This window comes from Sulfurovum indicum (assembly GCF_014931715.1).
In the GTDB taxonomy this organism is placed as follows: Bacteria; Campylobacterota; Campylobacteria; order Campylobacterales; family Sulfurovaceae; genus Sulfurovum; species Sulfurovum indicum.
Map to the genome: position 1 here is coordinate 515,746 of NZ_CP063164.1, position 56,646 is coordinate 572,391.

Annotated in this window: 59 protein-coding genes and 1 tRNA gene (2 of these 60 cut by a window edge); 38 read left to right on the plus strand and 22 right to left on the minus strand. The window is 41.9% G+C overall.

Annotated features, from left to right (window positions below; genetic code table 11):
- The 14 genes from guaA to IMZ28_RS02675 form a co-directional block, all read left to right on the plus strand.
- Positions 1–1,422: the 3' portion of a glutamine-hydrolyzing GMP synthase gene (guaA, locus tag IMZ28_RS02610; protein WP_197549148.1), read on the plus strand. 120 nt of this gene lie to the left of the window's left edge; the window shows 1,422 of its 1,542 coding nt (coding positions 121–1,542); its start codon lies beyond the left edge, outside the window; its stop codon occupies positions 1,420–1,422.
- 246 nt (positions 1,423–1,668) lie between these two features.
- Entirely contained in the window at positions 1,669–1,989 is a 321-nt protein-coding gene (locus tag IMZ28_RS02615; RefSeq protein ID WP_197549150.1) for a hypothetical protein, read from the plus strand.
- 317 nt (positions 1,990–2,306) lie between these two features.
- Positions 2,307–4,169 carry a molecular chaperone HtpG gene (gene htpG / locus IMZ28_RS02620; RefSeq protein ID WP_197549151.1) on the plus strand — a complete coding sequence of 621 codons (1,863 nt, stop codon included), beginning with the start codon at positions 2,307–2,309 and terminating at the stop codon, positions 4,167–4,169.
- Between the two features lie 114 nt (positions 4,170–4,283).
- Positions 4,284–5,210, plus strand: a complete 927-nt coding sequence (locus tag IMZ28_RS02625; RefSeq protein WP_197549776.1) for a cation diffusion facilitator family transporter — start codon at positions 4,284–4,286, stop codon at positions 5,208–5,210.
- Between the two features lie 11 nt (positions 5,211–5,221).
- Positions 5,222–5,869, plus strand: a complete 648-nt coding sequence (locus tag IMZ28_RS02630) for a uroporphyrinogen-III synthase (RefSeq protein ID WP_232087505.1) — start codon at positions 5,222–5,224, stop codon at positions 5,867–5,869.
- 355 nt (positions 5,870–6,224) lie between these two features.
- Positions 6,225–7,493, plus strand: coding sequence for a phosphoribosylamine--glycine ligase (gene purD / locus IMZ28_RS02635; RefSeq protein ID WP_197549152.1), 1,269 nt, complete (start codon positions 6,225–6,227; stop codon positions 7,491–7,493).
- Positions 7,494–7,501: 8 nt separating this feature from the next.
- Positions 7,502–7,954 (plus strand): RDD family protein, encoded by a 453-nt coding sequence (locus IMZ28_RS02640; RefSeq protein WP_197549153.1) that lies wholly within the window; start codon positions 7,502–7,504, stop codon positions 7,952–7,954.
- Positions 7,947–10,064 (plus strand): LPS-assembly protein LptD, encoded by a 2,118-nt coding sequence (locus IMZ28_RS02645; protein ID WP_197549154.1) that lies wholly within the window; start codon positions 7,947–7,949, stop codon positions 10,062–10,064. Before IMZ28_RS02640 ends, IMZ28_RS02645 begins: the two co-directional genes overlap by 8 nt.
- Positions 10,064–10,333, plus strand: a complete 270-nt coding sequence (locus IMZ28_RS02650; RefSeq protein ID WP_197549156.1) for a J domain-containing protein — start codon at positions 10,064–10,066, stop codon at positions 10,331–10,333. The genes IMZ28_RS02645 and IMZ28_RS02650 overlap by 1 nt, the downstream gene beginning before the upstream one ends.
- On the plus strand, positions 10,311–10,997 hold the full coding sequence (locus tag IMZ28_RS02655) for a phosphoribosyltransferase (protein ID WP_197549157.1): 687 nt from the start codon (positions 10,311–10,313) through the stop codon (positions 10,995–10,997). Before IMZ28_RS02650 ends, IMZ28_RS02655 begins: the two co-directional genes overlap by 23 nt.
- Before the next feature lie 16 nt (positions 10,998–11,013).
- Positions 11,014–13,203, plus strand: a complete 2,190-nt coding sequence (locus tag IMZ28_RS02660; RefSeq protein ID WP_197549158.1) for a polyribonucleotide nucleotidyltransferase — start codon at positions 11,014–11,016, stop codon at positions 13,201–13,203.
- A 165-nt stretch (positions 13,204–13,368) separates the two neighbouring features.
- Positions 13,369–13,674, plus strand: coding sequence for a F0F1 ATP synthase subunit C (locus tag IMZ28_RS02665; RefSeq protein WP_197549160.1), 306 nt, complete (start codon positions 13,369–13,371; stop codon positions 13,672–13,674).
- A gap of 97 nt (positions 13,675–13,771) precedes the next feature.
- A tRNA-Leu gene (locus IMZ28_RS02670) sits at positions 13,772–13,856 on the plus strand.
- A gap of 264 nt (positions 13,857–14,120) precedes the next feature.
- Entirely contained in the window at positions 14,121–14,402 is a 282-nt protein-coding gene (locus IMZ28_RS02675) for an HU family DNA-binding protein (RefSeq protein WP_197549162.1), read from the plus strand.
- A gap of 52 nt (positions 14,403–14,454) precedes the next feature.
- Here the strand turns inward: IMZ28_RS02675 and IMZ28_RS02680 are convergent, their stop codons facing one another.
- Positions 14,455–14,646: a hypothetical protein gene (locus IMZ28_RS02680; RefSeq protein WP_197549163.1), complete on the minus strand. Its 192-nt coding sequence runs from the start codon at positions 14,644–14,646 to the stop codon at positions 14,455–14,457.
- Between the two features lie 93 nt (positions 14,647–14,739).
- On the opposite strand from IMZ28_RS02680, the gene IMZ28_RS02685 reads away from it, so the two are divergent.
- On the plus strand, positions 14,740–15,540 hold the full coding sequence (locus tag IMZ28_RS02685; RefSeq protein WP_197549165.1) for a DUF5718 family protein: 801 nt from the start codon (positions 14,740–14,742) through the stop codon (positions 15,538–15,540).
- Positions 15,541–15,595: 55 nt separating this feature from the next.
- Here the strand turns inward: IMZ28_RS02685 and IMZ28_RS02690 are convergent, their stop codons facing one another.
- The 4 genes from IMZ28_RS02690 to dnaJ all read right to left on the minus strand — a co-directional run bounded on the left by IMZ28_RS02690 (position 15,596) and on the right by dnaJ (position 19,399).
- Positions 15,596–16,795 carry an IS256 family transposase gene (locus IMZ28_RS02690; protein WP_197549166.1) on the minus strand — a complete coding sequence of 400 codons (1,200 nt, stop codon included), beginning with the start codon at positions 16,793–16,795 and terminating at the stop codon, positions 15,596–15,598.
- Between the two features lie 48 nt (positions 16,796–16,843).
- Complete coding sequence (locus IMZ28_RS02695; RefSeq protein ID WP_197549168.1) at positions 16,844–17,509, minus strand: ferritin family protein; 666 nt, start codon at positions 17,507–17,509, stop codon at positions 16,844–16,846.
- 14 nt (positions 17,510–17,523) lie between these two features.
- Positions 17,524–18,039, minus strand: coding sequence for a ferritin-like domain-containing protein (locus IMZ28_RS02700; protein WP_197549169.1), 516 nt, complete (start codon positions 18,037–18,039; stop codon positions 17,524–17,526).
- A 226-nt stretch (positions 18,040–18,265) separates the two neighbouring features.
- The gene (dnaJ, locus tag IMZ28_RS02705; RefSeq protein ID WP_197549170.1) at positions 18,266–19,399 is read right to left on the minus strand and encodes a molecular chaperone DnaJ; all 1,134 of its coding nucleotides are present in this window, start codon (positions 19,397–19,399) and stop codon (positions 18,266–18,268) included.
- Between the two features lie 87 nt (positions 19,400–19,486).
- Here dnaJ and IMZ28_RS02710 point away from each other — a divergent pair, with 87 nt between their 5' ends.
- Together IMZ28_RS02710 and recR are read left to right on the plus strand one after the other, a co-directional pair.
- A complete protein-coding gene (locus IMZ28_RS02710; RefSeq protein ID WP_197549172.1) occupies positions 19,487–19,780 on the plus strand; it encodes a Dabb family protein in 294 nt (97 codons plus the stop codon).
- Positions 19,767–20,336: a recombination mediator RecR gene (gene recR, locus IMZ28_RS02715; RefSeq protein ID WP_197549174.1), complete on the plus strand. Its 570-nt coding sequence runs from the start codon at positions 19,767–19,769 to the stop codon at positions 20,334–20,336. The genes IMZ28_RS02710 and recR overlap by 14 nt, the downstream gene beginning before the upstream one ends.
- A 39-nt stretch (positions 20,337–20,375) precedes the next feature.
- Here the strand turns inward: recR and IMZ28_RS02720 are convergent, their stop codons facing one another.
- Entirely contained in the window at positions 20,376–21,428 is a 1,053-nt protein-coding gene (locus IMZ28_RS02720; protein ID WP_197549175.1) for a DHH family phosphoesterase, read from the minus strand.
- Positions 21,429–21,827: an RrF2 family transcriptional regulator gene (locus IMZ28_RS02725; RefSeq protein ID WP_197549176.1), complete on the minus strand. Its 399-nt coding sequence runs from the start codon at positions 21,825–21,827 to the stop codon at positions 21,429–21,431.
- A 154-nt stretch (positions 21,828–21,981) separates the two neighbouring features.
- On the opposite strand from IMZ28_RS02725, the gene rpsO reads away from it, so the two are divergent.
- The 3 genes from rpsO (at position 21,982) to dnaK (ending at position 25,313) form a co-directional block, all read left to right on the plus strand.
- The gene (gene rpsO / locus IMZ28_RS02730) at positions 21,982–22,251 is read left to right on the plus strand and encodes a 30S ribosomal protein S15 (protein WP_197549178.1); all 270 of its coding nucleotides are present in this window, start codon (positions 21,982–21,984) and stop codon (positions 22,249–22,251) included.
- 392 nt (positions 22,252–22,643) lie between these two features.
- Positions 22,644–23,201, plus strand: coding sequence for a nucleotide exchange factor GrpE (gene grpE, locus IMZ28_RS02735; RefSeq protein WP_197549179.1), 558 nt, complete (start codon positions 22,644–22,646; stop codon positions 23,199–23,201).
- A gap of 225 nt (positions 23,202–23,426) precedes the next feature.
- Positions 23,427–25,313 (plus strand): molecular chaperone DnaK, encoded by a 1,887-nt coding sequence (gene dnaK / locus IMZ28_RS02740; RefSeq protein ID WP_197549180.1) that lies wholly within the window; start codon positions 23,427–23,429, stop codon positions 25,311–25,313.
- Between the two features lie 244 nt (positions 25,314–25,557).
- On the opposite strand, the gene IMZ28_RS02745 is transcribed toward dnaK, so the two are convergent.
- On the minus strand, positions 25,558–26,559 hold the full coding sequence (locus IMZ28_RS02745; protein WP_197547621.1) for an IS110 family RNA-guided transposase: 1,002 nt from the start codon (positions 26,557–26,559) through the stop codon (positions 25,558–25,560).
- A gap of 535 nt (positions 26,560–27,094) precedes the next feature.
- Here IMZ28_RS02745 and IMZ28_RS02750 point away from each other — a divergent pair.
- Together IMZ28_RS02750 and IMZ28_RS02755 are read left to right on the plus strand one after the other, a co-directional pair.
- Positions 27,095–27,241 carry a helix-turn-helix domain-containing protein gene (locus tag IMZ28_RS02750; RefSeq protein ID WP_197549181.1) on the plus strand — a complete coding sequence of 49 codons (147 nt, stop codon included), beginning with the start codon at positions 27,095–27,097 and terminating at the stop codon, positions 27,239–27,241.
- 331 nt (positions 27,242–27,572) lie between these two features.
- Complete coding sequence (locus tag IMZ28_RS02755; RefSeq protein ID WP_197547621.1) at positions 27,573–28,574, plus strand: IS110 family RNA-guided transposase; 1,002 nt, start codon at positions 27,573–27,575, stop codon at positions 28,572–28,574.
- Positions 28,575–28,657: 83 nt separating this feature from the next.
- On the opposite strand, the gene IMZ28_RS02760 is transcribed toward IMZ28_RS02755, so the two are convergent.
- Complete coding sequence (locus IMZ28_RS02760; RefSeq protein WP_197549183.1) at positions 28,658–29,998, minus strand: BamA/TamA family outer membrane protein; 1,341 nt, start codon at positions 29,996–29,998, stop codon at positions 28,658–28,660.
- A gap of 82 nt (positions 29,999–30,080) precedes the next feature.
- Here IMZ28_RS02760 and IMZ28_RS02765 point away from each other — a divergent pair, with 82 nt between their 5' ends.
- The 3 genes from IMZ28_RS02765 (at position 30,081) to IMZ28_RS02775 (ending at position 32,491) form a co-directional block, all read left to right on the plus strand.
- Positions 30,081–30,380, plus strand: a complete 300-nt coding sequence (locus IMZ28_RS02765) for a chorismate mutase (RefSeq protein ID WP_197549184.1) — start codon at positions 30,081–30,083, stop codon at positions 30,378–30,380.
- A gap of 301 nt (positions 30,381–30,681) precedes the next feature.
- Positions 30,682–31,335, plus strand: coding sequence for a response regulator transcription factor (locus tag IMZ28_RS02770; RefSeq protein WP_197549185.1), 654 nt, complete (start codon positions 30,682–30,684; stop codon positions 31,333–31,335).
- Positions 31,292–32,491 (plus strand): sensor histidine kinase, encoded by a 1,200-nt coding sequence (locus IMZ28_RS02775; protein ID WP_197549186.1) that lies wholly within the window; start codon positions 31,292–31,294, stop codon positions 32,489–32,491. Before IMZ28_RS02770 ends, IMZ28_RS02775 begins: the two co-directional genes overlap by 44 nt.
- 26 nt (positions 32,492–32,517) lie before the next feature.
- Here IMZ28_RS02775 and IMZ28_RS02780 read toward each other — a convergent pair whose 3' ends face one another.
- The 3 genes from IMZ28_RS02780 to IMZ28_RS02790 are packed head-to-tail and all read right to left on the minus strand — an operon-like array spanning position 32,518 to position 34,789.
- Entirely contained in the window at positions 32,518–32,910 is a 393-nt protein-coding gene (locus tag IMZ28_RS02780) for a CBS domain-containing protein (RefSeq protein ID WP_197549188.1), read from the minus strand.
- Between the two features lie 11 nt (positions 32,911–32,921).
- Positions 32,922–33,272 (minus strand): transcriptional regulator, encoded by a 351-nt coding sequence (locus tag IMZ28_RS02785; protein WP_197549190.1) that lies wholly within the window; start codon positions 33,270–33,272, stop codon positions 32,922–32,924.
- Positions 33,269–34,789, minus strand: coding sequence for a DUF1538 domain-containing protein (locus IMZ28_RS02790; protein WP_197549192.1), 1,521 nt, complete (start codon positions 34,787–34,789; stop codon positions 33,269–33,271). The genes IMZ28_RS02785 and IMZ28_RS02790 overlap by 4 nt, the downstream gene beginning before the upstream one ends.
- Positions 34,790–35,236: 447 nt before the next feature.
- Between IMZ28_RS02790 and IMZ28_RS02795 the strand changes: the two genes are divergently transcribed.
- Genes IMZ28_RS02795 through IMZ28_RS02810 form a run of 4 tightly spaced genes read left to right on the plus strand, consistent with a single transcriptional unit; the run spans position 35,237 to position 37,929 of the window.
- The gene (locus IMZ28_RS02795) at positions 35,237–36,472 is read left to right on the plus strand and encodes a hypothetical protein (RefSeq protein WP_197549194.1); all 1,236 of its coding nucleotides are present in this window, start codon (positions 35,237–35,239) and stop codon (positions 36,470–36,472) included.
- Between the two features lie 12 nt (positions 36,473–36,484).
- Positions 36,485–37,009: an FMN-binding protein gene (locus IMZ28_RS02800; protein WP_197549196.1), complete on the plus strand. Its 525-nt coding sequence runs from the start codon at positions 36,485–36,487 to the stop codon at positions 37,007–37,009.
- 6 nt (positions 37,010–37,015) lie between these two features.
- On the plus strand, positions 37,016–37,489 hold the full coding sequence (locus tag IMZ28_RS02805) for a hypothetical protein (RefSeq protein ID WP_197549198.1): 474 nt from the start codon (positions 37,016–37,018) through the stop codon (positions 37,487–37,489).
- Entirely contained in the window at positions 37,486–37,929 is a 444-nt protein-coding gene (locus tag IMZ28_RS02810) for a hypothetical protein (protein WP_197549200.1), read from the plus strand. Before IMZ28_RS02805 ends, IMZ28_RS02810 begins: the two co-directional genes overlap by 4 nt.
- Here IMZ28_RS02810 and IMZ28_RS02815 read toward each other — a convergent pair.
- Entirely contained in the window at positions 37,815–38,861 is a 1,047-nt protein-coding gene (locus IMZ28_RS02815; RefSeq protein WP_197549202.1) for an FAD:protein FMN transferase, read from the minus strand. The two genes, IMZ28_RS02810 and IMZ28_RS02815, sit on opposite strands and share 115 nt — an antisense overlap.
- The gene (locus IMZ28_RS02820) at positions 38,862–40,808 is read right to left on the minus strand and encodes a thioredoxin domain-containing protein (RefSeq protein WP_197549204.1); all 1,947 of its coding nucleotides are present in this window, start codon (positions 40,806–40,808) and stop codon (positions 38,862–38,864) included.
- 139 nt (positions 40,809–40,947) lie between these two features.
- On the opposite strand from IMZ28_RS02820, the gene dsbD reads away from it, so the two are divergent.
- The 6 genes from dsbD (at position 40,948) to IMZ28_RS02850 (ending at position 47,296) form a co-directional block, all read left to right on the plus strand.
- Positions 40,948–42,726: a protein-disulfide reductase DsbD gene (dsbD, locus tag IMZ28_RS02825; RefSeq protein WP_197549206.1), complete on the plus strand. Its 1,779-nt coding sequence runs from the start codon at positions 40,948–40,950 to the stop codon at positions 42,724–42,726.
- Between the two features lie 85 nt (positions 42,727–42,811).
- Entirely contained in the window at positions 42,812–43,681 is an 870-nt protein-coding gene (locus IMZ28_RS02830) for a CvfB family protein (protein WP_197549208.1), read from the plus strand.
- Between the two features lie 2 nt (positions 43,682–43,683).
- A complete protein-coding gene (locus tag IMZ28_RS02835) occupies positions 43,684–44,454 on the plus strand; it encodes a thioredoxin family protein (RefSeq protein ID WP_197549210.1) in 771 nt (256 codons plus the stop codon).
- 10 nt (positions 44,455–44,464) lie between these two features.
- A complete protein-coding gene (locus tag IMZ28_RS02840) occupies positions 44,465–46,012 on the plus strand; it encodes an endonuclease/exonuclease/phosphatase family protein (RefSeq protein WP_197549212.1) in 1,548 nt (515 codons plus the stop codon).
- A complete protein-coding gene (gene hemJ, locus IMZ28_RS02845; protein ID WP_197549214.1) occupies positions 46,012–46,446 on the plus strand; it encodes a protoporphyrinogen oxidase HemJ in 435 nt (144 codons plus the stop codon). Before IMZ28_RS02840 ends, hemJ begins: the two co-directional genes overlap by 1 nt.
- Before the next feature lie 64 nt (positions 46,447–46,510).
- Complete coding sequence (locus IMZ28_RS02850; protein ID WP_197549216.1) at positions 46,511–47,296, plus strand: DUF2231 domain-containing protein; 786 nt, start codon at positions 46,511–46,513, stop codon at positions 47,294–47,296.
- 9 nt (positions 47,297–47,305) lie between these two features.
- Here the strand turns inward: IMZ28_RS02850 and IMZ28_RS02855 are convergent, their stop codons facing one another.
- The 7 genes from IMZ28_RS02855 to glmU form a co-directional block, all read right to left on the minus strand.
- Entirely contained in the window at positions 47,306–47,662 is a 357-nt protein-coding gene (locus IMZ28_RS02855; protein ID WP_197549218.1) for a c-type cytochrome, read from the minus strand.
- A gap of 174 nt (positions 47,663–47,836) precedes the next feature.
- Positions 47,837–48,562, minus strand: coding sequence for a tRNA pseudouridine(38-40) synthase TruA (gene truA / locus IMZ28_RS02860; protein ID WP_197549220.1), 726 nt, complete (start codon positions 48,560–48,562; stop codon positions 47,837–47,839).
- Positions 48,563–49,582, minus strand: coding sequence for an LptF/LptG family permease (locus IMZ28_RS02865; protein WP_197549221.1), 1,020 nt, complete (start codon positions 49,580–49,582; stop codon positions 48,563–48,565).
- Complete coding sequence (locus IMZ28_RS02870; protein WP_197549223.1) at positions 49,575–50,315, minus strand: prepilin peptidase; 741 nt, start codon at positions 50,313–50,315, stop codon at positions 49,575–49,577. The genes IMZ28_RS02865 and IMZ28_RS02870 overlap by 8 nt, the downstream gene beginning before the upstream one ends.
- A complete protein-coding gene (uppS, locus tag IMZ28_RS02875) occupies positions 50,315–51,004 on the minus strand; it encodes a polyprenyl diphosphate synthase (RefSeq protein ID WP_197549225.1) in 690 nt (229 codons plus the stop codon). Before uppS ends, IMZ28_RS02870 begins: the two co-directional genes overlap by 1 nt.
- A complete protein-coding gene (gene coaBC, locus IMZ28_RS02880; RefSeq protein ID WP_197549227.1) occupies positions 50,997–52,265 on the minus strand; it encodes a bifunctional phosphopantothenoylcysteine decarboxylase/phosphopantothenate--cysteine ligase CoaBC in 1,269 nt (422 codons plus the stop codon). The genes uppS and coaBC overlap by 8 nt, the downstream gene beginning before the upstream one ends.
- Before the next feature lies 1 nt (position 52,266).
- Positions 52,267–53,583 carry a bifunctional UDP-N-acetylglucosamine diphosphorylase/glucosamine-1-phosphate N-acetyltransferase GlmU gene (gene glmU, locus IMZ28_RS02885; protein WP_197549229.1) on the minus strand — a complete coding sequence of 439 codons (1,317 nt, stop codon included), beginning with the start codon at positions 53,581–53,583 and terminating at the stop codon, positions 52,267–52,269.
- An 80-nt stretch (positions 53,584–53,663) separates the two neighbouring features.
- Here glmU and trmA point away from each other — a divergent pair, with 80 nt between their 5' ends.
- Positions 53,664–54,779 carry a tRNA (uridine(54)-C5)-methyltransferase TrmA gene (gene trmA, locus IMZ28_RS02890; RefSeq protein ID WP_197549231.1) on the plus strand — a complete coding sequence of 372 codons (1,116 nt, stop codon included), beginning with the start codon at positions 53,664–53,666 and terminating at the stop codon, positions 54,777–54,779.
- Positions 54,780–54,787: 8 nt separating this feature from the next.
- On the opposite strand, the gene IMZ28_RS02895 is transcribed toward trmA, so the two are convergent.
- Positions 54,788–55,216 (minus strand): CoA-binding protein, encoded by a 429-nt coding sequence (locus IMZ28_RS02895; protein ID WP_197549233.1) that lies wholly within the window; start codon positions 55,214–55,216, stop codon positions 54,788–54,790.
- A gap of 53 nt (positions 55,217–55,269) precedes the next feature.
- Between IMZ28_RS02895 and ilvA the strand changes: the two genes are divergently transcribed.
- Positions 55,270–56,481 carry a threonine ammonia-lyase gene (ilvA, locus tag IMZ28_RS02900; protein WP_197549235.1) on the plus strand — a complete coding sequence of 404 codons (1,212 nt, stop codon included), beginning with the start codon at positions 55,270–55,272 and terminating at the stop codon, positions 56,479–56,481.
- A 136-nt stretch (positions 56,482–56,617) separates the two neighbouring features.
- Positions 56,618–56,646, plus strand: partial view of a Ppx/GppA phosphatase family protein gene (locus tag IMZ28_RS02905; RefSeq protein ID WP_197549237.1) — the start only. 886 nt of this gene lie beyond the right edge of the window; the window shows 29 of its 915 coding nt (coding positions 1–29); its start codon is at positions 56,618–56,620; its stop codon lies off the right edge, out of view.

The window sequence follows — 56,646 nt, forward strand, 5'->3', positions numbered from 1 at the left end:
GATATCAAAGCGAAGAAACCGCAGGGAATTATTCTCTCAGGAGGTCCGGCATCAGTTTATGCAGAGGATGCGTATAAACCGGATGATGCAATCTGGGATCTTGGGCTGCCGATACTAGGCATCTGTTACGGTATGCAGCTGATAACGCAGCATTTCGGTGGAGAAGTTATTCCTGCAGATCACCATGAGTACGGAAAGGCAAAGCTTCATATCGAAAATGAAAACTCTTTGATCTTCAAAGATGTGGAGCAGGATTCAATCGTTTGGATGAGTCACGGGGACAGGGCAGAGAGACTTCCTGAAGGCTTTGAAGTGATCGGAACGAGTGAAAACTCTCCATATGCAGCTATTGCCAATGAGACGGCACATATCTATGCTTTTCAGTTTCATCCGGAGGTTCATCACTCTGTGGAAGGAACCAGAATGCTCAAGAATTTCGCCAAGCATATCTGTGGATGTGAAAGTACATGGAACATGGGAAGCTTTGCAAAAGAGAAGATAGCACAGATCCGTAAGCAGGTAGGGGATAAAAAAGTACTGTGTGGCGTAAGTGGCGGCGTAGACTCTTCAGTGGTTGCTGCTATGCTGAATGAAGCATTGCCCAAAGAACAGCTTATCTGTGTTTTTGTCGATCAGGGTTTGTTGCGTAAAGATGAAGCAGAACAGGTACAGGACATGTTTAAACTGCTTGACATTCCTCTTATTACCATTGATGCAAAAAAAGAGTTTATGGAAGTTCTTGCCGGAGTAACTGATCCTGAGCAGAAACGTAAGGCGATCGGTGAGAAGTTCATAGAAGTGTTTGATAAAGAGGCGAGTAGACATACAGATGTCTCATTCCTGGCACAGGGAACACTCTATACTGACGTTATTGAGTCAGTTTCAGTCAAAGGGCCTTCCAAAACAATCAAATCACACCACAATGTCGGAGGACTTCCGGACTGGATGACCTTTGAATTGGTTGAACCTCTACGTGAAATTTTTAAAGATGAGGTACGCAAACTCGGACTTGAACTGGGATTGCCAAAACATATGATCGGTCGTCATCCTTTCCCTGGACCGGGACTGGCTATTCGTGTGATGGGTGAGGTAAACGAAGAGGCACTCAGACTGCTTCGCGAATCTGATGCTATCATGCAAGAAGAGCTTAGAGCAACAGGATATTACGATAAAGTATGGCAGGCATTTACAGTACTTCTCAATGTACAGTCAGTAGGTGTAATGGGTGACAATAGAACTTATGATAATACTGTCTGTGTACGTATGGTAGAATCAGTCGACGGTATGACGGCAACTTTTGCACATATTCCGCATGATGTTCTTGAAGGGATCAGCAGACGTATCATTAACGAGATCGACGGGATCAACCGTGTGGTTTATGATATATCATCAAAACCGCCGGCAACTATCGAATGGGAGTAGAAGTGCTGCTTTAACTGTATCTTTGACTGAAGTTGCCTTTATGGTTACAGTCTATTCCGATCATTTGGTTTGGAAATACTTCATGCGTTTTGCGCATGATGTTGTGTAACACTTCTAAGTTCAGTTAAAGTTTGAAGTGGCATCGTTCTTAACTCTTAACTCTTAACTCTTAACTCTTAACTCTTAACTCTTAACTCTTCTTCTGCTATAATCTTTCATGTCTGAATTTAAAAAAGGATGGAAGCAATGAAGAAAATGATGATCATGGCAACAGTTGGAGTAGCGGGTATGTTTACATTGTCAGGCTGTGGACAATCAGTACCGGAACGTTTTTTGGCAACGGAGGATGAGTGTACAACATTGGAAAAAAAACTGATACAGACCAATCAGTTTATTGAGAAAGTATCATCGATGAATCCTGCGCATGTCGATGAAATGATGTTAGCTGTACCTAAAACAGAGATCACAACAGCTACCAGCAAGTCAAAGATTCTGAAAGATGCATACAAAAGAAAAGCAAGACTTGAAACAGATATACAAAGCGCAGGTTGTGCCAAAGCAGAATAAAATACTGAAGGCTGGGTTGCTGCCCGGCAACATCTGTTAAAGAACAACCGGAAACAATTTTCCAAATATTTGCAATTGTCAGATCTGTCAAATACTTTACAGTAGTGAGCTTCTGAAACCCTTATCACTTTGCTGCGCTTTTGTTTTAATATTCATATCGGTTCTACCAGTACCAGGTTATGTTCTGTATGATAAAAGAAACCAACCTGATTTTTATAAGTTTAGTCAATGAGACTAAATATTCTTTCTAAAAAACTTGAAATATTTTTAAAAATATACTATAATCTCCAAAAATTCACTGACAGAGGAGAAACAGTATGGGAAAACATCAGTTTCAAACAGAAATAGGACAGCTCTTAAAGCTTATGACACACTCTTTGTATTCGAATAAAGAGATCTTTTTAAGAGAGTTGGTCTCAAATGCAAGTGATGCAATCGACAAGTTCAACTACCTAAGATTGACAGAGGAGCAGTTTAAAGAAGAAGAGTGGTCAGGAAAAATTTTTATCAAGCTTGATAAAGAGGATAATTCGTTGACTATCGGTGACAACGGTATTGGGATGAATGAAGAGGATCTGATGGAGAACCTTGGAACAATTGCCAAGTCCGGTACCAAAGCTTTCATGGAAAATCTTACAGGAGATGCGAAAAAAGATTCAAATCTGATCGGCCAGTTCGGGGTAGGATTTTACTCTGTCTTCATGGTAGCGGAGCATGTGGATGTTATCTCCAAAAAAGCTGGGGAGGAACAGGCTTATAAATTCAGTACTGATGGTACCGGTGAGTATGAAGTAACACCAGTAACCAAAGAGTCCCATGGTACGGTTATTTACATGAAGCTCAAAGATGATGAAAAAGAGTTTCTTGATAAATGGCGTGTCGAAGAGGTTGTCAAAAAATATTCCAACCATATTGCCTATCCGATTGTTCTCAACTACTCTGATGTGGAGTATGAGGGTGAAGGAGATGAGAGAAAAGAGAAGAGAGTACAGAAATCCGAACAGATCAACGAAGCGACAGCACTTTGGACTCTGCCGAAATCAGAGTTGAAAAAAGAGGATTATGTAGAGTTTTACAAAACGATCTCCCATGACAGTGAAGAACCACTGTTGTATCTACATAATAAAGTAGAGGGTGCCAATGAGTTCACGACACTCTTCTACATTCCGAGAACGGCGCCTATGGATATGTACAGGGCGGACTACCAGCCGGGTGTCAAACTGTATGTAAAGCGTGTATTTATTACCGATGATGAAAAAGAGCTGTTACCGCCGTATTTGAGATTTGTCCGCGGTATTATCGATTCGGAGGATCTGCCGCTGAATGTCAGCCGTGAGATCTTGCAGGAAAACAGAATTTTGGCGAACATTAAACAGACTTCAGTCAAGAGAATCCTGAATGCGGTCAAAAAGCTTGAGGGAGAGGACTTTGACCGTTTTGTTTCTCAGTACAACAGAGTGATCAAAGAGGGGATCTATACGGATTATACGAATAAAGAGACACTGCTTGAGATTGTACGCTACAAGAGTTCAAGCCAGGAGGGACTGGTATCGTTTGAAGACTATATATCCCGCGGAGACAGTGAGAAGAAAGAGATCTATTATATCATCGGTGAGGATGAAAAAGTGTTGAGAAACTCTCCGCTGCTTGAAGCATATAAAAAAGCCAATATTGAAGTGCTCATTATGGATGATCAGGAGGTGGACAGTATTGTTACACCAATGATCGGTACCTACAAAGAGTGGACACTGAAAGATATTACGACAATAGAGGCGCCTGACTCCAAGACCGAAGAGGAAAAAAAGGAGATAGAAGAGGAGTTCAAGCCGCTTGTAGAGAAGATTAAAAAGACTCTGGGTGATGAGATCAAAGAGGTAAAGATCTCTACCCGTTTGACAGAAAGCCCATCCTGTGTACTCAAAGACGCTTCCGATCCTATGGCGGGTATGGCTGCCATGTTCGCACAGATGGGACAGGAGATGCCAGAGATACCGCTTATCCTTGAGATCAATCCTGACCATGAAATGATCAAAAAACTTGAAAAAGTGGAAGATAATACACTCTTTGACGATATGGCATGGCTGTTGCTTGATACAGCAAAACTCTCAGAAGGTATCGAACCTAAAGATAAAACAGCTTTTGCACACCGTATTGCAAAGCTGGCTACCAAAGCGATCTGATACTGTCTCGGGGAATGATCTTCCTCCTCCCCGGGCATTTTAGGGGGTACCCTTTAATTTTCCCGTGTTATAATCACTTTTATTTAAGAGGATTTATCTTTGAACACAACACCTATGTCTTCACAAAAAAAAGCTACTGTTATTTCTACTTCGGTAGCGACTCTGCTCGTTTTTATTAAATTGGCTATTGGGATTGCCAGCGGTTCAGTAGCAGTGCTGGCTTCTGCTATTGATTCACTGCTTGATATGGCAGTCTCTATTTTCAACTTCTTTGCAATCAAAAAATCTGAAGAAGAGCCAAATGAATTCTATCATTACGGTAAAGGAAAGATCCAGGCGATTGCCGGAGTGATCGAAGGAACGATTATTACGATGTCGGGAATCTACATTATTTATGTAGCCATCGAGAAATTGCGTAAGGGTACTGAGACAACATTGCTGACGCCTTCTATTATTGCTATGGCAATATCGATTACCGTGACGTATATTCTGGTGAACTATCTACTGAAAGTTGCCAAAGAGACTGACAGTATCGTGATCAAAGCAGATGCTTTGCACTATAAGACAGACCTTTGGAGCAATGCGGCGGTACTGGCAGCTCTTGGACTGGTCTATATAACAGGATATGACAGTATTGATGCAGTTTTCGGTCTTGGAATCGGTCTCTATATTATCTATTCTGCCTATGGGATCATTGTAGAGGGGGTGGAGATACTGCTTGATAAAGCGTTGGACGGAAAGATGGTGGCAAAGATCGGAGAGATTATCTCCCGGCATCCTGAAGTGACTAGTTACCACTGGTTGAAAACACGTACGGACGGAAGTACGAATTTTGTGGAGTTTCATATGGTGCTCCGTCCCAACATGTTGCTCCTGGAAGCCCATCGTATCGCTGATGAGGTGGAAGACAAGATCATGGCGTTAGACAGGAACAAAAAATGGGTGATCACTCCGCATTTTGACCCCTATGATGATGAAGAGGTCAATATCGCAATGTTGCACGGCAAACCATTGGTTGATCTGAAACAAAGCATAGATTGATGCCCAAAAGAATGATCTACCTGTTATCACCGGTACAAAGGGAGGGTACTGTTTTTCTACCGATGATCGGGTTCACTACTGTGGCAGAAACAATTGATTTTTCCGGTATTGACACCCTGATGTTTACTTCAAAACAGGCAGTAAAAGTAGCAGATCAGATTGATCAAAAATGGAAAGAATACCCCTCTATTGCCATTGGCAATGCAACCAAAAAACAGATCGAGGATCTTGGCGGCGAAGTGATCTATCAGCCTCAGCATTTTTATGGTGAGGTGTTGAGTCAGGATATCGCTATGTTTTTCAGGGAGCGGAAAATACTCTATCTCCGCCCCAATGAGGTCTCTTTTGATGCTAAAACATTTTTGGCAAAGCAGGGGATTAGACTATTTGAACAGATTATTTATGAGACGACATGTGTCAAGTATGATAAAGAAGATATGCCGCAAAAAGATGCAGTCATTATCTTTACTTCACCTTCGACGATCCATTGTTTTTTCAGGAATTTTTCCTGGGACCCAAGTTATACGGCTGTGGTAATAGGAGAGGCGACAAAAGTTCATTTACCCAAAGGTGCACGTTATGCAGTGGCCAAGGAGCCGCTTATTGCCTCCTGTATTGAAAAAGCAGAGGAGATTTTACTCTCTTCTAACTCCAAATAGGCTATAATTAACGTACCTGGATGGTTCGACCAACTGTAATATGGGGTCCAACATTTAGTATTTGCGGGACATGTAGCAAGTATGGTGTGCGGATATTTCCGTTTGAGCCTTGTTCAAGGCGAGGATCTGTCCCCTAAAGTGCTTCTCTCTCCTGCACCGTTGGCTTTTTAGGGCCGACTTTGTACAGAACGGCCATCTGGGGTTCATTGGTCATTGTCATTGCACGCAAGAGCTTCCGAAAAAATTACGGCTACTTCTGTGTAGGATTTTAATTTTTTCGAAACCTCTTACGCACAAGCACAACGACTACTGAAACATTCATATACTACAAAAAAATTGATTTCCGGAGAAAAACATGGATATATTGATCATAGGCAGCGGGGGACGTGAGTATTCTATCGGTTTGGCATTGAAAAAAGATGAGAATGTAGAGAAGATATACTTCGCACCGGGCAACGGTGCGACAGATGAGTTGGGAGAGAACCTTTCGATTACTGATTTTAATGCTTTGGCGGATTTTGTTGAAGAAAATGATATTGATCTGACCATTGTTGGACCGGAAGCACCTTTGGTCGAAGGGATCGTCGATGTCTTTAAATCCAGAGGATTGACTATTTTCGGACCTACAGCCAAAGCAGCACAGCTTGAGGGTTCAAAAATATTTATGAAGAATTTTCTGGCACGTCACAATGTACCTACTGCACGTTATATTGAAACCTCGTCTTTGGAAGAGGCATACAGGTTCATCAATACGCTTGAAGCTCCAATCGTTGTCAAAGCTGACGGACTGTGTGGCGGTAAAGGGGTTATTATTGCCAAAAGTCATGATGAAGCAAAAAAAGCAGCCGGTGAGATGCTTTCTGGAAATTCATTTGGTGAGGCAGGAACGTCGATCGTTGTAGAAGAGTTTCTGGACGGATATGAACTCTCTGTTTTTGCTATTTGTGATGGGAAGGATTATGTGGTCCTTCCTGCGGCACAGGACCATAAAAGACTGTTGGATAATGATGAAGGACCAAATACCGGCGGAATGGGTGCTTATGCACCGACACCGTTAGTAAATGAAGAACTGTACCGTAAACTTGATGAACGTGTTATCAAGCCGACTCTGAAAGGGATGGAAGAGGAAGGTATGCCTTTTACCGGTGTACTTTTTATCGGAGTGATGGTGGTTAATGGAGACCCTGTTATTCTTGAATACAATGTACGTTTTGGTGACCCTGAATGTGAAGAGTTGATGCCTTTGCTCAAGTCTCCTGCTTCAGAGCTTTTCTATAAGGCAGCAACAGGTGATCTAAAAAATATCAAGATCGAATTTCTTGACAAGTATGCTGTTGGTGTGGTAATGGCGAGCAAAGATTACCCATATAAAAGTTCTCCTGCAGCTGAGATCATCATCGATGATATTCACCATGAGGAAGTTCAGGAGAATACCCATATCTCATATGCCGGAGTAAGCCGTGGAGAAGATGGAAAACTCTATGCGACCGGTGGCCGTGTGTTGGTATGTGTAGGGCTTGGCGACAGTATAAAAGAGGCAAGAGACCGCGCCTATATGCTGGTGGGTCAGGTACATTTTGCCGGTAAGCAGTGTCGTACAGATATTGCCTATCAGGCACTGTAAGGGACAGTATGAACGAGACTTCATTGCAGGTAGCTTCAAACGTAAAACGGATCTGGTCATTCATGATCGATGATATGGTGATCAATCTTCTTTTAATGATCATTTTCTCTTCCCAGTTGTCGGCGTTGATGTCCGGAATCACCGAAGTGAATGAAGCTTCCGTCATGATGATCAATCAGTTCATTATGGATAACATTGTTATTGTTCTTGCGATCAAAGTGCTGTATCATACGATATTGGTCTGGCAAAGCGGCATGACGGTCGGAAAGTATCTGCTTAAGATCAGAGTAGTTGAAATGAATAGTGGAATGAGACCGAGTTTTACGCAGGCTTTTTGGCGTGCATCGGTACGTTTGATCAGTGAAATGTTTTTTTATATCGGGTTTGTGTTCGCATTCTTCTCTCCGCTCCATCAGACACTGCATGACAAACTCTCCAACTGTGTAGTGACAAATGCTTAGATTTCTCTTTTCTGCTTTTTTTGTACTGATCCCTATAGAGACCCTTTATGGTGCAGAAGAGAGAATGAATATAGAGGTTACAGCAAAACATGTAGAGGGGACGAAAACAACCTTGCATGCTCAAGATGGTGTGGTCATCTACTATCAGGACTCGGTGATCCGTGCAGATGAAGCCCATTATAATAAAGTAACACATCGTTTGGTTGTTGACGGTAATGTGGAGATGATCGGTTATCAGGGTACAAAAGAACACACTTCGCACCTGGAGATCGATACCGAGACGAATCATGTTCTATTCAAAGAACTCTTTTTTACCAATGAAAATGATATCTGGTTGTTGACCAGTGAGGCGAACCGTACGGATGGAAACTATACTTTTGGTACCAGCATGCTTTCCAGCTGTGAGGTCGAGGATCCATTATGGAAAATGTTTTTTTCCCGTTCCAGTTATGACAGTGATGCCAAATATATGAAGATTTATGATGCCAGAGTCTATTTTGGAGAGGTACCGGTTTTTTATACGCCGTATCTGGCATTCTCTACAGATAATCGGCGTTCATCCGGACTGCTTTTCCCACTGCTGGGATATACAGAAAATGAGGGATTGATTTATGAGCAGCCTCTCTTTTGGGCGATAAGTGACAGCATGGATCTGGAGTTTAACCCTCAGATACGGACAAAGCGTAGTTTCGGGATGTATGCAACTTACCGTTTTGTTGACTCTCCCTACTCATCAGGAATACTGCGTATGGGATATTTCAAAGATAAATCCTCTTATGTAGAGGAAAACAACCTGCCTGAAGACAAACACTATGGTTTGGAGTTTCTTTACGACTCCTCCAGAGTATTCACTCCGTATCTTTCAAATGACTATACTGACGGTCTTTATGCCAATATCACTTTATTGAATGATATTGATTATCTCAACCTTCAAAAAACAAGCATAGAACATTTTGGCCAGCTTCCTTTACAGGAATCGAGAGTAAACTATTTCCTTTATAATGATGACTGGTATGGAGGAGTATATGCAAAATATTTTATCGATACGCGTTTGGAGCATAATGATAAGACACTTCAGACACTGCCGGCATTGCAGTTTCACAAATATCTGAAAAGTCTTTTCTGGGACAACCTGACCTATTCGCTTGATATACAGACCAGGCATCTGGATAGAAGAGACGGTCCTACGCTTAACCAGGCAGAGCTTCATGTTCCTATTGAGTTTACGATGTCATTTTTTGATGATTTTATTTCTCTCTCTTTAGGAGAATCACTCTACTATGGGCGTTTCTTTTTTGGTAATGACAATACATTGGTATATGATTATTTTCAATATAACAGCAATGTGCATACAGTAAAGCTTTTTACTGATCTGGTCAAGCAGTACAATGGGTTCATTCATGTACTTCAGCCGTCATTGGAATATATAAAACCAGGATCAGAGAGTCAAAGGCCTGTAGATTTTGATGAAGTGATCCAAGACTCTTCAGGGCAGATAAATGATGGATTAAGAGATCTTTTTTCTGTCGGATTACCTGAAGAACAGGCAGTTTTTTCACTTAACCAGTATTTTTATGATGAAACTATGAAACTTGTTTTTTTTCAGCGCCTGTCTCAAAGTTACTATACTGATAGAGTGTATGAACTGTCAGAAATCAACAATGAGATGCAGTATAACTGGAAAAACTGGCAGTTTTATAACAATATCTATTATTCATATGAGTTCAACAAGATCAGTGAGTCTTCAACCAGGATCACGCTAAATGAGAGCGGCTATTATGTCAGTGTAGGACATACTTTCAAAAAACAGTTGATCGAACCAGGGCAGCCTGTTACTTCAAATGATATCAATTTCAATTTCCGATATGATTACAATGAACAGGTTACATTCAACGGAGGAGTGACGTATAACCTGGAAGAGGCAAGCAGTAAACTGTGGCGTTTTGGGACAGCCTATAAACAGGACTGCTGGAGTGTTATGGCACAGATACAAGCAGATGTTCTGCCAAGACCTACTATTTCCGATGGGAGTGCCTATACCCAGGAGTACAGTTTTACCTTTCAGCTCAACTTTATTCCATTTGCCAGTATCGGAACAGGAAACAGATAATGAATAACCTTGTTGAGACTATTGAAGAGGCACTGGATATTTTGGAGCTTCCTAAACTTATTACGAAAGAGGATATAAAAAAGCAGTATCGGTTCCTTGCAAAGAAGAATCATCCCGATATCGGAGGAGATGCCCAGAAGATGGAACAACTGAACCGTGCCTATAAACTTTTGATGCAGTATATAGAGGAGTTTCGTTATACTTTTGATGAAGAAGAGATAAACAGACAATTTCCAGGAGTTGAGCATGACCGGCGATTCAGACCATAGTCACTACTTTGAAGATCGTGAAGATGCTGCCAGACAACTGATAGAAACACTGCCGCTTGAATTGTTGCGTGAAAATGAAACTGTTGTAATAGGTGTAAGTGAAGGGGGTGTTTATTTTGCAGACAAGATAGCAAAATCACTGGATGCACAGATGGATATACTACTCACTGAGCCGGTTTTGGCTCCTAATAATCCTGAAGTAGCAATAGCAATGGTTTCTGAGACTGAAGAGGTTGTTCTTCATAAAGTACTGGTAGATGCTTTTGATATCAATGAGGATTTTGTTTACAATGAAGCACAGCGAAAATATGATGAAGAGGTGCTTGGATATGTCTATAAATATCGGAAAGGAAAGGATATTCTCTCTTTGAAAGGAAAGTATGTAATACTTGCCGATGAATGTATAGAGACAGGACTTACGATGATGGTGGCTCTTAAGTCCGTCATCGCCAGAGAGGCAAAGAATATATATATTGCGACCCCGGTTCTGGACAGAGCTGTCTATGAGAACCTTATAGCTGTATGTGACGGTGTTTTCTGCCCTCATAAGATACAAGACTATATTTCGATAGAATACTATTATAAAAATTTCAGACATTTGGATTTTGATGAGATACTGCGGATTGTTGAATCATACGAGAAGTTTAAAAAACAAACAGAATAAAAGGAAACGGATAACCATGAGAGAAGAGATCATAAAGGTCAATGTCAATCATCTTGACGAAATCTATGAGTGTAATAAAGTTGCCAAACAGGCAAGCGGTGCAGTAATGTACCGTCAGGGGAAAGCAGTGTTGATCGCTGCAGTAGCTATTGATGAGAAACCGGTTGAAGAAGATTTCCTCCCTTTAACAGTACAATACATCGAAAAGGCATATGCCGCGGCAAAAATTCCGGGAGGTTTCATTAAGCGTGAAACAAAGCCCGGCGATTTTGAGACATTAACATCACGTATTGTTGACCGCTCCCTGAGACCACTATTTCCTTCAGGCTTTCACTACCCTGTAACGATTTCGGTCATGGTAGTAAGCAGTGACAATGAAGTCGATATGCAGGTCGCTGCACTGCATGCAGCTTCAGCCGCACTTTTTGTGTCTGATATACCGGTTACACAGAGTATTGCAGCAGTACGTATAGGAAAGATAGATGATGCATTGGTTGTGAACCCGACACTTTCCCAGCAGGATGAAAGTGTTCTTGATCTGCTTGTCGTCGGTTCTGGAAAAGATATACTTATGATTGAAATGCGTACGATGGCTTCAGAGGTTATTGATGATATAGAAGTTGATACGATTGATCCGATGATGGGAGCTACACCATTAATAATGGAGCATCAGGAGAGCAATGAGATTGATGAAGATGCTTTGGTTGAAGCGATCGCTTTGGCACAGGATGCAATAGAGAAGGCCAGCGAAGTGTACAGTACAGCATTGGGCCCGATAGTAAGAGAAAGCCTTCAGCTTGAATTGGCAGATGAGAAGATTGATGAGTCACTTTACAGCTTTATAGAGAATAATTATGCTCAGGCGGTGGAAGCAGCCATATCACATATGGCAAAATCTGAACGTTCTACAGAGTTGAAAAAAGTACGTGCCCAGATCATGGAGGCGCTTGACTCAGAAGGTAAAGAGGCTGACAAAGGGCTTGTAACCAAAGTACTTGAGCGCTATAAAAAAACAGTAGTCCGAAGTATGATCCTTGAGAAAGGTGTCCGTGCAGACGGACGTGCACTGGATGAAGTCAGACCGATCAGTATTGAAACGAACATACTCCCTTCTGTGCATGGTTCCTGCCTCTTCACCCGTGGCCAGACACAGGTTTTGGTAACGGCGACATTGGGGGATAAAAAAGATGCACAGATGTTTGAACTTATTACCCATAAAGGCACACAGACAGAAAACTTTATGGTCCATTACAACTTTCCAGGTTACTCTGTAGGTGAAGCCTCTTTTATAGGTGCACCCGGAAGAAGAGAACTGGGGCATGGAAATCTTGCCAAAAGAGCATTGGAACCTGCTATACCATTAAACTATGACGGTACTATCCGTTTGGTTTCTGAAGTGCTGGAGAGTAATGGTTCCTCTTCTATGGCAACGATCTGTGGCGGATCGCTGGCCCTGCGTTCCGCAGATGTTGATATGCTCAATCTTGTTGCAGGTATTGCGATGGGGCTTGTCAGTGATGGTAAACGTCATGCAGTACTTTCGGATATTATGGGACTTGAAGACCATGACGGAGATATGGATTTCAAGATCGCAGGAACTAAAAACGGTATTACAGCACTGCAGATGGATATCAAGCTGGGAGGTATAGATCTTGCAGTACTTAAGGAAGCACTTATCCAGGCAAACAGAGGCAAGAACCATATTCTGGAGATCATGGAAGAGGCTGAAAAGAATATTGTTGAGAGTGAAGCGCTGCCGAGTACGGAACACTTTACGATCAATCCAAGTAAGATTGGTGACATCATAGGGAAAGCAGGAGCAACTATCCGTGATATTATTGAGAAGTTCGAAGTAAGTATTGACCTTGACCGGGATGCAGGAGGGGTGAAAGTCTCCGGGGATGACAAGGAGAAAGTTGCTGCAGCAAAAGAACACATTAAAAAGATCGCAGATGCACCGGTACGCAAACAGATGAGCTATGAAGTAGGCAAAACGTATCGAGGCAAGGTTAAAAAAGTAGTTGACTTTGGTGTTTTTGTTGAGATGCCTGACGGTTTTGATGCATTGCTGCATATTTCAAAAGTTGCCAAAGAGCGTGTAGATAATCTTGATGAACGCTACAGTGAGGGTGACGGGATAGATGTGGTGGTAATGGAGCAGAGAGGCAAAAAGGTCGAGCTTGCCACACCGGAATATTTAGCATAAGTTAAAATATGTTTGGATATAATTCCACCGTTTGTACGAAGTGATAAGTAGGGAAATCTATGCATTTATGTATAGGTTGGCAGTGTTGTCACTGTTTACGCAATCCGAACGGACTTTGAAAAACAGTCGAAGAGACTTAAACTCTACTAAATATAAGGATATAAAATGAAAAAGTTTTTCTTACTTTTCTTGGCACTTGGTGCTGTTGCATTCGCTGGTGAAGGTGAATCTATGATCAAAGCTTACTCAGTAGTTGCTGCAGGTGTTGGTCTTGGTCTTGCTGCACTTGGTGGTGCAATCGGTATGGGACACACTGCTGCTGCTACAATTGCAGGTACAGCTAGAAACCCTGGTCTTGGCGGTAAGCTGATGACTACAATGTTCATTGCTCTTGCGATGATCGAAGCACAGGTTATCTATACATTGGTAATCGCGCTTATTGCTCTTTACGCTAACCCATTCATCGGTTAATATAAAGAGACTTTAAGGTTGTGGCGGTATACTTCCGCTACAACTTTTTGTTAACCCTCATTTTTAAAATGATAGTTTCTAACTATCAGCTTCAAATGCGTCAGTGGTGGAACGGTAGACACGCTACCTTGAGGGGGTAGTGCCCTAGTGGTGTGGAGGTTCAAATCCTCTCTGACGCACCATTCTTATCAAATCTCCTTATTTTTATAAAGCCCAACAAAGAAAGAAATACTTATTTCACAATTTATTTTCTATAAGGCCTTATTGCTTCATTGTTTAAATTGGCAGGTCAGATATTCTTGACGTAATAAAAGAAGCATTTTTTAAATATTTTTTACTAAAACTACCTTAAAGTGCCTTATTTAGGGCCTATTTACTGTTATTTTAGGATTTTTTAAGAACAAAGTGTGCTATAATAGTTGCATCTTAATATTAAAGGAAGAAGAATGACAAAAGCAGAATTTGTTGAGTTAGTGCAAAAGAATGGTGAATTTGAGAGTAAAGCAGCAGCAGAGAGAGCAGTAAAAGCATTCATTGATTCTGTAACTGAAGCATTGACTAAAAAAGAGTCGGTTTCTCTTGTAGGTTTTGGAACTTTCTCAACAGCTGAAGTGGCAGAGAAGAGCGGTACTGTACCTGGTACAGATAAAACGTATACCAAGCCGGCACATACAGCACCAAAGTTCAAGTTTGGTAAAACGCTCAAAGACGCAGTTGCCGGTAACTAGTTCTTTTACAATCAGATTGCTTTTGTGATCTGGTTTACTTCGGTATTATTCTTTAAACAATTATTCTTTGTATTTCAGTTTTTTTCTCTATACTGTAACATACCTTTCTGGCTTTTTTTGCACTTGAACAGTTTGCAACCTGATTGGTAACATAGACTACGGTCCCCAACATAAAAATTAGCATGACACTGATAAACAGTGTCACGAAGATGATATTTTTATTCTCTTTTTTCTTGTCTGCCATTATTATCTCTATTATTTGATTTTTATTTACTATAAAGTAAGAGTGTGTATTTACTGTGTATTTTTTGTTATAATGCCAGAAAAAAGAGTATACATGGACTTGAAAAGTGTCATCGGCTTAGGTGTAGCAGGGAATTTTGCACACCATTTGGAGCAGGCAGGGGAATTGAAAGATTTTGAAAATGTAGTTACGGTTGAACCGGATGCACCAAAGGGTATATTCCCTTTCTATCTTCCCAAAACGGATACATTTTTGGGAGTTTACTCCATAGGAACAGACACACTTACTCTTCCAGCCTATGAAGCAAATGCGCAGGTTGAGCCGGAGATAGCAGTACTTTTTGATATCATTTATGATAAAGATAAAAATGTGATAGACCTGGTCGCACAAAAATTTACTACTTTCAATGATTGTACGATTCGTAAAGAGGGTGCAAAAAAGATCTCAGAGAAAAAGTCTTGGGGGATCAACTCTAAAGGCATAGGTGACAAATGGATAGCTATAGACAAGTTTGAGGAGGGTGGGGTCATGGACAGTTATCATCTCTGCTCGTTTGTCAAGCGTGACGGGCTTATACATCCATACGGAGTAGATGCACCGCTTCTGGGATACAGTTATTTCTATACCAAGCTTAAAACCTGGCTGATAGATAAGATGAATACACAAGAGGATTTTGGACCATTGGAAAATATATCTGAGCATCTCAAAGCATGTAATTATCCTAAACAGGCACTTATCTCCATTGGGGCTACTGCCTATACAGAGTTTGGTGAAAACAATTATTTACAAAGCGGTGATGAAGTTTATGTTGTCGCGTATGATAAAAATGTAGATGACACCAGTTTTGAAACATCTGCGACTAAAATAATACTACATCAAACAGTGTACTCTTAGCCGCGACTTGAGACCGTTCAGACTTTTGTGTCACCCGATAGTTGAGTGAATTATATCACAACTCCAGAGCCTTATCCAATCTTCCCTCAAAGAAGATAGCCAACTGGGAGATGGTGAGGCTCCAATTTCTCATAGGCATCGTCCATTTCTTCTGGGCGTTTTGAATCCCCATATATAACAGTTTCAGCAGTGAGTTTTCATTAGGAAACGCTCCTTTGGTCTTGGTCAGTTTTCTGAACTGTCTATGAACCGATTCGATGATATTGGTCGTATAGATAATACGCCTGATATCTTCCGGATATTTGAAGTAGTAAGAGAGGTTCTCCCACTTGTTCCTCCAAGAATTGATGACAATAGGATACTTGTCTCCCCACTTCTCTTCGAGCCTGTCAAGTTCAAGTTCCGCTGCCTCTTTAGAAATTGCCTGATAGACCCGTTTGAGATCTTTCATGAACTCCTTCTGGTTTTTAGAAGCGACATATTTGAGAGAATTCCGTATCTGATGTACGATGCACAGTTGGACTTCTGTTTGTGGGAAAGTGGTATTAATGGCTTCAGGAAAGCCCTTTAATCCATCTACGGAGGCAATGAGGATATCTTCTATGCCTCTGTTGCTCAAATCGGTTAGAACCTGCAGCCAGAAGTTGGCTCCTTCATTCTCTGACAGATATAAGCCCAGTATCTCTTTTCTGCCTGAGAGATTCACGCCAAGAATTGTATAGATGGCTTTAGAGACATATTTTCCGTTCTCTTTTATTTTGTAGTGTATGGCATCAAGCCATACGAAGGGATAGACCTTCTCCAATGGTCTTTGCTGCCACTCTTTGAGCAAGGGAATCACTTTATCTGTTACGGCACTGATGGTGGCTTTGGAAAAATGTACGCCATAGAAGTCTTCAATATGTTCACTGATCTGTGCATAAGAATTACCAAGAGCATAGAGTGCCAGTATCTTCTGCTCTATCTGATCTGACATATGGGTTTGGTGTTTTTTAACAAATTGGGGCTCGAAAGTTCCGTTACGGTCTCTGGGCACTTCAAGATCGAACTCGCCTACAGAACTTTTCATTGTTTTGGAGGATCTGCCATTCTTACGGTTGCGGATCTCATTACTCAGATGTGTTTCAAGCTCTGCCTCCAGAGCTGCTTCTGTCAACTGTTTGATGAGCGGAGCAAGTACTCCGTCTTTACCGTCTATGGGTGTGCCTGCCTTGATCGCCTCAATGGCTTCATTGATATCGAACTCCTCGTTCATGTGTCCTTCCTTTAGAATATAGTATTCTATCGGATTGACACAAAATTTCTAACAGTCCCCGCGACTTGAGTCTTGGCATTTCTTTTTAAAGTACTCTTTGTCTGCTTTACATAACGGACATTTCTCGGGTGGTTTTTTCCCTCTGTGAACATGCCCGCACACTTCGCAGATCCACTCTTCATTGTTTACGCTTTCAAAGAAACCCTCTGCTTCAAGGATACGTTTCAGTTCTAAATATTCTGCTTCATGTTCCACTTCTACTTTACTGATAGCTCTAAATAGCCTGGCAATCTCATTGAGGCCTTCTTCTTTGGCAATGGCAGCAAAGTTCGGATACATCTCTTCATGCTCGTAGCGCTCACCATCAGCCGCATACATAAGATTTTTTTGTGTAGTATCGAGTTCTATATCTTTTACCAGCTTGTTATAGGCTTTGTATTCTGCCATTGCATGGTATTTTTCATTGTCCGCAGCTTCCTGAAAATGTTTTGCGATACGATGCAGACCTTCTTCATAGGCAACTTTAGCAAAGAATTCATATTTGTTCCTTGCCTGACTTTCACCGGCAAAAGCTTTCATCAGGTTGACAGCTGTAAGGTTGGAGGTAATGCACTCCATCTCTTCACCACAGCAGACAAGAGTGCCGCCTCCGACTTTCTGTACTTCTACTTCGTTACCACACTTATTGCATCTGTATGTTTCGTATTGTCTCATTCTGGTTCCCTTGTTTAGTTTATCTTTTTCTTGATATCAGTGATAAACTCAGTAATATCATCATGTAAGGCTTGTAAATCCTCTTCGTGCTCTACTTCATCAGCAAGTATCTGACTTACGATGTCATAAGTAACGATATCTTTATCTTTGGTCATTTCTGCCAGTTGGGAATAGATGGAAATAGCACATTGCTCACCTTTGATAGAGTCTTCCAGTATACTTACTACATCAAAATCTTTAGGTTCTTCATAGCCGCAGTTTGCATGTATAAACCACTCTTTGGGGCTCAGTAATGGTGTTCCTCCCAGTTGGAGAATACGATCCGCTATCATATTGGCGTGCCGCAGTTCATCTGCTGCATGCTGTGTAAGCTCAGCTATGGCAGCATCTTTCATAATGCCTCTTATTACTTTTGCTTCAATAAAGTATTGATAGTAAGCAAGCCACTCATCTGCATAGGCTTTATTGAGTACCGTAATGATCTCATCAAGCTCAATTCCTTTAATGATCGAATTTCCTCTTTTTCCCATGATAATTCCTTTTTATTATTGATCAAAATAATTATTTTTATATATCAACTATAGCCTCTTTGAGCTTAATAGAAAATAATTATCCTTTGTATCTACTAAAGACTATGCTTATTACTAGTATAGGGTAAAAAAGTCAATGAGAATATTAAGAGAATAATTGATGATGGGGGAGGGAAGTACAGGGGGAGTATGTATGGACTCATGTCCATACATACAGAAAAGAAGCCTAATTCTTGAACCAGCTTTTGATACGGTCAAAAGCAGACTCAAAAGTACTTTTATGTGGGTGGCTCTCTACACCGTAGCTCTCCTGAAGTTTTTCAAGCAGCTCTTTTTGCTCCTCGTTGATCTTTTTAGGCAAGATCATTTTGATCTGAGCAATGAGTCGTCCTTTGCGTCCGCTGTGTACATCAGGAATTCCCTCATTATCAAAGATGAACTGTTCTTTGTCCTTGGTTCCTTGCTTAAGTTCGAGTTCAAGTTCTCCCTGGAGTGCAGGAATGGTAATAGTCGCACCTAGAATCGCCTGTGTGAAGAATACCGGTACCTCGATATAGACATCATTGCCGTTTCGGATGAAGTGTTCATCCTCTTCTACATAGAAGGTCAGGTAAAGGTCGCCTCTTTGTCCGTTTCTGGCTTCATTTCCGTATCCTTGCACACGCAGTCTATTCCCACTGTCAACACCGGCAGGGACTTTGATGGTTACAGTATCTTCTTTGTTCTCATAGCCTTTGCCTTTACAGGTAGGACATTTCTGTTCTATCTTTTTCCCGACACCATGACATTTGGGACACTCCTGTGCAAAGGTCATGAAGCCTTGGCGCATGACGACCTGGCCCTGTCCGCCGCAGTAGTCACATGTACTGAGTTTGGCATCCTTTGCTCCGGTTCCTTCACAGTCACGACAGTAGGTTTTGTAAGTGATGTCTATCTTCTTTTCGCATCCGAAAACCGCTTCATTGAACTGCAGGGGCAACTCAATCTCAAAATCCAGTGCATATTTCTGACCTGGATCCCGTCTGCTTCGACCGAAACCGCCGCCAAAGCCTCCGGAACCGCCAAACATTGAGTTAAAGATATCCATAATGTCATCCATGTTCGCACTGCCAAAACCGCCACCCATTCCCTGGCCTTCCAGACCGGCTTTTCCATAACGGTCATAGACTGCACGCTTTTCATCATCACTAAGTATCTGGTAGGCTTCGTTAATGATCTTGAATTTTTCTTCAGCCTCTTTGTCATCCGGATTTCTGTCCGGGTGGTATTTAAGTGCCAGTTTTCTATAGGCCTTTTTCAGCTCTGCACCGGTACAGTCTCTGCTGACCTCAAGCACTTCATAATAATCCATTTCGGTCATTACAGTATCTCCTCAATTCGGGAATAGTTTTGGCGAATTCTACCATAATTTGGTTATAATGCGGGATAAATATTCTGGAGTAAAGCTATGGTAGTACACATTGTGATGTTTAAGTTCAAAGAAAAGAACAGAGAGCCGAATATGATCCGGGCAAAGCAGATACTGGAGGGGCTTGTCGGTACAGTACCGACACTGCGAAGTATGGATGTCGGATTGAATTTTTCTGAAGAAGAGAGGGCAATGGACCTGAGTATTATTACTACATTTGAGACTAAAGAGGGACTGGAAGCGTATGCCGTACATCCTGAACATCTAAAGGCAGTCGAGTTTATCAAGCAGGTAGTAGAATACTCAAAAGTCGTGGATTATGAAAACACATAAAATAGAAGCGTTTGAAAATCTGGTAGAAGCATTTGGTGCTTTACCCTCTATAGGGAAAAAGACGGCGATCCGTCTGGCGTATCATGCAGTTATGGAAGATGGATTTGCCGCACTTAAACTTGCCCATGCACTTGAAGATGCTGTAGGCAGTATCCAAAAGTGCAGCAAATGCCACAATATGAGTGAAGATGAACTCTGTTCCATCTGTTCTGATCCCTATCGTGATACGACTAAACTCTGTATTGTCCAGAGTGCCAAAGATATTTTGACTATTGAAGAGAGCTGCCACTTTGACGGTATATACTATGTCATATCGGAAGTATGTGATCTTGATGAAGACCATCTTTTTTATGCAGTTAACGGTGTTAAGGAGATCATCTTTGCCTTTCCTCCTAGCATTGCTACCGATACGATGATCCTTTATATAGAAGATAAACTTACAGGACTTAATATACAATTCTCAAAGATTGCACAGGGCGTCCCTACCGGGGTAGAGTTGGAGAATATTGATATGATGTCACTTTCTCGTGCACTTGAAGCGAGAGTAAAGATTTAGTATATCAATATTCCGGATCAGGGTCGGAATGATGATATATTATTTATCGGTGCTCTTTTCATTTATATATTCCTGAACGAACTTACGGACATCACTGTATACGAAAGAATCCTTGTAACCTTCTATTTTCCCGCCGCTTGCATTAGGGTGCCCGCCGCCATTACCTATTTCTGCAGCCATAGCAGATACATCAAGTTTATTGTTGCTGCGCAGTGAAAAGTGTCCTCTGAAGTTAATATCCATATAGAAGTCATAGTCAGGATTGTTGATGAGGAAAGTATTTCCAATAATGGAAGTATTGCCGACGTTGTAGCCTAAAATACCTTTATAGTCTTTATAGTAAATGGTAAGGCGCTGTTTCTCTTTGGTCAGCAGGTCTGTGACATAGAATGCAACGAGATTGTCTTTAGTACTGTTCTCATGCTGCCTGAAAAAGGCCTTTTTGATCTGGTGCAGGTCATCATCGAGCCGGATAGGTGCTTCATGCATACCGATACGCTCTTTGGCCGCTTCGATCATAGCGAGTTTAAAAGCTCTATCTTCATCAGGAAAGAGAATACGGTTTATCTCCCTTGCACCGGAGATCATGCCAAGCATCACTTTTCCGTATTCGAAAAGTTCATCTTCGTTCTTCCAGATATCGATGGCATTTATCGCTTTGACGATAGTAGCATACTCATTTTCAGGGTCAAAACCATAGTGCTGCTGAAGCCAGTCGTAAGTGATGAGGGTAGCACAGCGTGTAGTATCAAGGATATACCAGGCAAAACGTTCTGCGGCATTGGCTCCTGTGGCATGGTGATCAAGAAGTTGCAGTTTTGCTCCAATACGTATAGCCTCTCTTTCGATCCAGTTTCCTTCTTTTGTAGTCAGGTTAAGATCGGTTATAAGAATAAGACGTTCGATCTCGGTTCCCTGAACGAATTTGTCCTGTTCGATTTTCTTGACGATCTCTTCAAGTCGTGCTGTGACTTCCGGCCCATAGTTGGCATTGAAGGAGTCTATATTTTTAAAACACTTGTTTGTCAGATACTGGCATCCGTACCCGTCAAGATCAATGTGGGAAAGGTGATAAACATGTTGTTGGTGCATTTATATGATGTCTCCGAGTGTAAGTCCATGAAGAAAATCATCGATTCTGGTCTGAAAATTGGCAAGGAACGGAGAGATTGCACAGCTTCCTATCGCACCGTTAGGACAAGTTTGTGAGTAGCTCGTACAGTCAAAGACTGCCGGTGCCTTTCCTTCTGCAGCAAGAATGATGCTGTGAACAGTGATCTCATTTACATCCTGTGCCAGAACAAAACCTCCATGAGCACCTTTTCGAGACTCTAAAATACCTTCTTTTGCCAAACTTTGCAGTATCTTGGCAAGAAAACTTTTAGGGATACTGAGTTCATTGGCCAGTTGTTCTGCACCGATAGGTCTGTCTGATTTGCGAATTGTGTCCAAGGATAGGAGGGCATATTCGCTTGCACGTGTTAATAACATTATTATGTACCTTCATTTCAATTAGGACCATTTTACTCTACTTTACATTATAGTTTGATTGGTATTGTGTTCTAAGTTGTAGACAAGGTTATTATGCTACTATTTCGGACTCAAATTTTTTGAGAATTCAATTTATACCAATCAGGAGGTCATTATGGCTTTAGATCAGGCGAAAAAAGCAGAAATTATTGCTAAATACGCAAGAGGCGAAAACGATACAGGTTCAACAGAAGTACAGGTTGCACTTTTAACAGAGAGAATCAAATACTTGACAGAACATCTTAAAACAAATAAAAAAGACCACTCTTCAAGACTTGGTCTTCTTAAACTTGTAGGTCAGCGAAGAAGACTTATGAGATACCTTAAGAAGGTTGATCTTGAAAGATGGCATAAAATCAAAGATGAGCTTGGCATCCGTAACTAGGTTTTCTTCTTTAATTGAACGTTAAGCGTCAACCGCTTAGCGGTCAGAATGCAATAAATTTTTAATAATCTCTTTTTACTCCCAATATTTTTTATTTAAATCCAAAACTTTCTACTTTGTATGATTCTAAAGTTTTTTGAACCGATACAGGCTTGTATTTTCGTTCATTAGACAAATCAGGCTGTGAGAATGTTGTTCCTGTTGTTTTTTAATTGGACAATGACAAAATAAGCAGAAGGTTCAGGAGCCAATTTTAAAAGTTTAGTCATATTAACTAAACTTTATTACAATAATATACTTAATATATACTTGACAAACAGGCACTCAATGTTGTATAATGCTTTCAAGCATTTATAAACAGGTGCAAGTTTTTAGGAAAAAGGAGGTCTGATATGAGTCAAGAGGCAGAAAAAGATCTGGAACAGACTCAGAATGAAGAGCAGGTTGAAGAGACTGAAGCTTCGAATGATGAGAAGAGTCAGGAGACAGATCCGCTTGAAGCAGCTCAGGCGGAAGCGGCTGAGTATAAAGATAAATATATTAGAGCACATGCAGATTTTGAGAATGCAAAGAAACGTTTGGAAAAGGATAAAGCAAATGCTGTAGCTTATGCAAACGAGAGTTTTGCTAAAGATATCCTGGCAGTAATTGACTCTTTTGAAAATGCCCTTGCTTCAATTGAAGGAGCAGATGAATCCAACAGTACAGAAGTACTCGAAAGGATGAAAGAGGGAGTGAAGTTGACATATGAGCAGCTCAAAAAGATTTTGGAAAAGAACTCTATTAAAGAGATTCCGTGTGAAGGAGAGTTTAATCCAGAGGTACATCAGGCTATTATGCAGGTTGAGAGTGATGCGCATCAGCCTGGAGAGGTTGTACAGGTAATGCAAAAAGGGTACACTATAAAAGACAGAGTACTCCGCCCGGCAATGGTCTCTACGTGCAAATAGAAAGTGAAGCGGGGATCTTATACCACTTTGGCATATATGGTTACACGTTCAGAGTCAAGAAGATGAGAAGTCTTTAAATGACTTGAAGCATTTTTGCAAGATCTTGCAAAAAGCATTGATAAACTTGAGTGAATGCAACTAAAGTTGCATCCTCAAATGAAAAAAAAGTGTATACTGACATTAGAAATAAAAAGAAATTAACTTCAATCAAAAAAAGGATGAGCAATGGCAAAAGTATTAGGAATTGACTTAGGAACAACAAACTCTGCAATGGCAGTGTATGTCAATGGAGAAGCAGCGATCATCGCGAATAAAGAAGGGAAAAACACTACACCTTCTATCGTGGCATTCACCGACAAGGGTGAAATTCTGGTAGGGGATTCTGCAAAAAGACAGGCAGTGACCAACCCTGAAAAGACGATCTATTCGATCAAAAGAATTATGGGACTGATGTGTGAAGAGGAGAAGGCTGCAGAAGCAAAAGAGAGACTGCCCTATCAAATCGTAGATAGAAATGGTGCATGTGCAATTGAAGTATCGGGTAAAACCTATACACCACAGGAGATCTCTGCAAAAGTACTGATGAAGATGAAAGAGGATGCGGAAGCATATCTGGGTGAGACAGTGACTGATGCTGTTATTACTGTGCCTGCATATTTTAATGATGCACAGAGAAAGGCGACAAAAGAGGCTGGTACGATTGCAGGTCTAAATGTGCTTCGTATTATCAATGAGCCTACATCAGCGGCATTGGCATATGGTCTTGACAAAAAAGATGCTGAGCAGATTGTTGTTTATGACCTTGGTGGTGGTACATTTGATGTTACTGCACTTGAAACAGGTGACGGTGTTGTTGAAGTATTGGCAACAGGCGGTGATGCATTCCTTGGCGGGGATGATTTCGATAACCGTATTATCGACTTTGTAGCAAATGAGTTTAAAGCCGAGACAGGTATTGATATTAAATCAGATGTTATGGCACTTCAAAGGGTGAAGGATGCAGCAGAAGCAGCAAAAAAAGAGCTTTCATCCGCAACAGAAACTGAGATAAACCTACCGTTTATTACTGCAGACGCAAGTGGACCGAAACACCTTGTAACCAAAATTACAAGAGCGAAGTTCGAGTCACTGATTGCTGATCTTGTAGAAAAGACGATTTCAACGATTGAGTCTGTACTCAAAGATGCAGGATTGACCAAGAATGATGTCAAAGAAATTGTTATGGTCGGTGGTTCTACCCGTGTACCATTGGTACAGGAGAAAGTAAAAGCATACTTTGGAAAAGAGCTGAACAAGTCAGTGAATCCGGATGAGGTTGTTGCGATCGGTGCAGCGATCCAGGGTGGTGTCCTTGCAGGTGATGTGAAAGATGTACTTCTTCTTGATGTTACACCATTAAGCCTCGGTATCGAGACATTGGGTGGTGTGACGACTAAAGTCATCGAGAAGGGTACAACGATCCCTGCGAAGAAGTCACAGATCTTCTCTACCGCGGAAGACAATCAGCCGGCAGTAAGCATTCATGTACTCCAGGGTGAGCGTGAGTTTGCCAAAGACAATAAATCTCTTGGAATGTTCGAGCTTAGAGATATCCCGGCCGCACCAAGAGGAGTACCACAGATCGAAGTAACATTCGATATTGATGCCAACGGTATTCTGACAGTATCTGCGGTAGATAAAGGTACAGGAAAGTCTCAAGAGATCAAGATCACCGGTTCGTCAGGACTCTCAGATGAAGAGATCGAAAAAATGGTTCAGGATGCAGAAGCACATAAAGCCGAAGATGAAAAACGTAAAGCGGTTGTTGAAGCGAAGAACCAGGCAGATGCATTGATCCATCAGACAAGAAAGTCGCTTGCTGATCTGGGAGATAATTTCGATGCAAGTGAAAAAGCGAACATCGAAGCAGCAATAGCTGACCTTGAGACGGTTCTTAAAGATGAGAATGCGACCAAAGAACAGATCGATGAGAAGGTTAAAGCACTGACCGAGAAGTCTCACAAGCTTGCTGAAGCGGTTTACGCCAAAGAGCAGGGTGGTCAGGCAGCCGGTGGTGCCGATGCAGGCAAGAAAGCAGATGATGACGATGTCATCGATGCAGAAGTCGAGTAAGACTGCTGTATAAAACTATAGTCTTATTTGGTTTATATTACTTCCTCCAAAGAAAAAGCCCGATTTCCCAAAAGGGAGTCGGGCTTTTTTTATATCATGAATACTACAGTGTGTCTATTTCCGCAGACATACAGCCAATCATCTGTTTTTATTGCTAGAGCTTAGAGCTTAGGGGTCAGTTACCACCTTAAAAATCCCTAAAAAAACATAACAATTCTACCAGTTTTTACCAAAAGAATGTATTCTATGCTTTTAGCTGTACTCCTGTGCTTATTTTGTAGCGGTTTTTATTATACACTTCGCCACTTTTATATAAAGAGTGTGCCACGACAATAAGTTTTCTTATCACTGCAATTTGTGCTTGTGTTGTGTGTTTACCATTGGCTTTAAGTCGCTCATAAAATGCTTTCATTTTTTCATTGTGCTTGGTTGAAGCCATCGCAGCCATAAAGAGTGTCCCACGATAGAGCCTGTTGCCTGCTTTTGAGATACGCGTTTGTCCTTTGATTGAAGTACCTGATTCTCTCATCACTGGGTCAAGTCCTGCAAGGGAGACAATTTGTCTTTGGTTGGCATGAGGATATTTGATAAACAGATGAAGCATCACAATACCTCCTATTTTACCTATACCGTCTATGGAGGTAATGGCATTATATTTTTCTTTGAGGTTTTTGCTTTTTTCTATGATGGCATAGACTTGTTCTATTATTTTGTCTTCACTTTTCTTTAGTGCTTTTATCTCTGCTTTGATAGTACGACAGAGTGTCTTACTTCCTTCTTTGGTACTAAGCGATTCCAAATGATTTGAAAGCTGTGTGCGCTGTTTGACCTTAAGTCTGTAATAAACCATAAACTCTTTTATCTCTTCAACCAAGGGATCTATGGTCGGTACTTTTATCTCATTTTCTTTTGCAACTACAATGGCTTCTGAAAGCACCCTTGCATCTATCTTGTCACTTTTGTTTCTCTGTGCAATAGCTTTGGCAAAGTTTCTGGCTTGTTTTGGGTTTGGCATATAAGCCATAATGCCTTTTTGGGCACAGAAACGGTACAGTAAAGCAGAGTAGCTTCCAGTGGATTCGAAGACAAACACCACCTTCTCTATCTCTTTTTTATAAAGTTTTTTAAGTTTGGAGTAGAGTGATTTGAATGCTTTGTCTGTATTTGCTATTTCTAAATCCAACTTTCCCAGCGGTACATACACATTGACGCTTGACTTGGAGATATCTAATCCGATAGAATACATTTGAGAGCCTTTAAAGTAATTTAGAGAGCTCGTTAGCACAGAGGACAACCTCTGTGTGAAAACTGTAGCATCAGCCACACATAACTTGACCTCGTAAAATACAATCTAGCATTTGCCAATTTTCTAAAGAAATGTTTAACTTTATAAAACTGCATTTACTGATTTTGTTACCACTCAAGCTTATAGTGCAACTATCTAACTGACCCTCAAGCTAGTTATGATTTATACGCATAACCGCTTCGGTGACATCCGATGTATTACACCCAACAAACTCTCATTTGTATGGTAGCTAAAATGCTACATTTTTATTATACGAGGTGACAATGACAACTTAATCAAGCCTACGCTATACTCCAACCAAGCCGTAAACATGGCAAGAAGAGCGCGCATAGAACTTATCATGTTATCAACAGAGGCATAGAAGCCTTTTTAACGCATCCTGTAATAGTATACAACTCCAAGAACTCAAAACAGTATCTTCATTGGTAGGAACATCCAATAGTGACAATAAACCTAATATGGAAAACTAGAGAATATGTTTGGAAATATTATTGAAATAAAAGAGAGAAACAAGCAGATGGTCAAAGCTTACAAACAAGGGTATTCTCAGCATATGATTGCTAAAGTATTGGGTATATCACAACAGGCTGTGGGTGGTGTGGTGAAGAGGAGCAGGAAATGAATTGTCATTGTCACCTCGTATAATAAAAATGTAGCATTTTAGCTACCATACAAATGAGAGTTTGTTGGGTGTAATACATCGGATGTCACCGAAGCGGTTATGCGTATAAATCATAACTAGCTTGAGGGTCAGTTAGATAGTTGCACTATAAGCTTGAGTGGTAACAAAATCAGTAAATGCAGTTTTATAAAGTTAAACATTTCTTTAGAAAATTGGCAAATGCTAGATTGTATTTTACGAGGTCAAGTTATGTGTGGCTGATGCTACAGTTTTCACACAGAGGTTGTCCTCTGTGCTAACGAGCTCTCTAAATTACTTTAAAGGCTCTCAAATGTATTCTATCGGATTAGATATCTCCAAGTCAAGCGTCAATGTGTATGTACCGCTGGGAAAGTTGGATTTAGAAATAGCAAATACAGACAAAGCATTCAAATCACTCTACTCCAAACTTAAAAAACTTTATAAAAAAGAGATAGAGAAGGTGGTGTTTGTCTTCGAATCCACTGGAAGCTACTCTGCTTTACTGTACCGTTTCTGTGCCCAAAAAGGCATTATGGCTTATATGCCAAACCCAAAACAAGCCAGAAACTTTGCCAAAGCTATTGCACAGAGAAACAAAAGTGACAAGATAGATGCAAGGGTGCTTTCAGAAGCCATTGTAGTTGCAAAAGAAAATGAGATAAAAGTACCGACCATAGATCCCTTGGTTGAAGAGATAAAAGAGTTTATGGTTTATTACAGACTTAAGGTCAAACAGCGCACACAGCTTTCAAATCATTTGGAATCGCTTAGTACCAAAGAAGGAAGTAAGACACTCTGTCGTACTATCAAAGCAGAGATAAAAGCACTAAAGAAAAGTGAAGACAAAATAATAGAACAAGTCTATGCCATCATAGAAAAAAGCAAAAACCTCAAAGAAAAATATAATGCCATTACCTCCATAGACGGTATAGGTAAAATAGGAGGTATTGTGATGCTTCATCTGTTTATCAAATATCCTCATGCCAACCAAAGACAAATTGTCTCCCTTGCAGGACTTGACCCAGTGATGAGAGAATCAGGTACTTCAATCAAAGGACAAACGCGTATCTCAAAAGCAGGCAACAGGCTCTATCGTGGGACACTCTTTATGGCTGCGATGGCTTCAACCAAGCACAATGAAAAAATGAAAGCATTTTATGAGCGACTTAAAGCCAATGGTAAACACACAACACAAGCACAAATTGCAGTGATAAGAAAACTTATTGTCGTGGCACACTCTTTATATAAAAGTGGCGAAGTGTATAATAAAAACCGCTACAAAATAAGCACAGGAGTACAGCTAAAAGCATAGAATACATTCTTTTGGTAAAAACTGGTAGAATTGTTATGTTTTTTTAGGGATTTTTAAGGTGGTAACTGACCCCTATATTCGGATTAAAAATCAAATGGCTGGAAGACCATCAACCAGATATTTGTACCTTCTTCGCTATAGGCAATATCGATGCGGACTGGTACCTGTACGGCCATGGCCCGCAGACTGATACCTGCATCAAGTTTCATATTTTGGAAAAGAGAGCTATTATAGTGGTCATTGACCCTGCCGACTTCTACAAAACCTACAAGCTGTAACCAGTCAACAGCTACCGGGATATATTTGTTTTTTTTAAAGGGGTTCCAGTTAAGAGTGGCTCTATATTCAGCTGTGCCATAGAGTACTGTTTTGTCAGAGAAGCGGTCGGTACTGTATCCTCGCATACGGAACATACCTCCCAGTTTTGCACCTTCCCATGGAGGCGGACGGTGATCTGCAATTTCCGGTCTGAATTCACTGTTTCTGTCCCAGGAGAAAGAGTAGCCTGTCCAGAGGCTCATAGCAAAGACATTTTGTTGTGTGGATGAGAGGGGTGGCAGATTTATATAGTGGTTGTATTTGAACTCCATGAAATCCCAACTTTGTTGAGAATCACCCCAGCCAAAATCTTTGGAGTATTGCAGTTTGAACTGATAACCTCTTGAAGGATTCAGATCATAATCTGTATTGTCATGCTCCATAAAAAAACGAAGACCATTGGTATCCCACTTCTGCAAACCGATTGATGACCTGGGAGAGTCTGGCAGATAGTTCTCAAATGTATGATGTTCATAAAAACCGCTCATTCCCACCGAAGTTCTTCCTGTTATAAAGGGTTTGCCTCCACCGTATCCTTGTCGACCAACGGCAAAACCATTTTTTAACGTATACTCTCCATCAGGGTTGTCCTCTCCCTCTCCTATAGGAAGAACGTATTTAAGCGAAGCGTAGATAAAGTCTTCATCCCCGGATGTCTCTACATAACTCTCTTTATCAGAATTGTTCGAATGGTCGTATAGATAGTAATGTGCTTTTGGTAAATGGCTTTTCATACCCATAACGGAGAAAAGAAGACGATCAGTACCGGGGATGAGATAATCAAAAATGGCTGCAAAGCCACCGGAAAAGTTTGCAGTATCAGGCTGACTGTTTGTAATGATATCTTGTTCCGTACCGTAGAAAAGCGTAGCGATAGCTGTAGTTTCCGGCTGTAAAAGACCTTTCTTGATAACCCCTGCCCCACCTGCAAAACCTGTAGAATCTGAAGAGAAGAGATAAGGAAGATAGATTATATCTTTTCTGTCTGCTTCTTCCGGCTCTGTGGTGGTATGTGTATGTAAGATATCTGTACCGGCATTAAGTGACTGAGCTGCAAGAATCGATATGATGATTCTTGGAATGAGTAATTTTCTTGTTGGCTGCATGTAAAAATTATAGCCAAAACATATTAGAGTTTTTAGGATATAATATTCACAACTAAATGAATAATTATATGAGGATCATAGAATGAAAACAGAAAAATGCAATACCCTTGCAGAAGCGAGAAAGAAGATTGATGAAGTGGATGAAGAGATCGTGAAACTGATCGCAAAACGCAATAACTATATTAAACAGATTGCCCATTTCAAAACAAGTGTAACTGAAGTAAAAGCTGAAGAGAGAATTGAAGATGTTATTTCCAGAGTACGTCAACAGGCTATTGATCTGGATCTCTCTCCAAACCTTATTAATGACCTTTATGTACGTATGATCGATGCGATGGTTGAGAGTGAGATCGAAGAGTTCAATAATGCAAAGAGTTTTTAAAAAACTGACTGAAATAAGATCAGTCGCATAGGCTCACCGCCGAAGGGGTCTCAGTGGCAATACAGTAGAAAGGACGCTGTTTATACATGTTTTCATAACAATAGCGACCTTTTTTACCACAAGTTCAATAGATTTATAAAAATAAAATTTATTATATATTACTTTTTTTATGCCAAAGTACACTCTTTCTCTATGTGTACTCTTTTGCACAGAGCTATGCTACAATGATATTGGAGCTTTTTGCATAATCCGCTGAGAGCATTGGGGTTATTCAGATGGTTTATGATAAAAAGGAGTATTTTTGAAAATATTATTGCTTGAAGATGATGTGATCTTGCAGGAGATCATTGAAGAGTTTCTTATTGAAAACGGTTATGAGGTCAACTCTTTTTATGATGGAGAAAAGGCACTCGATGCGATTGGGAACAGCCATTATGATCTATTGTTGCTTGATGTGAATGTTCCGAGTATAAACGGCTTTGAGATACTCTCTTACCTTCGTGATATCGGTAATACCACCCCAGCTATTTATATTACTTCACTTGCTGGGATCAATGACCTCAAAAAAGGCTTTGAGTTGGGTGCGGATGATTATCTGAAAAAGCCTTTTGATCTTGAAGAACTGCAGGTACGTATCGAACATATAGCAAAAGCAAATTATCTTCAGGATGAGATAGAGTTTAACGGTATGCGGTTTATTCCCAAGGCACATCAGATATATATTGGGGAGAAGGTGATTGAGATGCGCCAGAAAGAGGCACAGGTATTGGAATACTTTGTACAAAATCAGGGAAAGATTATCTCTTGTGACGAGATCATCGAAAATGTATGGGAGGATGAAAATGTCCCTACCCATGCGACCATCCGTACCTATATCAAAAACCTGAGAAAGATGTTTGATAAAGAGTATTTTGACAACATCAAAGGAGAGGGTTATCGTTTTAACATCATATGAACGCAGGTCACTCTCCCGTTTTCTAACTCTTTATCTGATTTCAGTCTTTGTTTTGTTGGCAATCATCGGGTATCTTTTTTTCGAAAATAACCGTGCGTCGATGAAGAGTGCGATGAAGTTTGAGATGATGTACCAGGGGCGTATGCTCTCTTCCATGATCGTGATGGAGGCAATGAAAGGAAAAGAGATGGATGAAGCTGACAAGCTTAATTTTTTGGCCTCTCTGAAACACTGCCGTTTTGATGTAGGCTATTATGATAAAGAACAAGATGCTATCTATTCAGAGATCGATGAGGTTGATAGATTTGATAAAGATTTCTATGTCAAAGATAATAGCTGTTATACGGTAATAGAGGATAAGAGCGATCATATGGGTGTGCACTATATTGTTCTTAAAGAGAATGAGTTAGTTGGCAGTTTTCAGCAGCTGCGTATTAAAATTATAAGCTATCTATTGTTCTCTTTTTTGCTGATGGGGGTGGTCGGGTATTTTCTGGGACGTCTATTCCTGCGTCCGGTACGTGAGCAGATAGAAGCGTTCGATCGGTTTATCTCCGATACTACTCATGAGCTCAACACTCCGATATCAGCTATTTTGATGACCATCCAATCACTTAAAGGGATAGATGAGAAAAAGAAGAAGCGCTTGGAGGCAAGTGCAAAACGTCTCAATATGATGTATAGCTCGCTAACCTACAGGTTAGAGGGGAAAGAGGAGAAAGCAGAACCCTTTTGTTTTGCCAAAGTGATCGAAGAGAGGGTAGGGTATATCAGGGAACTTATTGAGGCAAAGCATCTTCATGTTTCAGTCGACCTGGAGCCTACAGAGGTGAGGATGTCACACTCTTCTGCCGAACGCCTGATTGACAATCTGCTTTCCAATGCGATCAAGTATAGTGATGTGGGAGACAGTATTACTGTAACACTCAGGAATAGAGTACTGAAAGTATCTGATACCGGTATCGGTATTGATAAAACGGTACAGGAAGATATTTTCAAGCGTTATACACGTGCCAATAATGAGCGCGGCGGTTTTGGTATAGGTCTCAATATTGTACTGGGTATCTGTAAACAGTATAAGATCAAAATTGATCTAAAGTCTGAAAAAGGGGTGGGAAGTACCTTTATTTTGACTTTTCCACTCATGAAACAGTAGATTCAAAACTGTATTTTCCCTGACAATTATTCGACACTATCCATCAAGATACCGATAATATCGGTCATGGTCAAGATACCCAGAAGTTCATTGTTGTCTATAACCAGAAGACGTTTAATGGAGCTTGTAACCATCATTTTGGCTGCGTACTTGATGTCAAGTTCGGCGGAAACGGAAAAAGCTGGTGTAGTAGCAATGTCATAGACATTAAGCAGGTCAATGTCACCGTCTTCAGCAACGATACTTTGCAGGATATTTTTAAACGTTACCAGACCATAGGCACCCGAAGGTGAGGTCTTTTCTACAATGACAGAGCGGACTTTATGATTCCTCATTAATTTAAGAGCTTCTCTTACGGTTGCCATAGGGGATACACTTATCAGTTTTTCTTTTGGGGTCATTACCTTTTTTACCAACATTTCATTCTCCTTTATATCATGCTTTTGATATCATCTTCAAACTTATGGAGTTCTTCTGTGTCCAATCCAGTTACATGACTGAGAGGGAAGGTAAAGGTAAACCCGTTATTCTCATGGTTGTCCAGATCGAACTCCTGGCGTAAAGCACGCATCACTTTCATCGTAAGTTTGCGTGGCAGGACAAAAAGCAGGGCAGAGACATTCTCTTCAAGTGTGAGACCAAAAAAGACTTTTTTTTCTTTGAGTCCTATGGTCTTGCCATGCAGTATGGTCACTGATCCGGCACCGGCCTCTTTGGCAATTTCTATGGCAGCCTCTTCGTCTTTGTCCTGAATGACGGCAACAAGTGCGGTGAACTTCATGGCAATTCCTCCTGTTTTAGTTGTTTGTTTTTATAGTATTCTGCATGTATCCCATAACCCATTACTGTCAGCATGGGGAAGAGAGAGGCAAAAGCGATGAGCCCGAAACCGTCAATGAGCGGGTTTCTCCCATCGATATTCTCAGCCAATCCGAGCCCTAATGCTGCAACCAAAGGTACTGTAACAGTGGAGGTTGTTACTCCGCCGCTGTCATAAGCAATAGGGATGATATAACTGGGTGCCAGATAGGTAAAGAAGATCACGAAAATATAGCCTACAATGATGTAGTAGTGGATAGGATCTCCTGCAACAATACGGTAGGCCCCCAGGCCTATACCGATGGCAACACCAAATGCTACTACTATTCTAAGGATATTCTGCTTGATGTTTCCTTCACTGATCTCTTCTGCTTTGATGGCAATGGCAAGCAGTGCGGGTTCTGCCATGGTTGTAGAGAAGCCGATAAGAAAAGCAAATAGGTAGATCAGCAGGTTGTTTTTCATATCGGTCAATTGGTAGGCGATCGTCTCTCCAATAGGGAATAGTCCCATTTCAAGACCGACAATGAAAGCGTAAAGTCCCAGGATCACCATGATGATACCCACAGTGATCTTGTGTAAGTGTGCCACAGGTTTTTTGATGATGATATACTGAAAAAAGAATATCACTATGAGTATGGGTGCGACATCTTTGATAACACCAATGAGTTCCATAAAGGTATCCATCGCAGAAAAAGTATATACAGTAGCAACGGCTTTGGTATTTTCTACCACTTCTGTAACAACAGGTATCAGAGTACTGCTGTCTCCTAAGTTATAGACGATGATGCCATAGATTTGAACAAATATCATAGGGGTAAGTGAAGCAAAAGCGATGAGTCCAAAGCCATCGATAGCAGGGTTTCGTCCTTTGATGCTTGAGGCAAGACCTATCCCCAATGCGGCTACGAGTGGAACGGTTACGGTAGAAGTGGTTACCCCACCACTGTCATAGGCCAGTCCAATGATTTCAGCCGGAGCGAAAAAGGTAATGAGAACGACCGTGATATATCCGCCAATGATATAATAGGCGATAGGGTGTCCCAGAAGAATACGAAGTGTCCCCAGGGCAATAGCAAAGCCAACGGAGAGTGCTACGGTCATACGCAGCCAGAATGCATCGATAAGTCCATGGGAGATCACAGCTGCCTTGTTGGCAATGGCAATCAGTGCAGGTTCTGCTACTGTTGTAGCAAAGCCAACAGTAAAGGCAAAGGTTAAGAGCCAGAAGACCGATCCTTTGCGGGCAAAGTCTACAGCCAGTCCTTCACCGACAGGAAAGATACCCAGTTCAAGTCCACGAATGAAGAGAGCCAGTCCTATAGCAACAATAGTCAGCCCTATTACAATCGAGAGCAGGTTGTCCGGTACAGCACGGATGATCACTCCCTGGAACAGTGCTACAACAATAATGATGGGAAGCAGGTCCATAAAGGAGCTTTTCAGATCCCCGGAAAATATCTTTAGACTTTCTTTCATGGCTAGAATTATAGCCAAGAGAACTTCCAGTTAGAAGAGGAGGCAGTGGGATAAGTTCTATTTTATTCTTTCATAAAAAAACTTTTTTATTTTATCACGTTCTTTAAGGAGATGGCGGACAACTACTTTTGAGGGGCTATGTTCATTGGCAATCTGATTTATATTTTGTTTAAACAAGGTTCTTTTTCTATGTTGTGAACCAATCAATAATTATGTGTATCAAACTGTTTTAAGTTGGTATTGTCATTGAGAAGAGTAGGTAAAGAAGAAAAATGTATCTGATTATTCTATATGCAATCAGCATTTATACCAAAAGAGTAAATATTAGAAATACCATATTTTAATAATTATTATCATTTTAATTTTTATTTAAGAAAAAGAATGATAAAGTTTGCACACTAAATTACGATTTAGATAATAATTATCAAATTAATAAAGGGAAATATCATGAAAAGAACAATGAGTACATTGAACATAGCGGCTATTTTGGTAACTGGAGCAAATGCAGTGACACTGGAAGAGAGAGTAGCTGTACTTGAAGAGAAGAATAAAACGCTGACCGAAGAGGTACTTGCCACTCAGACAGAAGGCTTTACACTGGTAGATACCCAAAAAACCTATAACGGTATGGGACCGGCAGCTTCTAAAGTCTATTTTTCTAAAAATCCTCTCTCTATCGGCGGTTATGGCGAAATGTACTATGCTAATCCGGAAGGGAAAGATGACTATGCGGATGTTTATAGGTTTATTACCTATTTTGGATACAAATTCAGTGACAATGTGATCTTGAATGCTGAAATTGAATTTGAACATGGTGCGAATGCAGAAGATGGAGGTGAAGTCGTTTTGGAGTTCATGTATCTGGATTTTCTCTGGAAAGAGGAGGTTAATTTCAGACTGGGGCATGTGCTTGTACCTATGGGACTGATCAACCTCAGACATGAACCTGTATTGTTCAATACGGTACAGAGACCAGAAGTAGAGAAATATCTGCTGCCAAGTACCTGGCATGAGAATGGTGCTTTGGTTTATGGAAGATTTGGAGATAGCGGGTTGGAGTATACGGCTGGTGTCGTTAATGCACTCAATCTGAACAATGACAACACGATCAGTGCAGATAAAAGTTGGATCAGGGATGGCAGACAGGGGTCTCATGCCAAAGCACCGTTCGATCCGGCATTTGTCGGCAGAGTTGATTATACCGGTATCAATGGTTTGCTTTTGGGGGCTTCGGTCTATTATGGGGAGGCATCGAATCTGAAAGATGATGCCAGTGATATTTCCGGTTTGACAACAACGATGTTTGATGTACATGCAAACTATGAAAACGGACCGTTCAGAGTATATGGCCTATATACGCAGACAAACCTTGACAATGCTGAAAAGCTTGGCAGCGGTGCAGCAGAGAAGGGAAGCGGTTATTATGTGAACCTCTCATATGATGCAGGTTCCGTAACAGAGATTGGATATAAAATGCCTTTCTTTATACAGTATGAAGAGTTCAATCCGGTCGAATCAAGTGTGGATGGACTGAATGAAGACAAGTATAAGACAAAAACAACTACAATCGGTATGAATTTCTTCCCGGTAGATCAGGCTGTACTGAAAGTTGACTATGCCATGAAGGAAGTAAATAATGAGAGCCAGGATCTCTTTTCTATTGGATTGGGATTTGTCTTCTAGGAGCGGAGTATTATGAAAAGAACTATCATCACCTTTTTGCTGCTGGGAGTTTTCCTGCAGCTTTCTGCCAAGGTCAACACAAAAGTAGAAGAGGCTGTCAAGGGCAGCTTTCCCAAGGTGGATCTCATAGAACCCAAACAGCTTATACTCGATAAAACGATCTTTAAAAAGATACAGCAGGAGGCAAGGGCGAAGGTTGAGACAAAGATCTACCGCTACTACAGTCTGCTAAGAGGGAACAAGACGGTAGGATATGGCATACTGATCGCCCGCAAGGTAAGAACGAAGAAAGCGACCGTACTCTATGCCTTCGATAATACAGGCAAATTGAAGTTTGCCGAGATTATGGGTTTCAAGGAACCGCCTGAATTCATTCCCAACAATACCTGGATGGGACAGTTCAAAGAGAAGCCGGGCTCAGCACCTCTGCAGATGGGAAAGGATATTCCAACGATCAGTGGAGCAACACTCTCTGCACGAAACATTTCTGACGGTGCGCGTATTGCCCGTGCCATTTTCAAGTATGCGATCAAGTAGTAAGCTATGAAATTCCTAGTCTCGAAAGATTCTGCTTCCTCAACACTGCTGCATACACTGATGTCGGCAGTGGTCATAGCCTTACTGTTCTATTTGGGCCTTGACCTTGTTTTGCATGCTTTTGTGGTTGGACTGGATATGGAAACGGTTTCTCATACCCTCTATGGCTATGCGGAGAGTTTTGAAGAACCTATCTTACTGGAGACACTGCTGCTTCAGGTGCATATAGATCTCTTTATAACGCTTTTTGTACTGATGATACTTACTTCTATCTACATCAGGCTCTTTTCCAAAGAGACCAGACCAAAGCGTATTGTACGAAGCTTGTTTATTGCGGGGATGTTCGCACCTTTGCTGCTCCTGGCTGCCTATTTTTGGGGTGAATTCCTGATCTACGGATGGCTGGGTGCATTTGTATTGTGGCACCTCCAGGCTGCCTATGTGGCGGTGATGATCTTAAAAAAGCTATTTTTTAAATGAAAAAGTATCCATTGTATCGTCTGCCCATCGGCTATATGCTGCTCTATACCCTTTTGATCCTCGCTAGCGGAGTATGGCTCTTTCTGCTTGGGCAGGGGCTTGGTGAGAACGGCAGTATTGTACAGACACTGAACAGTCTCGTCTCAGCACCTGTACAAAAGAGTCTGTATCAGTTTGTCGAGATCGCCACACCCCATCTTTTTGCGATGGGTACGTTGATCTTTGTAACGGCACACTTTATGCTTTTTAGCACGAAGATCTCCCAAAAGTTTTCTTTGAAAGTTGCTATGCTTCTTTTTACTGCTGCACTGCTTGATATCGCTGCCTACCTGCTCATATCGACCGGGCTTGTGGTATCGGGGTGGGTCAAGATTGTTGCTTTGGTGCTGTTTGTCTTTTTGTTTCTACTGCTGCTTGGCATGGTTGCCTTCTCTTTGTAAGAGAGCCATTTGACTTCAAGCAGTCCTTTTAGGTTTCCGTAATATATCCTTCCTTCACTATCAATGACAATGAAACCTATCTCTTTATGTGTTTTTAAAAAATCCAGGGCTTTTTGCTTTGGCATGACAGATACGGCTGTGGCGTAAGCATCTATTTTGGCATTGTGCGCTCTGGTAAAGAGGGAGACGGAGATGAAGGCCTTCCCCTGCGAAGCTGTTTTGGGATTGATAAGGTGATGTTCGCTTTTTTTGGCTGCATAGCGTCGGTAGGTACCACTGGTTGAGACGGAGAGGTCAGATACTTTGGATCTGACAAGGGCAAATGCCTGCTCGGAAAAAGGGGATTGCAAAGCGATTTCGCAGCTTCCAAGACAGCGGATGTCCCCGCTGAGTGCGATGATGCCCCGGGTGACATTGTGTTCAAGCAGATATACGGCTGCCTTATCTGCGCTAAACCCTTTTCCTATACCGCCAAGGTCTATAACAATCCCCTCATCACTGCGCAGTTCCTCTTTACCAATGTGAATACCCTTTATGTTGCGCAGGGCCTTCTGCAATTGTGCAGAAGAGGGTGAGTAGGTCTTCTGTTCGCCGAAGTGATAAAGTCCTTTGGTGACCGAGCCGATGGTGACATCGAAGTAGCCTCCAGTTTCAGCATAGTACTGTTTTGAGAGCCTGAGAGCTTCTGCAAGATGGGCATCGTATGGTACTTTGTGATGCTGATTAAGATTGTAGAGCACAGCGTCAGCATCGTAGGTCGAGAGGGAGTGTTCTATCTGTGCAATGTGTTCAAATATTGAGGAGATGAACGTGGTTTTGGATGCAGGCAGGGTTACCGTTACGTAGGTGCCCATCAGCATACGGATACGCTGCTGCATCTCCTCTGCTTTTAGCAAAGAGAGCATAAAGAGGAGAAGAAGCGTTTTTTTCATCTACTTTTGCTGTCTCCGTTCCAAAACATCTATGATACCTTTAAGGTCTTTCTCATGTCCGAAACAGGCAGAAGAGTTGCAGAGCATGAAGCCATCGTTGTTATCGTTCTTGAAAAAGGCAAAAGGATAGGGAAGCTTGTCAAGCTCTCTGATATGGTTTTTGAGTTTTTCTTCTTTTGCTTTGATGATGATATCATCATAGAGATATCGAATGACCATCTTGCTCATTTTGGGTGTAGATATGGGTTGACGCATGACATCGTAGGAGTGTATCTCCAGAGACTTGAAGACGAACTTTTTGTAAACTGTATCGATGAGAGACGAGATGGAATGCAGTACACCAACCATAGTTGCAAGAGAAGAAGGATAGGAGCTGTCATAAATATCAGCATCGGTCTCGAACTCTCCTCTTGAGAACTTCCATTGACCCTGTGCATAGTATTTTTCAATGGCAGCATTGACAAGTTTTTGTGCCAAAATGAGATAAGTTTCATCAAGTGTGCTCTCATATGCTTCAATAAGCGCTTCTCCAAGACAGGCATAATCTTCCAAAAAAGCATGAATCTTAGGTTTTTTCCCAATGAGAGTGGAGTGGAAAAGCTGGGAATTTATATACATACTTTCAAGCAGTTTTTCCAGTGACTTCATTGCTGGTTTGAGGTATTTTGCATCGACACGGGCTGCTTTGAAAAGAGAGGTGATCATCATGGCATTCCATGAAACAATCACTTTTTTGTCAATGAAGGGATAGACCCGTTTCTCTTCTCTATGTTTTCTGAGTGCTTCTATCGCCTCTTTGTAATAAGGAATTTCGTCAGTTTTGGTAGGATCATCCACCCGTATGATATTCTTACCCTCAAAGTTTCCTTCCGGGGTGATATGCAGTGCTTTTGCCAATACTTCATGCATTTTGGAGGGAATACCTGCTTTGGCAAAGGATTTCAGTGCTTTTTCGTAGGTATAGACAAAGTATTTTCCCTCTTCGCCTTCCGTGTCTGCATCACTGGCAGAGTAGAAGAGGTGTTTCTCCTGCATCTTCTCAAGCATGAAGTCTATTGTCTCAAATGCCACTTCTCTGTAAAAGTTGTTCTGTGTAACATGATAGGCTTTCAGGTAGACGGCACTAAGCTGTGCATTGTCATAGGTCATCTTTTCAAAATGCGGGACCAGCCACTCGTTATCGGTAGAATAACGGCAGAACCCGCCATCGACAAGATCACGAAGTCCGCCTCTTGCCATAGAGGAGAGAGAAAATAGTGCCATATTGAGTGCATCTTTGTCGTTTGTAAGTCTGTAGAGGTCCAAAAGCAGGTCAAGGGTCGAGGCTTGTGGGAATTTGGGAGCCTTGTTGAATCCGCCTTCTGTATGATCAAAGAGCTGTCCTGCCTGATCGATAATTCTGCCTACGATACTGTGGTCAAGCTTGGTCGCCTGTATTTTGTCTTTATTCGGATTAAGGTGTTTGAGTATCTTTTCCGCTTCTTCGACCAGAGTGTTCCGGTCATTTTTATATTTGTCAGCGATGACTTCGAGCAAGGAGGAGAAACTCATCATACCGTATTTCGGCTCGTCGGGGATGTAGGTAGCCGAGTAGAAAGGTTTGAGATCTTCTGTCAGAAAAATGGATGTTGGCCAGCCGCCAGGTCTTCCATTCATCAGCTGATAGACTTCCTGAAAGTGTTTGTCTATGTCGGGACGCTCTTCACGGTCGACCTTGATGGAGACGAAATATTTGTTGAGGATCTTGGCAGTATTTTCATTTTCAAATGATTCGTGTTCCATCACATGGCACCAGTGACATGAGCTGTAGCCAATGCTTAGAAAAATGGGTTTGTGCTCTTTTTGTGCCTTTTTAAATGCCTCTTCACCCCATGGGTACCAGTTGACAGGATTGTCAGCATGTTGCTGCAGATAGGGAGAGTGTTCGTTCTTGAGATGATTTTGCAAGTTCGGATTCCTTTCAGTCATACCATTTTAGTTTTTCTCTTCAATTATGAAATGATTAATTCATTTTTGGTAAGATTACACAGCTTATACACGAATAGTATAATAGAATACACTAAAAGTTTAACACAAAAGAGTAAAAATGCAGAATATGGTAAAAAAGTTACTTATTGTAAGTCTACTTTTTAACAGTTTGGTTTTTGGAGGTTTCACAAGCGCATTAAAGACGCAGAAGTTTCTACAGCCTGAAGAGGCGTTTCAGATCAGCGCAGTGCAAAAAGATGATGTAATCGAGACAAAGGTGACATTGGCGGACAAGATACATATCTATAAAGATGATTTGAAGTACCGTATTATTGCTCCACGGAAAGTGGAACTCAAACCGGTACTGCCGCCGGCACATGAATTTGACGGTGACATGGTGTACGAGAAAGAGCTTATAGTGAAGATCCCTGTAAAAGAGATCACCTCAAAAGTCAAAGGAGACTATACACTTGAGATCGAAGTCGTGGGGTGTTCGGATAAAGGTATCTGTTATCAGCCGTTCAGGAAATCATTTAAATTCAAGGGAGCTGAACAGGGGATATTTGACAAGATCTCCTCTTTGACACAGGAAGGGAATACAGCTAAAATTGCTGATGTCCTGGGAAGTGAAAGCTCGCTTTTCATTATCCTGCTTTTTTTCATTTTCGGTCTGTTGCTGGCACTTACACCATGTGTGTTCCCTATGATCCCTATTCTCTCTTCGATTATTGTTTCGCAGTCGGGTGATCAAAAACCAAGCGTTGCCAAAGCCTTTTTTACTTCGCTTGTTTATGTGGTTGCTATGGCACTGACCTATACTGTAGTAGGTGTTGTTGCCGGTCTTGTCGGTGCAGATATCCAGACAGCGATGCAGAACCCCTGGGTGCTTACTGTCTTTGCTGCAATGTTTGTGGCTTTGGCCTTCTCACTCTTTGGTTACTATGAACTGGGACTTCCGGCTTCATGGCAGAGTAAGCTCAGTCGTGTCAGCGATGAAGCTGGACAAAAAGGCGGTTTTGTCGGTACGGCTGTGATGGGTGTGCTCTCTGCACTGATTGTTGGACCATGTGTGGCACCACCGCTTGGAGGTGCAGTCCTTTTTATCTCTCATACAGGAGACGCCATACTGGGCGGTGTGGCTCTTTTTGTGATGAGTATAGGTATGGGTATGCCACTGCTTCTCGTGGGTATCGGGGCAGGGAAGTTCATGCCGAAACCTGGCGGTTGGATGACAGTGATTTCGCAGGTCTTCGGTGTGATGATGCTCGGCCTTGCCATCTTTATGCTTGGCCGTATACTGCCTGACAGTATTACTCTGATACTTTGGGCACTGCTTTTCATGGGATCAGCACTCTATATGGGTCTCTTTGATGACAGTGACAAAAAGAAGGGAGCCAAAAAGCTTTTCCAGCTCTTTGCAGTCGTATTGATGCTCTATGGGGCTTCTCTCTTTATTGGTGCATTGAGCGGTGCAAGTTCGATGCTCAGGCCGTTTGAGCGTTTCACCTCTTCTAAAGGCAGTGCGGTTACCGTAGCAGAAGAGAAGAACAGCCACCGTGGTTACAGTATCGACCGTCTGCTTAAGGAGGTTGCATCTTCGGATAAACCGGTGGTCGTTGACTTTGGTAAAGAGAGTTGTACTGCATGTACCGAGCTTGAAGAGATTACTTTCCCGGACCCGAAGGTTCAGGAGCAGCTCAAGAAGTTCACTTTCATTAAAGTGGATGTCACAGATAATACAGATGAAGAGAAAGCACTCTTGAAGAAATTTGAACTTTTTGGGACACCGAATATCATCTTCTTTGACAAAGATAATAACTTCCTTCCACAGAAGAGTCTGACCGGATTCATCAAACCACAGGATTTCGCCGACCATCTTGAAGAGGTTGCAAAATAGCTTTTGCACCTCCTGAGAATTACGCTATAATTTTCTAACCAGATCGTGAGAAGATCACGAAACAACTTTAAGAACGGAATAACCCATGAAAGAAACAAAAACCCAAAATGCAACTATTAAAATAGGCGAGATCAATACCCTTAAAGTAGAGCGGGATACCGACTACGGATACTATCTGAGTGCCAAAGACTATGAAGAGGTACTGCTTCCCAATGTTTACATCATGGAGGATAAGATGCCTATGGGATCTCTTCTGGATGTCTTTGTCTATACCGACAGTGAGGATCGCCCGGTAGCTACGACCAAAATGCCGTATGCGAAGCTGGGGGAGTATGGATATTTTACAGTGGTGGACTATAAAAGCTACGGGGCATTCGTCAACTGGGGACTACCCAAAGACCTCTTTGTACCGCTCTCACAGCAGAAAGAGTATTTTAATATCGGGAAAAAATACATTTTGCGTGTCTGTCTCGATGAGAAGACGGGAAGACTTTACGGTACGCAGAAGATAGGGAAATACTTTAACCGTGATCTTAAAGGGCTGCACCCCAACAAGCAGCTTGAGATGCTGGTGCTTGCCAAAACACCGCTTGGGTACAAAGTGATCGCCGATAACAAGTATGAAGGAATGCTCTTTTCCAACGAGGTTTTTGAGGAGATCCGTGTGGGAGACAGAAAAAAGGGTTATGTCAAAGCCGTACGGAAAGACGGAAAGCTTGATATGTCCTTGCAGCCTATTGGAAAACAGGCCAAGCTGACACAAGCAGAGGAGAGAGTGTTAAAGCTTCTCAAAGAGGCAGACGGCAGATTGTACTTTACTTATAAAAGTGATGCTGAAGCAATACAGAAAAGCTTTGGTTTGAGCAAGAAAAACTTCAAACGGACACTGACTGCATTGATTGAAGCCGGTAAGATCGAGCTGCTCGAAGATATGATCAGGTTAATAGAGGAGTGAACGTGAAAACAAAAGTGGTGATTTTAACAATTCTATTGTTCAATACGATACTTTTTGCGATCTCAGGTGAGGAGGTATTCGAGAATAAATGTGCTTCCTGTCATACGTACTATATTCCACAAAAAAAACTGAATCAAAACTATGAACAGAACAACACGGTCCTGAAACTCAAAGCGCCAACACTCACAGAGCTCTCTTTCAGACTCAAAGACCAGGTAGGAGACCGAACGACCGATGCAGAGGGACAGAAGTTCGAGATAGAAGAGTTTTTGGCCGACTATCTGAAATACCCTTCTAAAGAAAAAAGTGTACAGCGAAAAGAGATACGGCACATTTTCCCGCAAATGCCACCGGTGAATGTTGATGAGGATGAAACGGAAGCATTGGCTGACTTTATGTACGAGTATGCTGAAAAGATGATGGTTGAGCACGGTGTGAAACGATACAGCTACGATGAGGCCTTGCGTATTGCTGAAAAAGAGAAAAAGATCATTTTGATCGAAGGTTTTATTCCTTTCTGTAGAGGATGTATCTGGATGGATCGTAATGTGATGGTTGAACCGGAAGTGAAAGCTGCACTCAACAAAGACTTTGTGTTGGTTAAAAAGAATCTTCTGGTTGAAAAACTGCCATTGGGAATGAAGCGTTTGGGTACTCCTTCATTCTATTTTATCAGCAGTGACGGGAAAAGAGTACTGGAGATGGTCGAAGGAACCGGAACGGTTGAAGAGTATCTTGAGTTGTTGTCTTCTGTAAAAAGCAAAGTGAAGTAAAAGATTGTTTTTGCGTTATAGTATTCTGATACTGCTTCCTTTGCTGCTTTTTGCAAAGCCTTTCAAGGTGGCTACTTACAATGTAGAAAATCTTTTTGATACTGTATTTCAGGGGCTGGAGTATGATGAGTATATCCCCGGTAGACATGGATGGAATAGAAAAATGGCGGAGATCAAACTCAATCATACGGCCGAAGTATTGTGCGATCTTGATGCTGATATTGTCGCTTTGCAGGAAGTGGAGAATACAGAGGTTTTTGAAGCTCTCAGAAAACGGATGGAACGTGTAGGGTGCCAATACCGGTACGGTGCCATTACAACTAAGAATAATACAACGATACAGGTGGCACTGCTTTCGCGTTTTCCCATTAAAAGGAAGCAGGAACTGCAGGTAAACTATACTCCCGGAGTGCGTAATATACTGGAAGTAGAAGTGGAGATAGAGGATGAACTGCTGACACTTTTTGTTAACCACTGGAAATCCAAAAGCAGGAAAGGGAAAGAGAGCAAGAGGATTGCTTATGCAAAGGTACTGAAAAAACGTATCGATGAGATGCCAAAAAACAGAGAGTACATTATCTTAGGTGATCTCAATACCAATTATGATGCATATCTGACCCTCCCAAAACGGCTCAATGATACAGGAGGCAGAACAGGTTTGAACCATATTTTATATACCGTTGAAGGTGATGAAGCGGTATCAGAATCACAGATACTTAAAGCAGAAAAAGGAAAGCACTATAATCTATGGTTGGAAGTACCGTTTAAAGAACGCTGGAGCCATAAATTCTACGGACGCAAAAGTACATTGGACCATATTTTGCTTCCTGCTTTGATGTTCGATGGTAAAGGTATCGACTATGTCAATGACTCTTTCAGGGTCTTTAAAAGAGACTACCTCTTTACGAAAAAAGGTTATATCAACAGCTGGCAGATGAAAGCAGGAAAGCATACCGGAAAAGGTTATTCCGACCATCTGCCGCTCGTAGCAGTGTTTGATACCAAGCCCTATCTCCCTTCGAAAAAGAGTGAAGTAAAAAAGAGTGTTACAGGAAGAATAGGGCAGTTGTATGAAGTGGAAGAACTGGCTCAGCCAATGGTGCTTGAAGATGCCGTCGTAGTGTTAAAACGCGGCCGCTATGCAGTGCTTAAGCAGTCACCCAAAGAGAGGGGCATTTTTGTTTTTGGTGCGCTGCAGGGGATGAAAGAGGGAGAGAAGTATGACCTGAAAGTGCAGGAGATAAGTACCTATATGGGACTGAAGGAGATCACAGCGATGGTAAAGCTTTCCCAAAAAGGGAGGGTAGACCTTGCACCTTTTTACATGCCTCTGTCTATCGGCAGACAGAATGAAGTAGTGCGCAACATCGAAGGGGTGTACAAAAACCGTCATTTTTACACCAATAGCAAAAAGATACCTATCTATTTTAAAAATAGAAAACTTACTCCGAAAAACGGCGCAAAACTAAAGATAGGCTATGCCCATCTTGGGTATTATAAAACATTGCAGCTTGTAGTTTACAGCCACAGGGATTTTAAGGTTTTAAAGGAAAAATAATGGCATATTACACTTGGATTTTGGCATTTCATGTAATGAGTTTTACTTCCTGGATGGCAGTACTGTTCTATCTGCCAAGGCTTTTCATCTACCACAGAGAACATGCAGATAACAGAGCATTTACTGAAGTGGTACAGGTACAGGAGTATAAACTATACCACTATATCGGTGTACCGGCTATGTGGGCGACAATCATTTCCGGAGGAGCTATGCTCTATCTAAATCCCGGGATATTTCAAAGCGGAGGATGGATGCATGCTAAACTGCTTTTTCTTGCTTTTTTGATCGCATACAGTTTCTCACTTAACAAGATACGTAAAATACTGATAGAAAATCCCTACTATAAGACAGGAAAGTATTTCAGGGTCTATAATGAAGTACCGACACTTTTGATGATCTTTATCGTTATCATGGTTGTTGTTAAACCGTTTTAAGCGATAAAACTAAATTATTTTGTGTTATAATCTTTGCACTCAAATATATAACTAAGGAAAAGCTATGGAACTACCAGCATTAAAATTACCACAAATCGAACTGCCATTCGATGTCCCGACACTGCTTCATCCTCCGATCGATCATTTTGCGATCGCTATACCGGTTCTTGTTCTGCTCATTGAGATCATTAACCTCATAGCAAAGAAAAGAGCGATCGGTGTAGTCTCGTTCACACTCCTGCTCATCGGTATGGTTGCCGCAGTAGCAGCCTATCTTACCGGTACGGTTGACGGAAAAGAGGCATTTGATGCATTGACACAGGCTGGACAGGATGAGCTCAAAGAGCATAAGCTTTTAGGTACATATCTTGTTCTGGCTTCAGGTGTGGTTGTTATCTTCAAACTGCTTTCGGCAATGATACAGAGAGGATTGATGAAAGCTACCTATCTGTTGGTGCTTATTGTATTTGTTGCAGGTATTCTCAAGCAGGGTAAAGATGGAGGAGAACTTGTTTACGAATATGGTGCGAATGTAGAGAGAGTTCAGGAGCTTGACAGTGAGCTCTTTGATGCACAAGAGGAGCTGGATGAGCTTAAGGAAGAGATGAAGTCTACATCGGAAAAAGCAGTCGAGAAAGCTGCTGAAGTCAAAGAGGCTTTAACAGATGCAGTTGAGAATGCCAAAGAGAGTGCTACGGAAGCAGTAAAGGCTGCAGAAGAGAAGAGTGCTGAAGTTATTGAAGCAGTGAAGGAAAAGGCAGATAAGGTAAAAGAGAGTGTAGCCCCCTCAGCCCCTGAGGTGGAAGTTGTCCCTCAAAAGAGAGAAGAGCCTGAAGTGGCTACCCATTAATATCCCTTTCTAAGATCCCCCGTCACCGGCGGGATCATACTCTATTTCATATCTTTCCTCATTGACTGTTGTTTTAAGTGCGGCAAGATATTTTGACATCTCTTCTATCTGGCTATCACTCAGTGCTTTGGCAAAAGAGATCATAATGGTGCCGAAAGCAGTTCGTGTTCTCCCTTTTTTCAGATCTTTTAGACGTTTGCGCAGAATATCTTCTCTCTGCCCCTGAAGCCGCGGTGAAGCTCCGATACCTTCTCCATAAATACCGTGACAGGAACTGCATCCGTTTTTCATGTAGAGTTGTTCCATTGTATCGTTCGCCTGGATACTTAATATAGTAAGCAGTACTGCGAGAAGAGGTTTCAACATTCTATTTTTCCTTCAGGTAAAGTTTTAAAAATTATATAGTATCGCTTTGAAATATCACTGAAATATAAAATTATAAATTAGAGCTAAGGTCTTAACAGGTAAAGATATCTTAAAACTTTTTTTGATGTCAAGTTCAATCAAAGTTTTTGATCAGTTTATATTGTAATTGGATAACTAATATAATATCTTTGCAAGATAGAGTCCCTCAGGCGGGGCAAGTTTGGTTGTTGATCGCACTTTGTGTGCGATCTGCTGCTGCAGCTCTTCTTTGGCAAGTTTGCCCCGTGCAACCAACATAGCACTCTCAACCATCATCCGTACCTGTGAACGTAAGAATCCATTCGCTTCAAAAGTAATAATATGCAGATTGGCATGGGTATAATATCTGCTTCTGTAGATAGTTCGTACTGTTGTATGTGTAGGAGAACCGGTTTTGTGAAAATAACGAAAGTCATGCTCTCCTTCAAAACACCTGAGAGTCTCTTCTAAGAGGATCGGATCAAAAGAGGATGGATAATAAGAGAGATAGTTTCTTTCAAAAACAGAGCGTGTATCTGTTTTGAAGAGGTAACGATAAAGCCGTTTTTTGGCTGAGAATCTTGCATGAAAGTCTTCAGTGACGATACTGAGATGCTTAAAGGAGATGGCAGTAAGTTTTCGGTTAAGTATTGTTTGCAGCTTTGAGAGGTCGGTCCAGAAATCCGGAAGGTCGAAGTGGATTACCTGACCTGTTGCATGTACCCCTCTGTCTGTACGTCCACTGCCGATAATGGTTGTTTCTATCTGCAGACTTTGCAGTACTTTTTCGATGGCATGTGTTACTGTTAAAGGTGTGGTTGATTGTCTTTGAAAGCCGTAAAAGGCACTGCCATCATAGGCTATGATCGCTTTTATGCGCATCTAAAAATACCTTGCCACACGTTTTTGAAAGAGGATTACTCCTCCCCCAAGGGTCAACAGTATGGCTATGATAAGCAGAGGGATATTTCCCCATTTATCCAGGGAAGAAGCAATAAGGTATAAAAAGAGTGTTGTGGCAAAGATGACAATAAAAGAGTGGTTACTCTGATAACGTGGATTGATCATGGTAAAGGCTGCAACCAGATAGACTGAGAGGAGAGGGATTAGACTGATAAAAAGGAAAAAGAGAAGACGGTGCATGATATCTTTGTCATGAGAGGCTTTACTCCAGTAGGCAACAATGTCCTCAAAGTGAAAACGTTTCTTCTTGGTTGTATCGAAAGCTTCGAGCGTAGCATATTGGATCTGCTGCAAACGCTCTTTGGAGTAGGTGTATCCATAACCATCTTTCAGGAGTAGCGAGGTTTGACCATTGTGTTTGTTAAGTTTTCCGTCTTTAGAAGCGAAAAACTGCTCTTCATCCATATTGGTACGATTATAGATTACAAGATCATGGAATGTTTCATTCTCTTTACCTTTGATGTAGACATAGTATTCTCCAAATTTCTGTCCAAGTTTTCCTGGAACGATATTGAGTTTTGCTTCAGCTTTTTTCTCCTCCTTGAACGATTTGTAAAGCTGTTTGCTCATTGGCATGGCCAGAAAAGAGAGAGTCAGCAGCAAAAATGAAAAGAGAAGACTCACCAGAAAAAGTCCCCGCAGGATCCTGTTGGCATTCAATCCCAGTGCATACAGGGCAATAAGCTCATTATCTGTTGAAAGTTTGATAAGCATGTTCGCCAGAGCAGCAATAAAAGAGAGAGGTAGTGTATAGAAGAGAATATCCGGTACAGAGTAGCTGAAAAGCCTCAGAAGCTCCACAAAACTGATCTGTATCTTTGAGGTCAATGCAGAGATCTTGACCAGGTAGACCAGGGAAATGATAAGAAAGAACGGCAGAAATATCGTCAAAAAAGATTTGGTAAAGTTTGATGAGATATAACTTCTGGCATTAACCATAGATGAGTCTCTCCAATAGTTGTGCCGCCTCTGTATCATAAAGATAGACAATAAAGGTGGCCATTGCTAAAAAAGGTACGAAGGGAACACCTCTCTCACGATAGATGAGGGCAGGAATGATTGCCAGGATGGCAGATAGAAAAATAGCGATAAAAAAGTTTGGAAAGCCGAGCAGTGCACCCATTGTTCCGGCAACGATTACATCTGCACCACCCATAGCCTGTCTGCGTGCCAGAAGCGAAGAGAGTATACCTATAAGGTAGAGTCCGCCTGCAGCAATGGCAGCATGTATGACCGCATGGAGAAAATCAGGTTGTATAAGAGCAAAAAGTAAGGCAGCAAAGTTAATATTATCCGGAACAGCCATATATTTGAAATCTATCATCACCAGTGCAAAAAGGGCTGCAAAAGAGGCAGCGACAAACGGCAGATACCATACGAGTCCCAGTTTTAAAAAGAGTATGACAAAGATAATACCCGTAGTCAGTTCTACTATTGGATACTGCTTGGCGATCGGTTCATTGCAGAAGGAGCATTTTCCTTTTAAAAAGAGCCAGGAGAAGAGTGGAATGTTGTGATACCACTTCAGCGGTGTTTGGCAGCTTTGACATTTTGAAGCGGGGAAGATGATACTTTCACCTTTGGGAATGCGATAGATCACGACATTTAAAAAAGAGCCGACTATAATGCCAAAAGCAAAGATTGAAAATGTAATTACTGTAGTTTCAGTCATTATGCCAATCCTCCAAACTTTCTTGTACGTTGTTCAAAGTCTGAAATGATCTCATCCAGTTCTTGTATGGTAAAGTCAGGCCAGAGTGTTTCTGTAAAGTAAAGTTCAGCATAAGAGATCTGCCAGAGCAGATAGTTTGAGATCCGTTCCTCCCCACTGGTACGTATGAGAAGGTCAATATTGCTGTAGGGGGTCTGCAGTGCCGAAGAGATGTCATGTTCTGTCACCTTTTTTTTCCCTTCGTTGATAAGTTTGTTGACTGCACAGGTGATCTCTGCACGGCCACCATAGTTGAGTGCAAGAATATGAATCAGGTCAGTATTGTTTTTTGTAGCCTCTTCTGTGATCTTGATACGTTCCTGAAGCTTGTCCGAAAAGGCTTCTATATTCCCTATGGCCTTGAACCGGATGTTGTGGTTCTGATAGGTTTTCAGCTCTTTTTGAAGGTAGCGGTCCAGTAGTTTCATAAGAAACTCTATTTCAAGTTTCGGTCGTTTCCAGTTCTCTGTGCTGAAGGCATAAAAAGTGACGGTTTCAATACTTGGATGCTTGGCACAGTAGGTGGTGACATCACGAATGGTCTCTGCACCTTTTTCATGTCCTTTTGTACGGTTCAAACCTCTCTGCTGGGCCCATCTGCCGTTCCCATCCATAATGATCGCCAGGTTTTTGAGCAGATGTTTAGTCATTGGCAAGCTTTTCCGCTTCGTTGAGTATTTTTTGGGCAAGTGTTAGTTTGTCAGCGCTGCCAAGCGGTATGGTCTCTTCCTGGGTGATAAAACTTATTTCATTTTCGTCCGTGCCGAAACTGTGACGATCTTTTAGAAGATTGTAACAGACTGCATCAACTTCTTTTTGTATCAAGAGTGATTTTGCATGTTCCAGGCCGTTTGTTTCATCCATTTCCGCTTTGAAGGCTACAGTACGGATACCGTCTTTGTTCAGAGAAGTGAGAATATCCGGTGTTTGTGTCAACTCAGGTGACCAGGTCTCTCCCAAATCAGATTTTTTCAGTTTCCCACTTTGTGGGTATTTGGGTTTATAGTCGGACACTGCCGCGACCATAAATAGAAAAGGAGTTTTCTGTATGAGCATCCGTGGATCGGCACTGTTCATGCTTGCTTTGCTCATGATACCTTTTTTTGCAACACGAATGGCATCCTGTGTATACTCCAACATCTCTTGTGCATCTTCGACATCAATGGTGTAGATGGCAGAAGGCAGTCCCTCTTTGTCCTTGGTGGTCAGGTAGCATACATCCGCACCTCTGAGGTAGAGTGAAAGAGCGATTGCTTTTGCCATTTTGCCTGAAGAGTAGTTGGAGAGATAACGTACATCATCGATCTTTTCTCTGGTACCGCCTCCGGTAACAACTACCCGACGGTCTGTCCAGAACGGTTCTTTGAGCAGTACTTTGGCTGTTTCAAAGAAAAGCTCGCTCGTTTCTGCCAGTGCGCCATTGCCCACATCACCGCAGGCAAGCAGTTTCTCCTGTGGTTCTATAACAGTGTAGTCGTTGACTTTTAGCATTTTCAGACTGCCGACCGTGTAATGGTTCTTCAGCATTTGTGTGTTGGCAGCAGGTGCAACCAGCATCGGTCCCGCAAAGGCCAGTGCTGTTTGGAGGAGGATATTGTCCGCGATCCCTTTACTCAGTTTATTGAGTGTATTCGCTGTTGCCGGTGCAACAAGGAATACATCGCATTGTTTGCCTAGTTCAATATGGTTGAGAGTACAGCTCCAGCTTTCACTCTGTTCGGTAAGGACCGGGTTTCTAGTCAGTGCTTCAAAGGTAAGTGCAGAGACAAAACGTTCGGCACTCGGACTCATAACTACATGGACATCAGCCCCTGCCTTGATGAAGAGTCGTGCCAGATCACATGCTTTGTAGGCTGAGATACTGCCAGTTACACCCAATAGTACGGATTTTCCTGTTAAGTTGATTTGCATATTAGTTTGCTCCCTTGTGCTTGTCACTCTCTGTGTGAAAAAATTTATAGAAGAAGTTTTTGATTATTTTCATAGGGGCTCTTGAAATAGCAAGTGCTCCTTTTTCTACGTTTTTGTTTACTGTTGTACCTGCTGCGATCATTACATCATCTTCAATAGCCACTGGGGCAATGAGCTGTGTATCTGAACCGACAAAGACATTTTTCCCGATTTTGGTCTGGTATTTGTTCTTCCCGTCATAGTTACAGGTGATGACCCCGGCACCGATGTTGCTGCCCTCATCAATGGTAGCATCGCCGAGATAGGCAAGATGTCCTGCTTTGACGCCCGTCAGCGTTGACTTTTTCACTTCAACAAAGTTGCCGATATGAGTATCTTTGAGTACCGAACCGGGGCGGATGCGTCCCATCGGACCTACATCGGAGTTCTCAATATACGCCTCTTCTACAACAGAGTTTGCTTTAATATGTGCGTTGATCAGTTTGCTTTCACCCTGAATGCTGACACCATTCTCCAAAATACACTCTCCTTCAAAAGTAGCACGAGAGTCGATGTAGATGGTTTCAGGCAGTCGCATGATGATACCTTCCCTCATCAATGATTCTTTGATGCGTTTTTGCATGATCTCTTCGGCGAGGGCAAGGTCGAGCTTGGAGTTGACTCCTTTGAACTCCTCTTCCGGAACATAGACAGGATGCACACTCCTGCCTTCATCAACAGCCATTTTGACAATGTCTGTAAGGTAGTATTCCGACTGGGCATTATCGTTGTTCAATTGCGGAATGTAGCGTTCTAACAATGTGGTATTCACTGCGTAAATACCTGCATTGACTGTTTTGACCGTTAATTGTTCGGAAGTACAGTCTTTTTGTTCTACAATCTCTTTAACCTCTCCGTTTTGGATGATGACACGTCCATATCCGGAAGGATCCGAGAGTTTGATCACCGACATGTTAATGTCGGCATTACCGGCTGTCAGTGATTCAAGTGATGCCTTGGTAATAAGCGGCATATCTCCGTTAAGGATCAGCGTACGTGCATGCTGAACTGCTACTCCTTTCATTGCACCGCCGGTACCGGGAAACTGCTGAGCATCCTGTATATGGAAACGGATGTTTTCATAGTGTTCCTCTATCACTGCCTGAATGCGTTCTGCCTGGTGGTGGAGGACAACAGTGATATCGTCTGAAAGTTCGCATGCTGCATCGATGGCATGAAAGAGCATCGGTTTTCCCGAGATCTCATGGAGGACTTTTGGTTTGGCCGATCTCATTCTTGTTCCCATACCTGCAGCAAGGATAACAACGCTTATGGACATTTTTTGGTACCTTTTTGATAGAATTGCATTAATAATTGTATTATTGTGATTATATCGAATTGTGATTAAAGGTGTTAATTTTGGATTGTAAACATTTTGGAAGCTGTGGCTCTTGTAGCTTGTATGCATTAGACTATGAGGCGCAGTTGACCCACAAAGTGAGCCGGGTAAAGGGGCTTCTTGCACCATTCTTTGTGGGAGAGCTGGAAGTATTCAGCTCTCCTGATTCCCATTACAGGGCAAGGGCGGAATTCCGTATTTGGCATGAAGGTAACAGGTGTGACTATGCGATGGGAAATATTGACAGGAACGGGGCGGTTAACATAGAAGAGTGCCCTAAAGTGATCGAGTCCATTGACAAACGAATGTGGCCGCTTCTGGAGAAGATCAATCTCTCCTCTGAAGTTTTGAAAAAGAAACTGTTTGCGGTAGAGTTCCTGGCCACGACAACGGATGAGTGTCTTATTACGATGCTCTATCACAGGAAACTTGATGAAACATGGAGTCATGAGGCTAAACTGATTGAAAAGGCATTGGATTGCAAGATAATGGGGCGAAGCCGAAAGCAGAAGGTGATCCTCTCCGATGAATTTGTTACCGAAACACTGCATATTGACGACAAAGATTTCCACTATATACAGTATGAGAGCGGCTTTACACAGCCAAATCCTGCAGTCAATGTCAAGATGATCGAATGGGCGATCAGACAAGCAAAGAAAATAGCCAAAGGAGATTTTTTGGAAGCCTATTGCGGTTTGGGTAACTTTACTCTTCCGCTGTCACGTTATTTTGACAAAGTACTGGCAACCGAGATAAGTAAACGTTCCATCCATGCGGCACTGAAAAACTGTGAGCTTAACGGGATAGATAACATTGTTTTTGCCAGGCTGGCGTCTGAAGAGATGACCGAAGCTCTGCAGGGAGTCCGTGAGTTCAGCCGATTGAAAGGGATAGACCTTAAAAGCTATGATTTTACCACGGTTTTGGTAGACCCGCCGCGTGCGGGGCTTGACGAAGGAACTATCGGGCTTATTTCAAATATTGAGAACATTATCTATATTTCATGCAATCCGGAAACACTGGCTCGTGATCTGGAGATCCTGACACAGACCCATGAGGTGGCCGAGGCAGCGATTTATGACCAGTTCCCGCACACGGGGCATGTGGAGAGTGGGGTGTTTTTGCAGAAAAAATAGAAAAGAACTTACATCAGGCTGCGGTGTTCCACCATGGTACAGAAGTTCTGAACGACTTTCATTCCGGCATCTTGTGCCTTTTGTGCCGCATCATTGTTCACAAGTCCCAGTTGTCCCCAGAAGACTTTTACATCACCTCGTTGAATACAGGCATCCGCAATAGCATCAAAAGCCGCCGGCTTTCTGAAGATATCTACCATATCAACTTCAAACGGAATCTCTGCCAGAGAACGATAGACTTTTTCTCCGAGTATTGTCTCTTCCTTCGGATAGACCGGCACGATCCTGTATCCTGCCTCCTGAAGATATTTCGCGACACGATGACTGGCTTTGGTCGGATCGGGAGAGAGTCCAAGAACAGCAATAGTTTGAATACTTTCAAAGATCTCTTTCATCTCCTCTCTGTTGCTGTTGACTGTCGGAAATTCACATTCCATGCTTTATCCTTAATTTTGGTATACTTTTGCCTATATAATACTTAGGAAAGATAATGTTGGACTTAAAGCAGATCAAAAGTGCGTATGAGAGACTCGAAGGAGTGGTACACCATACCCCATTCTCCTATGCCCCGATCTTAAGTAAGATGAGCGGATATGAAGTCTATCTTAAAAAAGAGAACCTTCAACGTACCGGAGCATTCAAACTGCGAGGAGCCTTTAACAAGATCGCTACACTGGTTGAAAGCGGACAAAAAGGCGGAGTAGTCGCTGCCAGTGCGGGAAACCATGCACAAGGTGTCGCGTTTGCGGCAAACCATTTTGGTATCGAGGCGACCATTGTAATGCCTGAATCCACACCATTGACCAAGGTGCAGGGAGTCAGGGCTTTTGGTGCCAATGTTATCTTGCAGGGGAGTAATTACGATGAGGCGTATGCCTATGCTGTGAAATTCGGTGAAGAGAAGGGGTATGACTTCGTACATCCGTTTACCGATGAAGAGGTAATGGCAGGGCAGGGAACGGTTGCTCTGGAAATGTTTGAAGCAGAGCCGGACATGGATGCGATCGTAGTCCCGGTAGGAGGTGGAGGACTTGTCTCCGGGATGGCGGTAGCTGCCAAAGCGTTGTATCCTGAGACAAAGATCATAGCGGTTTCTGCAGAGGGTGCTCCGGCAATGAGAGAATCTTATAAAGCCCATAAACCGATCGATACAACATCAGTACGTACTATTGCTGACGGTATTGCCGTACGGGATACATCACCGGTTACTTTGGAGTATATCCTGAAATATGTCGATACTTTTGAGGGAGTCTGTGAAGATGAAATTGCTTCTGCGATCCTCTTTTTACTGGAGAAACAGAAAGTATTGGTTGAGGGTGCCGGTGCGGTTGGTGTAGCAGCACTTATGCATGGAAAGATAAACCTTTCAAAAGGCAGCAAAGTAGGTATCGTACTCAGTGGTGGAAATATTGATGTAACGATGCTTTCACTTATTATTGAAAAGGGGTTGATGAAGTCAGCACGCAAAATGAAGCTGATGGTTACACTGGTTGATAAACCCGGAGCATTGCAGTCGTTCACACAGATACTTACTGAAGTGGGAGCAAATATTGTACAGATAGGTTATGACAGAACCTCCATCGACCTTGAGTTTGGTGATGCACACGTTTCTGTTGCTCTTGAGACTAAAGGAGAGGAGCATCAGGAGTTGATCCGTAAGAGGCTCAATGAGGGTGGATTTATATTCAGGGAAGAACACTGATCCTTCGCAGGGCTCAGAAAGTGAAACGTGAGGAGTGAAGAGTGTGCCGGAACGAAGTGACAAGTGCCCTTGGGGTAAAGAGCGAATGTAAGCAGTGCAGTGGCTCCGCTTTTGCGAATAGATCTCTGGTGGCAGTATGGTAGCGATCGACCTGGGCTCCAATAC

Excerpts from the sequence above, each read along its gene's own strand:
- IMZ28_RS02615 (WP_197549150.1), top strand. The coding sequence starts at position 1,669 with ATGAAGAAAATGATGATCATGGCAACAGTTGGAGTAGCGGGTATGTTT.
- htpG (WP_197549151.1), top strand. The coding sequence starts at position 2,307 with ATGGGAAAACATCAGTTTCAAACAGAAATAGGACAGCTCTTAAAGCTT.
- IMZ28_RS02625 (WP_197549776.1), top strand. The coding sequence starts at position 4,284 with ATGTCTTCACAAAAAAAAGCTACTGTTATTTCTACTTCGGTAGCGACT.
- IMZ28_RS02630 (WP_232087505.1), top strand. The coding sequence starts at position 5,222 with ATGATCTACCTGTTATCACCGGTACAAAGGGAGGGTACTGTTTTTCTA.
- purD (WP_197549152.1), top strand. The coding sequence starts at position 6,225 with ATGGATATATTGATCATAGGCAGCGGGGGACGTGAGTATTCTATCGGT.
- IMZ28_RS02640 (WP_197549153.1), top strand. The coding sequence starts at position 7,502 with ATGAACGAGACTTCATTGCAGGTAGCTTCAAACGTAAAACGGATCTGG.
- IMZ28_RS02645 (WP_197549154.1), top strand. The coding sequence starts at position 7,947 with ATGCTTAGATTTCTCTTTTCTGCTTTTTTTGTACTGATCCCTATAGAG.
- IMZ28_RS02650 (WP_197549156.1), top strand. The coding sequence starts at position 10,064 with ATGAATAACCTTGTTGAGACTATTGAAGAGGCACTGGATATTTTGGAG.
- IMZ28_RS02655 (WP_197549157.1), top strand. The coding sequence starts at position 10,311 with ATGACCGGCGATTCAGACCATAGTCACTACTTTGAAGATCGTGAAGAT.
- IMZ28_RS02660 (WP_197549158.1), top strand. The coding sequence starts at position 11,014 with ATGAGAGAAGAGATCATAAAGGTCAATGTCAATCATCTTGACGAAATC.
- IMZ28_RS02665 (WP_197549160.1), top strand. The coding sequence starts at position 13,369 with ATGAAAAAGTTTTTCTTACTTTTCTTGGCACTTGGTGCTGTTGCATTC.
- IMZ28_RS02675 (WP_197549162.1), top strand. The coding sequence starts at position 14,121 with ATGACAAAAGCAGAATTTGTTGAGTTAGTGCAAAAGAATGGTGAATTT.
- IMZ28_RS02680 (WP_197549163.1), bottom strand. The coding sequence starts at position 14,646 with ATGGCAGACAAGAAAAAAGAGAATAAAAATATCATCTTCGTGACACTG.
- IMZ28_RS02685 (WP_197549165.1), top strand. The coding sequence starts at position 14,740 with ATGGACTTGAAAAGTGTCATCGGCTTAGGTGTAGCAGGGAATTTTGCA.
- IMZ28_RS02690 (WP_197549166.1), bottom strand. The coding sequence starts at position 16,795 with ATGAACGAGGAGTTCGATATCAATGAAGCCATTGAGGCGATCAAGGCA.
- IMZ28_RS02695 (WP_197549168.1), bottom strand. The coding sequence starts at position 17,509 with ATGAGACAATACGAAACATACAGATGCAATAAGTGTGGTAACGAAGTA.
- IMZ28_RS02700 (WP_197549169.1), bottom strand. The coding sequence starts at position 18,039 with ATGGGAAAAAGAGGAAATTCGATCATTAAAGGAATTGAGCTTGATGAG.
- dnaJ (WP_197549170.1), bottom strand. The coding sequence starts at position 19,399 with ATGACCGAAATGGATTATTATGAAGTGCTTGAGGTCAGCAGAGACTGT.
- IMZ28_RS02710 (WP_197549172.1), top strand. The coding sequence starts at position 19,487 with ATGGTAGTACACATTGTGATGTTTAAGTTCAAAGAAAAGAACAGAGAG.
- recR (WP_197549174.1), top strand. The coding sequence starts at position 19,767 with ATGAAAACACATAAAATAGAAGCGTTTGAAAATCTGGTAGAAGCATTT.
- IMZ28_RS02720 (WP_197549175.1), bottom strand. The coding sequence starts at position 21,428 with ATGCACCAACAACATGTTTATCACCTTTCCCACATTGATCTTGACGGG.
- IMZ28_RS02725 (WP_197549176.1), bottom strand. The coding sequence starts at position 21,827 with ATGTTATTAACACGTGCAAGCGAATATGCCCTCCTATCCTTGGACACA.
- rpsO (WP_197549178.1), top strand. The coding sequence starts at position 21,982 with ATGGCTTTAGATCAGGCGAAAAAAGCAGAAATTATTGCTAAATACGCA.
- grpE (WP_197549179.1), top strand. The coding sequence starts at position 22,644 with ATGAGTCAAGAGGCAGAAAAAGATCTGGAACAGACTCAGAATGAAGAG.
- dnaK (WP_197549180.1), top strand. The coding sequence starts at position 23,427 with ATGGCAAAAGTATTAGGAATTGACTTAGGAACAACAAACTCTGCAATG.
- IMZ28_RS02745 (WP_197547621.1), bottom strand. The coding sequence starts at position 26,559 with ATGTATTCTATCGGATTAGATATCTCCAAGTCAAGCGTCAATGTGTAT.
- IMZ28_RS02750 (WP_197549181.1), top strand. The coding sequence starts at position 27,095 with ATGTTTGGAAATATTATTGAAATAAAAGAGAGAAACAAGCAGATGGTC.
- IMZ28_RS02755 (WP_197547621.1), top strand. The coding sequence starts at position 27,573 with ATGTATTCTATCGGATTAGATATCTCCAAGTCAAGCGTCAATGTGTAT.
- IMZ28_RS02760 (WP_197549183.1), bottom strand. The coding sequence starts at position 29,998 with ATGCAGCCAACAAGAAAATTACTCATTCCAAGAATCATCATATCGATT.
- IMZ28_RS02765 (WP_197549184.1), top strand. The coding sequence starts at position 30,081 with ATGAAAACAGAAAAATGCAATACCCTTGCAGAAGCGAGAAAGAAGATT.
- IMZ28_RS02780 (WP_197549188.1), bottom strand. The coding sequence starts at position 32,910 with ATGTTGGTAAAAAAGGTAATGACCCCAAAAGAAAAACTGATAAGTGTA.
- IMZ28_RS02785 (WP_197549190.1), bottom strand. The coding sequence starts at position 33,272 with ATGAAGTTCACCGCACTTGTTGCCGTCATTCAGGACAAAGACGAAGAG.
- IMZ28_RS02790 (WP_197549192.1), bottom strand. The coding sequence starts at position 34,789 with ATGAAAGAAAGTCTAAAGATATTTTCCGGGGATCTGAAAAGCTCCTTT.
- IMZ28_RS02795 (WP_197549194.1), top strand. The coding sequence starts at position 35,237 with ATGAAAAGAACAATGAGTACATTGAACATAGCGGCTATTTTGGTAACT.
- IMZ28_RS02800 (WP_197549196.1), top strand. The coding sequence starts at position 36,485 with ATGAAAAGAACTATCATCACCTTTTTGCTGCTGGGAGTTTTCCTGCAG.
- IMZ28_RS02805 (WP_197549198.1), top strand. The coding sequence starts at position 37,016 with ATGAAATTCCTAGTCTCGAAAGATTCTGCTTCCTCAACACTGCTGCAT.
- IMZ28_RS02810 (WP_197549200.1), top strand. The coding sequence starts at position 37,486 with ATGAAAAAGTATCCATTGTATCGTCTGCCCATCGGCTATATGCTGCTC.
- IMZ28_RS02815 (WP_197549202.1), bottom strand. The coding sequence starts at position 38,861 with ATGAAAAAAACGCTTCTTCTCCTCTTTATGCTCTCTTTGCTAAAAGCA.
- dsbD (WP_197549206.1), top strand. The coding sequence starts at position 40,948 with ATGCAGAATATGGTAAAAAAGTTACTTATTGTAAGTCTACTTTTTAAC.
- IMZ28_RS02830 (WP_197549208.1), top strand. The coding sequence starts at position 42,812 with ATGAAAGAAACAAAAACCCAAAATGCAACTATTAAAATAGGCGAGATC.
- hemJ (WP_197549214.1), top strand. The coding sequence starts at position 46,012 with ATGGCATATTACACTTGGATTTTGGCATTTCATGTAATGAGTTTTACT.
- IMZ28_RS02850 (WP_197549216.1), top strand. The coding sequence starts at position 46,511 with ATGGAACTACCAGCATTAAAATTACCACAAATCGAACTGCCATTCGAT.
- IMZ28_RS02855 (WP_197549218.1), bottom strand. The coding sequence starts at position 47,662 with ATGTTGAAACCTCTTCTCGCAGTACTGCTTACTATATTAAGTATCCAG.
- truA (WP_197549220.1), bottom strand. The coding sequence starts at position 48,562 with ATGCGCATAAAAGCGATCATAGCCTATGATGGCAGTGCCTTTTACGGC.
- IMZ28_RS02865 (WP_197549221.1), bottom strand. The coding sequence starts at position 49,582 with ATGGTTAATGCCAGAAGTTATATCTCATCAAACTTTACCAAATCTTTT.
- IMZ28_RS02870 (WP_197549223.1), bottom strand. The coding sequence starts at position 50,315 with ATGACTGAAACTACAGTAATTACATTTTCAATCTTTGCTTTTGGCATT.
- uppS (WP_197549225.1), bottom strand. The coding sequence starts at position 51,004 with ATGACTAAACATCTGCTCAAAAACCTGGCGATCATTATGGATGGGAAC.
- coaBC (WP_197549227.1), bottom strand. The coding sequence starts at position 52,265 with ATGCAAATCAACTTAACAGGAAAATCCGTACTATTGGGTGTAACTGGC.
- glmU (WP_197549229.1), bottom strand. The coding sequence starts at position 53,583 with ATGTCCATAAGCGTTGTTATCCTTGCTGCAGGTATGGGAACAAGAATG.
- IMZ28_RS02895 (WP_197549233.1), bottom strand. The coding sequence starts at position 55,216 with ATGGAATGTGAATTTCCGACAGTCAACAGCAACAGAGAGGAGATGAAA.
- ilvA (WP_197549235.1), top strand. The coding sequence starts at position 55,270 with ATGTTGGACTTAAAGCAGATCAAAAGTGCGTATGAGAGACTCGAAGGA.